The organism is Janibacter sp. UYMM211, assembly GCF_040547045.1.
In the GTDB taxonomy this organism is placed as follows: domain Bacteria; phylum Actinomycetota; class Actinomycetes; order Actinomycetales; family Dermatophilaceae; genus Marihabitans; species Marihabitans melonis.
The window spans coordinates 1-56,738 of record NZ_JBEPOY010000006.1 but is presented as its reverse complement, the minus strand read 5'-3'; the positions used below and the strand labels follow the sequence as shown (position 1 = coordinate 56,738).

Annotated in this window: 49 protein-coding genes and 1 pseudogene (1 of these 50 running past the window's edge); 27 read left to right on the top strand and 23 right to left on the bottom strand. The window is 74.2% G+C overall.

Annotated elements, in window-relative coordinates; genetic code table 11:
• The 4 genes in view from ABIB53_RS14825 to ABIB53_RS14810 are tightly spaced (at most 13 nt apart) and all read left to right on the top strand, a layout consistent with a single transcriptional unit that may run on beyond the window.
• On the top strand, positions 1-1,388 hold the 3' portion of the coding sequence (locus ABIB53_RS14825) for an aldehyde dehydrogenase family protein (RefSeq protein WP_354588735.1). The gene continues 58 nt to the left of window position 1, outside the view; 1,388 of the gene's 1,446 nt are visible here — the last part of the coding sequence; its start codon lies beyond the left edge, outside the window; its stop codon occupies positions 1,386-1,388.
• Positions 1,389-1,401: 13 nt separating this feature from the next.
• Positions 1,402-1,803: a Rieske (2Fe-2S) protein gene (locus tag ABIB53_RS14820; RefSeq protein ID WP_201464767.1), complete on the top strand. Its 402-nt coding sequence runs from the start codon at positions 1,402-1,404 to the stop codon at positions 1,801-1,803.
• Positions 1,803-3,407 carry a gamma-glutamyltransferase family protein gene (locus ABIB53_RS14815; protein ID WP_354588734.1) on the top strand — a complete coding sequence of 535 codons (1,605 nt, stop codon included), beginning with the start codon at positions 1,803-1,805 and terminating at the stop codon, positions 3,405-3,407. Before ABIB53_RS14820 ends, ABIB53_RS14815 begins: the two co-directional genes overlap by 1 nt.
• Positions 3,401-3,844 (top strand): RidA family protein, encoded by a 444-nt coding sequence (locus tag ABIB53_RS14810; protein ID WP_354588733.1) that lies wholly within the window; start codon positions 3,401-3,403, stop codon positions 3,842-3,844. Before ABIB53_RS14815 ends, ABIB53_RS14810 begins: the two co-directional genes overlap by 7 nt.
• A 163-nt stretch (positions 3,845-4,007) precedes the next feature.
• On the opposite strand, the gene ABIB53_RS14805 is transcribed toward ABIB53_RS14810, so the two are convergent.
• Positions 4,008-4,460: a GlcG/HbpS family heme-binding protein gene (locus ABIB53_RS14805; protein ID WP_123092576.1), complete on the bottom strand. Its 453-nt coding sequence runs from the start codon at positions 4,458-4,460 to the stop codon at positions 4,008-4,010.
• Positions 4,461-4,575: 115 nt separating this feature from the next.
• Here ABIB53_RS14805 and ABIB53_RS14800 point away from each other — a divergent pair, with 115 nt between their 5' ends.
• Entirely contained in the window at positions 4,576-6,261 is a 1,686-nt protein-coding gene (locus ABIB53_RS14800) for a PucR family transcriptional regulator (RefSeq protein WP_163562457.1), read from the top strand.
• Between the two features lies 1 nt (position 6,262).
• Here the strand turns inward: ABIB53_RS14800 and ABIB53_RS14795 are convergent, their stop codons facing one another.
• Positions 6,263-7,681, bottom strand: a complete 1,419-nt coding sequence (locus ABIB53_RS14795) for an MFS transporter (protein ID WP_354588732.1) — start codon at positions 7,679-7,681, stop codon at positions 6,263-6,265.
• A gap of 160 nt (positions 7,682-7,841) precedes the next feature.
• Here ABIB53_RS14795 and ABIB53_RS14790 point away from each other — a divergent pair, with 160 nt between their 5' ends.
• The 4 genes from ABIB53_RS14790 (at position 7,842) to ABIB53_RS14775 (ending at position 14,379) form a co-directional block, all read left to right on the top strand.
• Positions 7,842-9,419 (top strand): hypothetical protein, encoded by a 1,578-nt coding sequence (locus tag ABIB53_RS14790; RefSeq protein WP_354588731.1) that lies wholly within the window; start codon positions 7,842-7,844, stop codon positions 9,417-9,419.
• Between the two features lie 282 nt (positions 9,420-9,701).
• Entirely contained in the window at positions 9,702-10,130 is a 429-nt protein-coding gene (locus ABIB53_RS14785; protein ID WP_068271563.1) for an SRPBCC family protein, read from the top strand.
• Positions 10,127-13,423 carry a DUF1365 family protein gene (locus tag ABIB53_RS14780; protein ID WP_354588730.1) on the top strand — a complete coding sequence of 1,099 codons (3,297 nt, stop codon included), beginning with the start codon at positions 10,127-10,129 and terminating at the stop codon, positions 13,421-13,423. The genes ABIB53_RS14785 and ABIB53_RS14780 overlap by 4 nt, the downstream gene beginning before the upstream one ends.
• Positions 13,420-14,379 (top strand): SDR family NAD(P)-dependent oxidoreductase, encoded by a 960-nt coding sequence (locus ABIB53_RS14775; RefSeq protein WP_354588729.1) that lies wholly within the window; start codon positions 13,420-13,422, stop codon positions 14,377-14,379. Before ABIB53_RS14780 ends, ABIB53_RS14775 begins: the two co-directional genes overlap by 4 nt.
• A 4-nt stretch (positions 14,380-14,383) precedes the next feature.
• Here the strand turns inward: ABIB53_RS14775 and ABIB53_RS14770 are convergent, their stop codons facing one another.
• Both ABIB53_RS14770 and ABIB53_RS14765 read right to left on the bottom strand, forming a co-directional pair.
• Positions 14,384-15,286, bottom strand: coding sequence for a hypothetical protein (locus ABIB53_RS14770; RefSeq protein WP_123092607.1), 903 nt, complete (start codon positions 15,284-15,286; stop codon positions 14,384-14,386).
• A gap of 118 nt (positions 15,287-15,404) precedes the next feature.
• Positions 15,405-16,280: a MerR family transcriptional regulator gene (locus ABIB53_RS14765; RefSeq protein ID WP_354588728.1), complete on the bottom strand. Its 876-nt coding sequence runs from the start codon at positions 16,278-16,280 to the stop codon at positions 15,405-15,407.
• A 163-nt stretch (positions 16,281-16,443) separates the two neighbouring features.
• Here ABIB53_RS14765 and ABIB53_RS14760 point away from each other — a divergent pair, with 163 nt between their 5' ends.
• Positions 16,444-17,247: an acyl-CoA thioesterase gene (locus ABIB53_RS14760; protein WP_354588727.1), complete on the top strand. Its 804-nt coding sequence runs from the start codon at positions 16,444-16,446 to the stop codon at positions 17,245-17,247.
• Positions 17,248-17,269: 22 nt separating this feature from the next.
• On the opposite strand, the gene ABIB53_RS14755 is transcribed toward ABIB53_RS14760, so the two are convergent.
• A complete protein-coding gene (locus ABIB53_RS14755; RefSeq protein ID WP_191564811.1) occupies positions 17,270-17,554 on the bottom strand; it encodes a DUF7218 family protein in 285 nt (94 codons plus the stop codon).
• 115 nt (positions 17,555-17,669) lie between these two features.
• On the opposite strand from ABIB53_RS14755, the gene ABIB53_RS14750 reads away from it, so the two are divergent.
• Together ABIB53_RS14750 and ABIB53_RS14745 are read left to right on the top strand one after the other, a co-directional pair.
• Positions 17,670-18,533, top strand: coding sequence for an SDR family oxidoreductase (locus ABIB53_RS14750; RefSeq protein ID WP_123092611.1), 864 nt, complete (start codon positions 17,670-17,672; stop codon positions 18,531-18,533).
• 83 nt (positions 18,534-18,616) lie between these two features.
• Positions 18,617-19,384 carry an isocitrate lyase/PEP mutase family protein gene (locus ABIB53_RS14745; protein WP_354588726.1) on the top strand — a complete coding sequence of 256 codons (768 nt, stop codon included), beginning with the start codon at positions 18,617-18,619 and terminating at the stop codon, positions 19,382-19,384.
• A 156-nt stretch (positions 19,385-19,540) separates the two neighbouring features.
• On the opposite strand, the gene ABIB53_RS14740 is transcribed toward ABIB53_RS14745, so the two are convergent.
• From ABIB53_RS14740 to ABIB53_RS14720, 5 genes are all read right to left on the bottom strand, one after another.
• Positions 19,541-21,019 (bottom strand): DEAD/DEAH box helicase, encoded by a 1,479-nt coding sequence (locus tag ABIB53_RS14740; protein WP_123092614.1) that lies wholly within the window; start codon positions 21,017-21,019, stop codon positions 19,541-19,543.
• Positions 21,020-21,225: 206 nt separating this feature from the next.
• The gene (locus ABIB53_RS14735; protein ID WP_123092615.1) at positions 21,226-22,527 is read right to left on the bottom strand and encodes an MFS transporter; all 1,302 of its coding nucleotides are present in this window, start codon (positions 22,525-22,527) and stop codon (positions 21,226-21,228) included.
• Positions 22,524-23,144 (bottom strand): winged helix-turn-helix domain-containing protein, encoded by a 621-nt coding sequence (locus ABIB53_RS14730; RefSeq protein ID WP_224767027.1) that lies wholly within the window; start codon positions 23,142-23,144, stop codon positions 22,524-22,526. The genes ABIB53_RS14735 and ABIB53_RS14730 overlap by 4 nt, the downstream gene beginning before the upstream one ends.
• A 112-nt stretch (positions 23,145-23,256) precedes the next feature.
• Positions 23,257-23,925, bottom strand: a complete 669-nt coding sequence (locus ABIB53_RS14725; RefSeq protein WP_229300177.1) for a response regulator — start codon at positions 23,923-23,925, stop codon at positions 23,257-23,259.
• A complete protein-coding gene (locus tag ABIB53_RS14720; protein WP_354588725.1) occupies positions 23,922-25,181 on the bottom strand; it encodes a sensor histidine kinase in 1,260 nt (419 codons plus the stop codon). The genes ABIB53_RS14725 and ABIB53_RS14720 overlap by 4 nt, the downstream gene beginning before the upstream one ends.
• 137 nt (positions 25,182-25,318) lie before the next feature.
• Here ABIB53_RS14720 and ABIB53_RS14715 point away from each other — a divergent pair, with 137 nt between their 5' ends.
• From ABIB53_RS14715 to ABIB53_RS14675, 9 genes are all read left to right on the top strand, one after another.
• Positions 25,319-26,005 carry a DUF4352 domain-containing protein gene (locus tag ABIB53_RS14715; RefSeq protein ID WP_201464746.1) on the top strand — a complete coding sequence of 229 codons (687 nt, stop codon included), beginning with the start codon at positions 25,319-25,321 and terminating at the stop codon, positions 26,003-26,005.
• A 207-nt stretch (positions 26,006-26,212) separates the two neighbouring features.
• Entirely contained in the window at positions 26,213-28,819 is a 2,607-nt protein-coding gene (locus ABIB53_RS14710; RefSeq protein WP_354588724.1) for a circularly permuted type 2 ATP-grasp protein, read from the top strand.
• Complete coding sequence (locus ABIB53_RS14705; RefSeq protein ID WP_229300174.1) at positions 28,816-29,847, top strand: transglutaminase family protein; 1,032 nt, start codon at positions 28,816-28,818, stop codon at positions 29,845-29,847. Before ABIB53_RS14710 ends, ABIB53_RS14705 begins: the two co-directional genes overlap by 4 nt.
• Entirely contained in the window at positions 29,844-30,662 is an 819-nt protein-coding gene (locus ABIB53_RS14700; RefSeq protein WP_229300173.1) for a patatin-like phospholipase family protein, read from the top strand. Before ABIB53_RS14705 ends, ABIB53_RS14700 begins: the two co-directional genes overlap by 4 nt.
• On the top strand, positions 30,659-31,678 hold the full coding sequence (locus tag ABIB53_RS14695; protein WP_354588723.1) for a 1-acyl-sn-glycerol-3-phosphate acyltransferase: 1,020 nt from the start codon (positions 30,659-30,661) through the stop codon (positions 31,676-31,678). Before ABIB53_RS14700 ends, ABIB53_RS14695 begins: the two co-directional genes overlap by 4 nt.
• A gap of 2 nt (positions 31,679-31,680) precedes the next feature.
• Positions 31,681-32,667, top strand: coding sequence for an alpha/beta hydrolase (locus ABIB53_RS14690; RefSeq protein ID WP_354588722.1), 987 nt, complete (start codon positions 31,681-31,683; stop codon positions 32,665-32,667).
• A 71-nt stretch (positions 32,668-32,738) separates the two neighbouring features.
• A complete protein-coding gene (locus tag ABIB53_RS14685; RefSeq protein WP_123092622.1) occupies positions 32,739-33,572 on the top strand; it encodes an N-formylglutamate amidohydrolase in 834 nt (277 codons plus the stop codon).
• A complete protein-coding gene (locus ABIB53_RS14680) occupies positions 33,569-34,801 on the top strand; it encodes a peptidase MATCAP family protein (protein WP_354588721.1) in 1,233 nt (410 codons plus the stop codon). The genes ABIB53_RS14685 and ABIB53_RS14680 overlap by 4 nt, the downstream gene beginning before the upstream one ends.
• Positions 34,798-35,838 carry a glutathione synthetase gene (locus ABIB53_RS14675; protein WP_068271498.1) on the top strand — a complete coding sequence of 347 codons (1,041 nt, stop codon included), beginning with the start codon at positions 34,798-34,800 and terminating at the stop codon, positions 35,836-35,838. Before ABIB53_RS14680 ends, ABIB53_RS14675 begins: the two co-directional genes overlap by 4 nt.
• Here ABIB53_RS14675 and ABIB53_RS14670 read toward each other — a convergent pair.
• From ABIB53_RS14670 to ABIB53_RS14650, 5 genes are all read right to left on the bottom strand, one after another.
• Positions 35,835-36,671, bottom strand: coding sequence for a CoA transferase (locus ABIB53_RS14670; RefSeq protein ID WP_354588720.1), 837 nt, complete (start codon positions 36,669-36,671; stop codon positions 35,835-35,837). The genes ABIB53_RS14675 and ABIB53_RS14670 overlap by 4 nt on opposite strands.
• 57 nt (positions 36,672-36,728) lie before the next feature.
• Positions 36,729-37,283 (bottom strand): hypothetical protein, encoded by a 555-nt coding sequence (locus tag ABIB53_RS14665; RefSeq protein WP_354588719.1) that lies wholly within the window; start codon positions 37,281-37,283, stop codon positions 36,729-36,731.
• The gene (pheA, locus tag ABIB53_RS14660; RefSeq protein WP_123092625.1) at positions 37,280-38,206 is read right to left on the bottom strand and encodes a prephenate dehydratase; all 927 of its coding nucleotides are present in this window, start codon (positions 38,204-38,206) and stop codon (positions 37,280-37,282) included. Before pheA ends, ABIB53_RS14665 begins: the two co-directional genes overlap by 4 nt.
• A gap of 104 nt (positions 38,207-38,310) precedes the next feature.
• The gene (locus tag ABIB53_RS14655) at positions 38,311-38,715 is read right to left on the bottom strand and encodes a DUF4446 family protein (protein WP_354588718.1); all 405 of its coding nucleotides are present in this window, start codon (positions 38,713-38,715) and stop codon (positions 38,311-38,313) included.
• Positions 38,716-38,725: 10 nt separating this feature from the next.
• Positions 38,726-40,021: a glycosyltransferase 87 family protein gene (locus tag ABIB53_RS14650; RefSeq protein WP_354588717.1), complete on the bottom strand. Its 1,296-nt coding sequence runs from the start codon at positions 40,019-40,021 to the stop codon at positions 38,726-38,728.
• Between the two features lie 87 nt (positions 40,022-40,108).
• Between ABIB53_RS14650 and ABIB53_RS14645 the strand changes: the two genes are divergently transcribed.
• The gene (locus ABIB53_RS14645; RefSeq protein ID WP_354588716.1) at positions 40,109-42,238 is read left to right on the top strand and encodes a hypothetical protein; all 2,130 of its coding nucleotides are present in this window, start codon (positions 40,109-40,111) and stop codon (positions 42,236-42,238) included.
• Here ABIB53_RS14645 and ABIB53_RS14640 read toward each other — a convergent pair.
• The 4 genes from ABIB53_RS14640 to ABIB53_RS14625 are packed head-to-tail and all read right to left on the bottom strand — an operon-like array spanning position 42,159 to position 45,800.
• Positions 42,159-43,721, bottom strand: coding sequence for an MptA/MptB family glycosyltransferase (locus ABIB53_RS14640; RefSeq protein WP_354588715.1), 1,563 nt, complete (start codon positions 43,719-43,721; stop codon positions 42,159-42,161). The two genes, ABIB53_RS14645 and ABIB53_RS14640, sit on opposite strands and share 80 nt — an antisense overlap.
• Positions 43,711-44,412 (bottom strand): glycosyltransferase, encoded by a 702-nt coding sequence (locus ABIB53_RS14635; protein ID WP_123092629.1) that lies wholly within the window; start codon positions 44,410-44,412, stop codon positions 43,711-43,713. Before ABIB53_RS14635 ends, ABIB53_RS14640 begins: the two co-directional genes overlap by 11 nt.
• Before the next feature lie 2 nt (positions 44,413-44,414).
• On the bottom strand, positions 44,415-45,293 hold the full coding sequence (locus tag ABIB53_RS14630; RefSeq protein WP_354588714.1) for a DUF5926 family protein: 879 nt from the start codon (positions 45,291-45,293) through the stop codon (positions 44,415-44,417).
• Between the two features lie 30 nt (positions 45,294-45,323).
• Positions 45,324-45,800 (bottom strand): ATP-binding protein, encoded by a 477-nt coding sequence (locus tag ABIB53_RS14625; RefSeq protein WP_083968346.1) that lies wholly within the window; start codon positions 45,798-45,800, stop codon positions 45,324-45,326.
• Positions 45,801-45,898: 98 nt separating this feature from the next.
• Here ABIB53_RS14625 and ABIB53_RS14620 point away from each other — a divergent pair, with 98 nt between their 5' ends.
• The 4 genes and pseudogenes from ABIB53_RS14620 to ABIB53_RS14605 all read left to right on the top strand — a co-directional run bounded on the left by ABIB53_RS14620 (position 45,899) and on the right by ABIB53_RS14605 (position 51,181).
• Positions 45,899-47,119 carry a sensor histidine kinase gene (locus ABIB53_RS14620; protein WP_354588713.1) on the top strand — a complete coding sequence of 407 codons (1,221 nt, stop codon included), beginning with the start codon at positions 45,899-45,901 and terminating at the stop codon, positions 47,117-47,119.
• A gap of 74 nt (positions 47,120-47,193) precedes the next feature.
• A pseudogene (locus ABIB53_RS14615) lies at positions 47,194-47,840 on the top strand (response regulator).
• Positions 47,841-47,909: 69 nt separating this feature from the next.
• Positions 47,910-48,707: an ABC transporter ATP-binding protein gene (locus tag ABIB53_RS14610; protein ID WP_201464731.1), complete on the top strand. Its 798-nt coding sequence runs from the start codon at positions 47,910-47,912 to the stop codon at positions 48,705-48,707.
• Complete coding sequence (locus ABIB53_RS14605) at positions 48,704-51,181, top strand: FtsX-like permease family protein (protein ID WP_354588712.1); 2,478 nt, start codon at positions 48,704-48,706, stop codon at positions 51,179-51,181. Before ABIB53_RS14610 ends, ABIB53_RS14605 begins: the two co-directional genes overlap by 4 nt.
• A gap of 73 nt (positions 51,182-51,254) precedes the next feature.
• On the opposite strand, the gene ABIB53_RS14600 is transcribed toward ABIB53_RS14605, so the two are convergent.
• The 4 genes from ABIB53_RS14600 to ABIB53_RS14585 all read right to left on the bottom strand — a co-directional run bounded on the left by ABIB53_RS14600 (position 51,255) and on the right by ABIB53_RS14585 (position 55,846).
• The gene (locus ABIB53_RS14600) at positions 51,255-52,586 is read right to left on the bottom strand and encodes a DUF4232 domain-containing protein (protein ID WP_354588711.1); all 1,332 of its coding nucleotides are present in this window, start codon (positions 52,584-52,586) and stop codon (positions 51,255-51,257) included.
• A gap of 24 nt (positions 52,587-52,610) precedes the next feature.
• Complete coding sequence (locus tag ABIB53_RS14595; protein WP_068271463.1) at positions 52,611-53,618, bottom strand: pirin family protein; 1,008 nt, start codon at positions 53,616-53,618, stop codon at positions 52,611-52,613.
• A 144-nt stretch (positions 53,619-53,762) separates the two neighbouring features.
• On the bottom strand, positions 53,763-55,376 hold the full coding sequence (locus ABIB53_RS14590; RefSeq protein ID WP_224766970.1) for an MDR family MFS transporter: 1,614 nt from the start codon (positions 55,374-55,376) through the stop codon (positions 53,763-53,765).
• Positions 55,373-55,846, bottom strand: a complete 474-nt coding sequence (locus ABIB53_RS14585) for a MarR family winged helix-turn-helix transcriptional regulator (protein ID WP_163562455.1) — start codon at positions 55,844-55,846, stop codon at positions 55,373-55,375. The genes ABIB53_RS14590 and ABIB53_RS14585 overlap by 4 nt, the downstream gene beginning before the upstream one ends.
• Positions 55,847-55,928: 82 nt before the next feature.
• Between ABIB53_RS14585 and ABIB53_RS14580 the strand changes: the two genes are divergently transcribed.
• On the top strand, positions 55,929-56,516 hold the full coding sequence (locus tag ABIB53_RS14580) for a TetR/AcrR family transcriptional regulator (RefSeq protein ID WP_068272405.1): 588 nt from the start codon (positions 55,929-55,931) through the stop codon (positions 56,514-56,516).
• Positions 56,517-56,738 lie beyond the last annotated feature (222 nt).

Sequence of the window (56,738 nt, the reverse complement as noted above, 5' to 3'; positions counted from 1 at the left end):
CATCCTTCGAGCGCACCAACCCCGCCCGACCCGACGAGCTCGTCTCCATGGCCCCGTGCTCCAGCGCGGCCGACGTCGACGAGGCGATCACCCATCTCGCCCAGCACCGGCACGAGTGGGCGGCCACGGCGCCGGAGAAGCGGGCCGACGTCCTCGTCGCCGCGGCCGACATCCTCGCCGCCCAGGCCGAGGAGCTCGCCGTCGAGCTCGTCCGCGAGGAGGGCAAGACCCTCGCCGAGGCGCGGATGGAGGCCACGCGCACCCCGCAGAACCTGCGCTTCTTCGCCGGCGAGGCGCTGCGGATGACGGGAGAGACCTTCCCCACCGGCGACGGCTCGCTCGTCTTCACCCGCCGCGGCCCGGTCGGCGTCGTCGCCGCGATCACGCCGTGGAACTTCCCCCTCAACATCCCCTCGCGCAAGCTCGGCCCGGCGCTCGCCGCCGGCAACGCGGTCGTCTTCAAGCCCAGCGAGATCACCCCCCTCATGGGTCAGCGGCTCGTCGAGGCGCTCGTCCAGGCCGGCGTCCCCGGCGGCGCGCTCGCCCTCGTGCACGGGCACGCCGAGGTCGGCCGCGCCATGGTCGCCAACGACGACGTCCACGCGGTGACCTTCACCGGGTCGACCGCCGTCGGCACCGCGATCCACGAGGTGAGCGGGCCCGAGGTGCGCACCCAGCTCGAGATGGGCGGCAAGAACGCCCTCGTCGTCCTCGACACCTCCGACCTCGACCGTGCGGTCGGCATCATCGCGAAGGGGGCCTTCGGGCTCTCGGGGCAGGCCTGCACCGGCACCTCCCGCGTCGTCGTCCACGAGGCCGTCGCCGACGAGCTCGTCCGACGTCTCGCGGAGGTCGCCGAGGCCGCCCGGGTCGGCAACGGTCTCGACGACGGGGTCACCTTCGGCCCCCTCGCGAACGCCGCCCAGGTCGACAAGTTCCAGCACTACGTCGACGGCGCGGCCGCCGAGGGCGCCCGGCTCGTCACCCCCGGTGACGAGCGGGCCGAGCCCGCCGGCGGCGGGTACTTCGTGCGGCCGACGATCTTCCGCGACGTCGACCCGCTGTCGGCCCTCGCGCAGGAGGAGATCTTCTCCCCGGTCCTCGCCTTCATCACCGTCGGCTCGTACGACGAGGCGGTCCGGGTGGTCAACAACACCGAGTACGGCCTCTCCGCCGGTCTCGTGACCTCCGACATCGGCCAAGCCATCCGCTTCGCCGACGACGTCGAGACCGGGCTGGTCAAGGTCAACCAGGCGACGAACGGCATGGCGATGAACGCCCCCTTCGGCGGCATGAAGAACTCGTCGACGCAGACCTTCAAGGAGCAGGCCGGCGCCTCGATGATGACCTTCTACACGACCGACAAGACCGTCTACTTCACCCCCTGATCGCGAGGCCACCATGACCGAGAACATCGAGCAGTCCACCGACGCCGCCAGCACGGAGGTCGTCTTCCACAAGGTGTGCCGCAGCGGGCAGGTCCCCGAGGGCTACGTGCGCCGCTTCTACGTCGACGAGCTCGAGTGCGCCGTCGCCCGCCTCGGCGGCAAGGCGTACGCGACGAGCAACTACTGCACCCACCTCGACTGCCTGCTGAGCAGCGGCAAGCTCCAGGACGACGGCATCCGCTGCTCGTGCCACGGCAGCGTCTTCGAGCTCGAGGGCGGGCAGCCGATCTACCCGCCGGCCACCGAGCCGATCGCCGTCTACCCCGTGCGCGAGGACGAGGGCGAGATCTACGTCGGCGTCAGCCAGGCTGACATCGAGCACGGCGGCCCGCGCCGTCGCAAGCCGCGCGACTGATGACCGCTCCCGTCGCCGTCGCCCAGGACAAGCAGGTCGTCCTCGGGCGGCAGGCCGCGGTGAGCGCGAGCCACCCGCTCGTCACGGCGGAGGGCGCGCGCGTCCTCGCCGAGGGCGGGACGGCGGTCGACGCGACGCTCGCGATGGCCGCGGTGAGCTGGGTGGCGCTGCCCGGCCAGTGCGGCATCGGGGGCGACGCCTTCGCCGTCGTGCGCGAGCCGGACGGCCGCGTGTGGACGGTCGGCGGGAGCGGGTACGGCCCCGACGGGGCCGACCTCGCCTTCTTCCGCGACCGCGGGCACACCTCGATCCCGCTCACCGGCCCCCTGTCGGTCACGGTGCCGGGCGCCCCCGCGGCGCTCGGCGTCCTCGCCCGGGAGGCCACCCGCCCCTTGTCACAGCTGTGGGCCCGCGGCATCGACCTCGCGCGGCACGGCTTCGCGTGCACGGCGAAGAACCGCTACGACATCACCGAGCGGCGCGAGCCCCTGGCCGCCGACCCGTCGACCGCGGCCTGCTTCCTGCCCGACGGCCGGGTGCCGGAGGTCGGACGGCTGCTCCACCAGCGCGACCTCGCCGACACCCTCGACGTCCTGGCCGACGACCCCTTCGCGATGTACACGGGCGAGCTCGCCGAGCGGACGCTGGACTTCCTGCGCGCCGGCGGAGCCCCCTTCAGCGGGCAGGAATGGGCGCTCGGCGCCCAGGTCGAGCCCGCTCCGGCGATCACCGGGACGTACCGCGGGCTCACCGTGCACCAGACGCCGCTGCCCTCGGCGGGCTGGATGATGCTCCACCAGGCCGCCCTGCTCGACGGGCTGCTCGCCGACGGCGACCTGCTCGACGCCGCCTCGGTGGCCGCGCTCGCCGGTGCAGCCCGGGCCGCCTTCGACGACCGGTACGCGCTCGTCGGGAGCGACACCGACGCCTGGCGCCAGCTGCTCGACCCCGAGCGCGTCGCCCGTCAGCGCGCGGGTCTGACGACGGCCGGACCCGTCCCCGCCTCCCCCGACGGCGACACGACGAGCATGGTCTGCGTCGACGCCGAAGGGAGGTCCGTGAGCTTCATCCACTCCCTCGCCTTCACCTTCGGCGCCCGGATCACCGTGCCCGGCACCGGCGTCGTCCTCGGCAACCGGCTCGGCCGCGGCGCCTACCTCGTCGAGGGCCACCCCAACGAGGTGCGTCCCCGGCGCAAGCCCCTGCACACCCTCAACGCCTGGGTCGCCGACGACGCCGACGGGCTGCGTCATGTCGGCAGCTGCCCCGGAGGGGACGGCCAGGTGCAGTGGAACATGCAGGTGCTCAGCCACCTCGTCGACCACGGGCTCGACCCCCAGCAGGCCGTGTCGCTCCCCCGGCTCAGCGTCTTCCCGGGCTCGGACGCCGACGTCGTCGGCTCGCCCGCCCAGATCCGGGTCGAGGCCGGGCTGGGCCCTCAGACCATCGCGCGGCTGCGCGCGGACGGCCACGACGTCGTCGAGACCCCGGTGCAGGTCTTCGGCCCCGGCGGCTCGGCCATGGCCATCTCGAAGGACCCCACGACCGGCGTGCTCTCCGCAGGCGCCGACCCCCGCATGGAAGGCATGGCGATCGCATGGTGACCCCGCTGCCCGCACCTCCTCGCCCGCAGGGGCGCTACGTCCCCGCGAGCCGGGCCGGTGACCTCGTGACGACCGCCGGCATGACGCCGCGGGTCGACGGGACGCTCGTCGTCACCGGTCAGGTGGGCGGCGCCGTCGACCTCGACCGCGCCCGCGAGGGCGCCGCGATCGCCGCGCGCAACGCGCTCGTCGCCGTGCTGTCTCAGGCCGGTGACCTCGACGGGGTCGCCGGCCTGCTGCGGATGACGGTCTACGTCAACGCCGTGCCCGGGTACACCGAGCACAGCGCCGTCGCCGACGCCGCGACGGACGCGCTCGTCGAGCACCTCGGCGAGCGGGGCCTGTGCGCCCGCTCTGCCGTCGGCGTCGCGAGCCTGCCCGGCGACGCCCCGGTCGAGGTCGAGCTCACCGCTCTGCTCCGGGCGGGCGCCCCCTGACCGTCCGCGGGCAGACGCCCGACCCGGGCTGACGAGGCGGCGCCGGCGAGCGCCCGCCGGCACGCAGAAGCCCCCGCACGCCGGGCGACCAGGGGGTGCTCGTCCGGTGTACGGGGGCGGCTCTCGGCTCTCCGGCCTTGGCCGGTGGGATCAGGCCCGGAGGTCAGACCGGCGGGTTCTGCTCCATGTGACGCGCGAAGGCCTCGATCGCCGCGGCGCCGACGGCCTTGTCCTGCTCGCCGTTGCCGCCGGAGACGCCGATGGCGCCGACGATCTGGCCGTCGAACTCGAGCGGGAAGCCGCCGACGAAGATGGCGAACTTGCCCGGGAGCATGTGGCTGATGCCGAAGGCCTCGTTGCCGGGCAGGGCGGGGCCGTCGGGACCCTCGTTGAACTTGTGCGTCGGGCGCTCGTGGCCGGCGGCGGTGAAGGCCTTGGCGATGGAGATGTCGACGCCGGTGAGCCGAGCGCCGGGGATGCGGTGCAGGGCGATGACGTTCGCACTCTCGTCGACGACGCACAGCGTCTGCTTGACCCCGATCTCCTCCGCCTTGGCGCGGGCCGCCTCGAGCACGGGGAGCGCGTCGTCGAGGGTGATCCGGTAGATGCGGTGCATGAGAGTCCTTCGCTGCGATGGGGGGTCTGACCCCTCGAGCCTGGCCTACTCGCGGGCCGTCCTCAATGGTCACAATGCATGACCTTCGCGGGGTCTGCCTGGCTACACTGCACAGATGAGGGAGACCCCCGTCGACGGCGCCGCCGAGCAGGTCACGCTGCGCTCCGTCCTCGCCGAGCCGCTGCTGCGCTCGGCCTGCCCGATCCTCGACGGGCCGGACGACGCGGTCGTCGACTGGGCCCGGCCCGCGCTCGAGGTGCTCGCCAACGAGAGCGACCTGCACCGCACCGTCGTCGTCGGCGACGACCGCGACCTCTCACCCGCGCACCTCGACCCGCTGGCCCGTCGCGGCGCGGTCGCCGTCCTCGTGCGCGAGCCCGACGAGGAGCGCTGGCGAGCCGCCGGCCCGGGCTCGCCGCTGCCGGTCGTCGGCTTCCGCGCCGGCGCGTCGGTCGACGCCGTCGTGCGGCTCGTCGCCCAGCTCGCGCTCGCCCACGAGAGCCACGTCCTGCGCTACGCCACCCGCGTCCACGAGACCCTCGCCGTGCACCTGCACCGCGGCAGCGGCGTCGAGGCGATCTGCCAGCAGCTCGAGCGCCTCACGGGCTGCGCCGTCGCCTTCCTCGACGCGACGAGCTCGCTGCACGCCGTGGCCCGTGACCAGGAGCCCTGGCTCGACTCGACGACAGCGGGCTCGATCGCCCGGCAGGTCACGGCGCACCCCGGGCGACCCGCCCCCCTGAGCAGCGACCACCACCTCGTCCACGAGCAGCAGGCCGAGGCGAAGGGGATCCCCGTGCACGTCCTCAGCGCCGAGGTGAGCGTCGCCGAGCGCTCGGAGGGCTGGCTGGTCCTCGTCGACGACGACCCGCAGCCCGCCGGGCACGACGTCGCGACGCGCACCATCGCTCTCCAGCAGGCCGTCGGCATCGTCGCCACCGAGATGCTGCGCACCCGCAGCGTCGAGCGCGCCGAGGAGCGCGCCCGCGGCAACTTCGTCCACGCCCTGCTCCACGGCCGCTTCTCGAACTCCGCCGACCTCTCCGCCCGAGCGGCGCACCGCCGCTTCCCCGTCGACCGCCGCTACGGCGTCGTCGTGCTCCAGGCCCGCGGCCTCATCGCCGACAACGACTCGCCCCAGCGCCTGGCCAACATGGCCCGTGAGGCCCTGCGCCTGCGCGGCGCCGAGGAGCGGGCCGCCCTGTCCGCCGTCGTCGGCGACGTCATCGCCGTCGTGCGCGAGGTGGCCCCCGCCCGGCGCTCCGGACACGACAGCGGCACGAGCGAGCTCGCGGGCTACGCCACCGCCCTGCACCGGCGTCTCCAGCCCGAGACCGACCGGGCCATCCTCGTCACCTACGGCCGCCCCGTCGACGGGGCGATGCGCATCAACGAGAGCTATCGCGAGGCGCGCATCGCCCTCGCCCTCGCCGCCCAGCTCGGGGTCGGCGAGCCGGCCGGCTTCACCGACATGCGGGTCTACGCCACCCTGCTCGACCTCGCCCTCGACCCGCGCGGCCGGGCCTACGCGCACGAGCTCGTCTCCCCCCTTCGTGAGGCGAGCGGAGACCTCGACGAGGCCGTCGAGACCTACATCGAGGCCGGCGGCAACCTCACCCAGGCCGCCCGCGACCTCCAGGTCCACCGCAACACGATGCTCTACAAGCTCGAGCGGGCCTCGAAGGCCGTCGCCCAGGACCTGCGCGACCCCGAGACGCAGTTCGCCGTGTGGCTCGCGCTCAAGCTGGACCTGCTCGCGCGCACCGCCGACGCCGTCGGCGACTCCGTCGAGTCGGGCTGACTCAGGCCGCGACGACGACGACGTCGGGCTCCTGCGCCGGGGTGCGCCCGGCGAAGGTCACGCCCAGCGCGACGAGCCCGACGACCGCGGCCCCGACGAAGATCACGCCCATCCGCCCCGACGGCGCGATCATCGCCACCCAGGCCGCGCCGGCCGTCGAGCCCGCGAAGCGGGTGAGGTTGAAAAGACCCAGCCCGGATCCGATCGCCCCCGCGGGCGAGCGCGTCGCCCCGGTGGCCGCCGGCGTCTGGACCATCGCCATCGCGACGCCCGCGAGGAGAAGGCAGACCACGAGCGGGCCGAGCGGCGGCACCTCGGCGCTCACGACGACGGCGCTGGCGACCGCGACGACGACGACCCCGAGCAGACCCAGGCGCAGCACCCCCCGCGGCGACCAGCGCTCGGCGACGCGCCCGACGAGCGGCGCGGAGACGGCCATCATCACGGGCAGCGCGAAGAAGATCACCCCCGCCTGGCTCAGGCTCAGCCCCATCGGGCCGGTGAGCACCAGCGGCGCGGCGACGAGGCTCGTGCCGAGCATGAACATCTGGGCGAAGGCGGCGAAGCAGCTGCGGAAGAAGCGCACCTCGCCGATGAGGCGAAGGGGGATGAGCGCCCGCGGGTTGCCGTAGGAGACCTTGACGAAGCCGGCCAGGAGGAGCACCCCGAGGGCGACGAGCGCGATGTCGACGCGGTGGTCGACGACGGGCTGGCTGAGCAGCGTCGCCCCGAGGAGGACGAGCCCGGCACCACCGGTGAGCAGCACGGCCCCGGGGACGTGGAAGGGCGCCTCGCGCGGCTCGACCCGGGGCACGGCGGCGGAGATGACCGCCAGGGCGATGCCGGTGAGCACCGCGACGAGCACGAAGATCGCCCGCCACCCGAAGGCGTCCGCGACGATCCCCCCGACCGGTGGCCCGAGCGCCTGGCCGACGCCGTTCGCGGCGGCCCAGGCCCCCATGAGGCGGCCGCGCTGCTGCGGGTACACGACGATGAGGATGCCCATGACGAGCGGAGGGATCGCCGAGCAGCCCAGCCCCTGCAGCGCGCGCGTGCCGATGAGGAAGGGCAGGTTGGGGGCGAGCGCGGCGGCCAGCTGCGAGGCGCACATGAGGGCGAGGAAGGCGACGAGCACCCGCTTGCGCCCGAAGCGGTCACCGAGCCAGCCGGTGAGGGGCAGGGTGATCGCCAGCATGAGGCTGAAGGCGCTGACGCACAGCACCGCGTAGGCGACGGGCTCGTCGAAGTCCGCCGCGACCTGACGGAGGGGGACGTTGACGATGTTGTTCGACATCGTGCCGATGATCGTCACGAGGAGGAGGGCGCCGACGGCGAGGAGGGCCGACCGGCGGCCCGGCACGTCGCTGCTCGGCACGGTGCTCCCTTCGCTCCCCTGCGGACCCGCGTCAGCGGAGTTCACGCTCACGATCCTCTCGCCGAAACATCGCCGTAAGAGGACACCTGCACAGTAATTCACGCGCTTGCCTGTGCATCCCTGACGTAGACCACCCGGACGACGTCTCGGCAGGCTTGCCGGCTATTAGCAGCACCGCCCCTCCCTGGTCAGGAGCACTCCCCGCATGATCGACATAACCCTCGCCCACTGGGTGTACGTCGTCGGCATCGTCGCGATCCTCGCGACGATGCTGGCCCGCAAGAACATCATCGTCCCCGCCGTCTTCTTCACGATGCTCACGGCGCTCGCCTTCACCGGCTCGCTGCCGGACGCGCTCGCCGCGATCTTCAACGCCAGCCTCGTGGCGGCGAAGGAGCTCTTCAACATCTTCCTCATCATCGCGCTCGTCACCGCGATGCTCGGGGCGCTGCAGTCGCTCGGGTCCGACAAGCTCATGGTCACGCCCTTCCGCCCGGTCATGCGCAACGCGCACCTGTCCTTCTGGACGATCGCGGTGGCGACCTACCTCATCTCGCTCTTCTTCTGGCCGACGCCGGCGGTCCCGCTCATCGGCGCCGTCCTCGTGCCGGTCGCGATCCGTGCGGGGCTGCGGCCCCTCGCCGCCGGCTTCGCCATCGCGGTCGCCGGTCAGGGCATGGCCCTGTCGAGCGACTACGTCATCCGCGTCGCACCCGGGCTGTCCGCGACGGCGGCCAACGCGAACGCCGACATCATCGCCAACCGGGCGCTCGTGCTCTCGCTCATCACCGGCGGCATCGCGCTCGTCATGGGCTACCTGCTCGAGATCCGCAAGATGCGCCCGGCCAGCCAGGAGCTGCTCACCGAGTGGGAGCTCACCGACAGCGAGGCGATCGTGAAGAACACCGAGGTCGTCGACGCGCCGACCACCGGTCACGGCGTCGCGCTGCGCGAGACCGAGCTCGGCGGAGGTCGCCCCGAGGGGGTCGGCTCGGTCGGGGTGCTCGACGCGCCCGTCGAGCCCGACGAGGAGGTCGCGGGGGTGCCTGGCGTCAAGCGCCGCACCTCGGTCTTCTTCGCCGTCTTCGTGCCGGTGGCCTACGCCGCGCTCATCGCCTACCTCGTCTACAGCCTGTCGCAGGGCGGCAGCGAGGACAGCCTCAAGGGTGGCGACGCGGCTGCCCTCGTCGGCGGCATCGCGGCGATGACGATCTTCTTCGCGACCTTCGCCGAGGGGCGCTCGACCTTCCTCGAGCGCTCGGCCGAGCACGTCACCGACGGCCTCGTCTTCGCCTTCAAGGCGATGGGTGTCGTCCTGCCGATCGCCGGCTTCTTCTTCATCGGCAACGGCGACTTCTCCGGCACCATCCTCGGCGTGGCTCCGGCCGCGGACGGGAGCGTCACCGGACCGAACCTGCTCTTCGACGTCGTGCTCAACCTCCAGCAGCACATCCCCGAGAACGGCTTCGTCACCGCCTTCGGCATCCTGCTCATCGGCCTCATCGCCGGGCTCGACGGCTCGGGCTTCTCCGGGCTGCCGCTCACCGGCGCCTTCGCCGGAAGCCTCGGCCCCGTCGTCGGGGTCTCGCCCGAGACCCTCGCGGCGGTCGGCCAGATGGGCAACATCTGGTCGGGCGGCGGCACGCTCGTCGCGTGGTCCTCGCTCATCGCGGTCGCCGGCTTCGCCCGGGTCAACGTCCTCGAGCTGGCCCGGATGTGCTTCCTGCCCGTGATGGCCGGCCTCGTCGTCTCGACGATCGCGGCCGTCGTCCTCTTCGGCTAGCGCCACCCACCCGCACGTCCCGCACGCCCCCGTCGCCCGACGGGGGCGTGCGGCGTGCTGCCCCCCCTTCGCGCTCGCGCAGGGTCGACCAAACCGGACCGCCCCGGGCTCCGAACCGGGGGTATGCAGGTCGACACGGGCATCTCCCGACGTGATCCGTCGGGTGGGGGTACGTTCCTGCTCGACGGAGCGTCATCGCACCCGGGTCGACAGGTTGGACACGGCATGGACACGACCGACCGTCAGTTGGTCCTCTGTCCGTCGATCGAAGGGAGCACCCCCATGCCTCGTGCACATCGCGAGATCCACACCGACACCCCGCCCCACCGGGTGCACGCGTACCTGGCCGACTTCACCAACGCCACCGAATGGGACCACGGCACGGTGTCGTGCGAGCTCGTCGAGGGGGACGGGAGCCCCGGCTCGGTCTACCGCAACGTCTCCCGCTTCGGCGGCCGCGAGGTCGAGGTGATGTACACCCTCGAGAGGGCCGACTTCCCGCACGTCGAGCTCACCGGGCGCAACGGCTCGACGACCCTGCACGACCGCATCGACGTGCGCGAGCACGGCGCGGGCAGCACGGTCGTCTACGACGCCGAGCTCACCTTGTCGGGCCCGCTGAAGATCGCGACCCCGGTGATGTCCGCCCTCTTCGGCCGTCTCGCCGACCAGACCGAGCGCACCCTCTCCGACGCGGTGGGCTCCCTGTGAGCGCACGCCGCCGCGTCGCGGTCGTCGGCAGCGGGGTCTCCGGCCTCGTGGCCGCCCACGTCCTGTCGCGCACGGGCTCCGTCGTCCTCTACGAGGCCGACGACCGTCTCGGCGGTCACGCCCACACCCAGGACGTCGAGGTCGACGGCCGCGTCGTGCCGGTCGACACCGGCTTCATCGTCCACAACGACCGCACCTACCCGACGCTCCTGCGTCTCTTCGACGAGCTCGGCGTCGAGGCGCAGCAGTCCGACATGAGCATGTCGGTGCGGGCCGACTCCGACGGCGTCGAGTACGCCGGCGGCCAGGGTGCGAGCGGCATCATCCCCTCCGCGCGGATGCTCGCCCGACCGCGCTACCTGCGGATGCTCGCCGAGATCCCCCGCTTCCACGCGGCCGCCCGCGAGCTCCTCGACGCACCGGAGGACGGCGGCACCGGCCCGAGCCTGGGCGAGTTCGTCGCGGCGCAGGGCTTCTCGGCCGACCTGCGGCGCTGGTTCCTCACCCCTCTCGTCGCCGCCGTGTGGTCCTGCGACCCGGCCGACGCCGAGGCCTACCCGGCGCGCTCCCTCTTCACCTTCCTCTCCCACCACGGGATGCTCGGCGTCCTCGGCAGCCCCGCCTGGCGCACCGTCTCCGGCGGCTCGCGCACCTACGTCGAGCGCGTCGCGGCGCGGCTCGACGAGGTCCACCTCTCCAGCCCGGTCGCCTCCGTGCGCGAGGGCGAGGACGGGGTGACGATCACCCTCGCCGACGGCCGCACCGACCACGTCGACGCCGTCGTCGTGGCGACCCACGCGCCGGCCGCGCTGTCGCTCCTCGCCGAGCCGACCGACGCCCAGCGCGAGGTCCTCGGCGCGATCCCCTACTCGCGCAACCTCGCCCAGCTGCACACCGACGAGTCGGTGCTGCCCCGCACCCCGCGGGCGCGGGCGTCCTGGAACTACCTCGTCCCGGACTCCGAGCGCCCCGGCGAGGTCGTCGTCACCTACGACCTCACCCGGCTGCAGCGCCTGCGCACCGGCGACACGCGGCTGCTGTGCACCCTCGGCGGCGTCGACCTCGTCGACCCCGACAAGGTCATCGCGACGATGGACTACGAGCACCCGCTCTACACCGCCGCATCGGTCGATGCGCAGCAGCGGCTGGGCACCATCGGCACCGACCGGGTGGTCTTCGCCGGCGCGTACCACGGGTGGGGCTTCCACGAGGACGGTGCGCTGTCCGGCCTGCGGGCCGCCGAGCGTCTCGGCGCCACGTGGGACGAGACGCCGCGGACGGAGCCCGCGCCGGCGCACCCGGTGCTCCCGCTGATCTACCGCACGACGGTCGAGCACTCGCGGCGCTCCCCCCTTCGCCATCGCTTCTCGACCCGCTCCTACTCGTGGCTCGTCGACCTCGACCACCTGCCCGACCACGGGGCGCTCGCGCGCTTCGAGGCCCGTGACCACATCGGTGACCCCGAGCGCTCGATCCGCGACAACGTCGACCACCTCCTCGCCGAGCACGGCATCGACCTCGAGGGCGGGCAGGTGCTCATGCTGACGAGCGCCCGGGTCCTCGGCTACGTCTTCAACCCCATCACCGTCTACTGGTGCTACCGCCCGGACCGCGAGCTGGCGTGCGTCGTCGTCGAGGTGCACAACACCTACGGCGACCGCCACGCCTACGTCGTCCACCCCGACGAGCGCGGTGACGCCACGGTCGACAAGGAGCTCTACGTGTCTCCCTTCAACGACGTCTCGGGCACCTACCGGCTACACGTCCCCGAGCCCGGCGACGAGGTGCACGTCGCCGTGCGCCTCGACCGCGACGACGAGGCCCCCTTCGTCGCCACGATGCGCGGCCGCGGCACGCCCGCGACGCTGGCCACCGTGCGTCGCATCGCCCGGCGCCAGCCGGCCGAGCCGCTCGCCGTGGCGGCCCGGATCCGCCAGCAGGGCATCGCGCTGTGGGCCCGCCGCCTGCCGGTCCAGCAGCGCCCGGAGCACCCGGCGCAGCCCGGCGTCCTCGGACGCGGCGGGGTCGACCCCGTGCGCTGGCCCGACGTCGCCACGGTGCCGACCGGCCCCCGCGCGGCGGTCGCGGCCCGCGTCACCACCGGCCTCATCCGCTCGGTCGCCCGCTCGCTCGACGTGCGGGTCGCGCTGCCCGACGGCACCGTGCTCGGCGGCAAGGCCGGGCGCACCGACCTGCCGCTGCTGCAGGTGCGCCGCCTCGACGACCTCGCCCGCCGGGTGGGGACGCACGGGCTCATCGGCTTCGGCGAGGCCTACATGGCCGGCGACTGGGAGGCCGACGACCTCACCGCGGTGCTCACCGCCTTCGCCGAGCGCGTCGAGGACATCGTCCCGGCGAGCTGGCAGCGGCTGCGGGCCGCCTACGTCGCCCGCCACCCGAGCGCCGAGGTCAACAGCGTCGAGAACACGCAGTCGAACATCTCGCGCCACTACGACCTGTCCAACGACCTCTTCGCCTCCTTCCTCGACCCGTCGATGGCGTACTCGTCGGCCCTCTTCACGACCCCGGACCCGAGCGAGGCCGACCTCGCCGACGCCCAGGCGGCGAAGTTCGACCGGCTGCTCGACGAGGCCCGCGTCGGCCCGGGCACCCAGCTGCTCGAGATCGGCACCGGCTGGGGCGAGCTGGCCCTGCGGGCGGCTCGCCGCGGGGCGCACGTGACGACGGTGACCCTGTCGACCGAGCAGGCCGACCTCGCCACCCGGCGGGTCGCCGAGGCCGGGCTGTCCGACCAGGTCGAGATCCTCGTGCGCGACTACCGCCTCGTCGAGGGCACCTACGACGCCGTCGTCTCCGTCGAGATGATCGAGGCGGTCGGCCTGGACTACCTCGGCGAGTACTTCGCGACGATCGAGCGCGTGCTGCGCCCCGGCGGTCGCGCCGCGATCCAGGCGATCACCATGCCCGACCACCGCATGCTCGCGACGCGGGACACGTACACGTGGGTGCACAAGTACATCTTCCCGGGCGGGCTCATCCCCTCGCTCGAGGCGATGGACCGCGCGATGGCCCCGTCGGGCCTGCGGGTCGCCGAGGACCTCGCGATGGGCCCGTCGTACGCGCAGACCCTGCGGATGTGGGACGACCGCTTCGAGCGGGCGTGGCCGTCGCTCGACCTCGGCCTCGACGAGACCTTCCGTCGGATGTGGCACTTCTACCTGTGCTACAGCCGCGCGGGCTTCGAGGCGAGCTATCTCGACGTGCACCAGCTGAGCATCGAGCGCGTCGACCAGCGCGTCTCGACCGACGACCTCCAGGAGGCCAGCGCATGACGCACCCCGTCTCGGCAGCGATCGACTCGGCCCTCGACCTCTCGGTCGTGGGCGGGTACACCCGCCTGGGCCTCGCGGCCCGTCGGCGGCTGCCGGGGTGGCCGCCGGACAGCCCCGCCGGCGCGCTCGTCGGGACGCACGTCGTCGTCACCGGAGCCTCGTCGGGCCTGGGCGAGGCGTGCGTGCAGATGCTCCACGACCTCGGCGCGCACGTGCACCTCGTCGTCCGCGACGAGGCGAAGGGGGAGGACGTCGCCCGCGGCGTCGACGCCGGGCTCGCCCGGCTGACGACCTGGCGGTGCGACCTCTCCGACCTCGACGACGTCCGCGACCTCGCCGGGCGGCTGCTCGAGGCGGGGGTCGCGCTGCGCGGGCTCGTGCACAACGCGGGGGCCCTGCCGCCCGAGCGCACCGAGAGCGAGCAGGGGCACGAGCAGACGATGGCGCTGCACGTGCTCGGGCCCGTGCTGCTCACAGACCTGCTGCTGCCGGCGCTCACCGACGACGCGCGCGTCGTCCTCGTGACGTCGGGCGGCATGTACACCCAGGACCTGCCCGTCGACGACCCGGAGTACCTGCGGGGCGAGTACGCCGGGGCCACGGCCTACGCGCGCTCCAAGCGCACCCAGGTCGAGATCCTCGGCGCGCTGCAGGAGCGGTGGGGCGCCCACGGCGTCGCGGTCTACGCGACCCACCCGGGCTGGGCGTCGACGCCGGGCATCACCGCCTCGCTGCCCCGCTTCGAGCGGGTGACGCGCCCGGTGCTGCGCTCGGCGCAGGAGGGGGCCGACACGAGCGTGTGGCTCGTCGCGACCCGACCCCGGCGGGTCGGCGGCGGCCTGTGGCACGACCGGCGCCCGCGGCCGACGGCCTACCTCGGCCGACATGCCACGACCCCGGCCGACCGAGCCCGGATGTGGGACTGGGTCGCCGGGGCCGCAGGGCTGGCGCAGTAGCGGGTCAGACCGGCTGGGCGACCTGCCCGCCGGTGATGACGCGGTAGACGTACGCCGTGCTGATGCTGAAGATCGGCACGGTGACGAAGAGCGCGATGCCGCAGGTGCACACCGAGGCGATGACGAGCAGGACGAGCAGCAGGACCCAGAGGAAGATCGGGCCGGCGTTGTCCTTGACGAGCCTGAAGCTGCCGGAGAGCGCGTCGCCCACCCCGGCGCCGCTGTCGACGACCCGCGAGCTGGCGAAGAGCAGGAAGAAGCCGACGACGAAGCCCGGCAGGATGCAGAAGAGGAAGCCCACCGAGGTCAGCAGGCTGACGACGATGCCGGTGAGGATGCCGATCCCGACGTTGTAGCCGCTGAACATCCGCCCGAGCTCGGCCTTGCGCCCGTCGAGGACGTCGAAGGACATCCGCAGCATGCCCAGCGAGATGATCGAGGCGATGATGCTGCCGACCATGCTGAAGAGGATGCCGAAGGGCTGCAGGCTCCACGCGGCATTCGCGCCGTTCCCGCTCGCGTCGAGGTCGAAGCCGCCGTCGAGGTAGGTGCCGAGGACGTTGAAGAGGCCCGTGAGCACGAGGGTCAGCAGCGTGACGAGCAGGTAGGGCACGGGGTTGCGCGTGAAGGCGGCCCAGCCGTACTTGATCGCCTCGACCGGCTCGAGCTGGCTCGTGCGGTAGCCGCCGGTGGGCGGCGGGGCGGACATGTACCCGCCCGGGCCGCTCGGGGGGCCGTAGCCCCCGCCACCGGGCCCACCGGGGTAGGGGCTGGGGCTGCCGTAGCCCGGGCCTGCGGGGCCGCCGTAGCCGGGGCCCGACGGGGGCCCGCTCGGCGGGCCGTAGCCGGGGCCGGTGCTGCCAGAGGGGTCGTGCGGAGGGGTGCCGGGGGGCGGAGGGGTCGTCATGGCCGTCAGCCAACCATCCGGCATGCCCGAGGGGCCAGGCGACGAGCCGTGCCGGCCCAGGATCCGGGCGGGGAGGACTCCCCGTCGGGGCGTGCCAGGGGCCGGCGCCGAGGGGCCGTCAGGCCGAGCGCGAGGGCTCGACGACGAGCGCGTCGAGGTGCAGGACGGCCTGCACGGGGTCCGAGGGCAGGAGGGTCGCGCCGATGCTCGCGGCGAGCTCCTCGGACGCGCCCGAGCCGCCGATCGCGACCTGGGTCGAGCCGGACAGCCGACGCACGAGCGGGGTGAGGGGCTCGAAGACCTCGCGCCGGGTACCGCCGAGCACGACCGCGTCGGCCCGGACCCGGGTGGCGACGGTGTCGATCGCGGCGAGCGGGGTGTCGGCGCCGAGGAAGCGCACCGACCAGCCCCGGCGGGAGAGCACGACGGCAGTCATCAGCGCCGCGATGTCGTGGCGCTCGCCGGGCGGGCAGGCGACGATGCCGACGCGGCGACCGGCCGAGGCGAGGTCGAGACCGAGGGCTCCGACGTGCTTGCGGATCGTGTGGCTCGCGAAGTGCTCGTGCGCCACGGAGACCTGACCCGTCTCCCACTGGTGCCCGAGGACGACGAGGTAGGGCAGGAAGACGTCGACGATGGCGGCCTCGACCCCGAGCAGGTGAGTCGCGCGGCGCACGGCGGCGACGACGGCGACCTGGTCGAGGGCGCAGACCGCGTCGTCGATGTCCTTGGCCAGCTCTTCGTTCGTCGGGACGGGGGCCCCGGGCTCGAAGGCCGACCGGGCCTGCTTGACGGCGGCCGCGAGCCCGATGCCCTGCTCCTTGAGCGCGATGACGTCACGGGCGAGGCGCTCGTCTGCCGAGGTGTAGAGGCGGTAGCCCCCGGGGGTGCGATCGGGGCTGAAGAGCTTGAAGCGTCGCTCCCACACGCGCAGGACATCAGGGGACAGACCCGTCCTGCGGGCCAGCTCTCCGATGCGAATTCCTTGAGTCACACGACCAGTGTAGGAAGGCTGGCAAGCCCAACCCTGGACAAAGGTTTGTCACGTCGGTGCAGGTCAGGGGATCTTGGGCGGTTTTGCTCCTGGATCTTCGCGGATCTGCCTGTCCACCCCCTCGTCGAGTGGCAGACCTGCGCCTGATGGCAGGATCTGCCGCATGACGCACGAGGGTGATCTGCAGTCGATGCTCGACGCCGCGAGGGCCGGTTCCGGCCGCCTCGCGGCGGGCTGGGGGCAGGGTCGGGCGACCTACGGCGGGGTCGTCGCCGGGGTGATGCTCGCAGCCCTGCGCGGCCGTCTCGAGGGGGCCTCGCAGGGGCTCCCCCTTCGCTCCCTCACCGTCTCCTTCGTCGCCCCCGCGACGGCCGGCCCCGCCGACCTCGAGGTCAGCGTGCTGCGCGCCGGCTCGAGCGTGACCCAGGGGCAGGTGACGATGCGCCAGGACGGCGCGGTCGTCGCCGTCCTGCTCGCGAGCCTCGGCGCGGAGCGGGCCTCGACGGTCTCCGTCACCCCCTCTGCCGCCTACCCGGTCCTGCCATCGCCGGACGAGACGACCGCGCTGCCCCACGTCCCGGGGGTGACCCCGGACTTCTTCGCCCATGTCGACCTGCGCCTGGCCGACGGCGGCATGCCGTACACGACGGCGTCGACCTCGCACATGCTCGGCTGGATGCGCTTCCGTGAGCCGACCCCGACCTTCGGCGAGGAGCACTTCGTCTCGCTCGTCGACGCGTGGCCGCCGGCCGTCATCCAGATGCTCGCGCAGCCGCGCCCGGCGAGCAGCCTCACGTGGACCCTCGAGCTCGTCGAGGACGTCACCGCCGAGCCCGACGAGTTCTGGGCCTACGAGGTGCGCACCGACCACGCCGGGCACGGCTACGGGCACACCCATGCGCACGTGTGGCGGCCCGACGGCACGCTCGTCGCCATCAGCCGGCAGACGGTGACCGTCTTCGGCTGAGGCGCTCGGGCCACCCCGGCGCTCAGTGGTTGCGCAGCGCGTCGATGAGCTCGTCCTTCGTCATCGACGAGCGACCCTCGATGTCGAGCTCACGGGCGCGCTCCATGAGCTCGTCCTTCGTGCGCTCGTCGTAGTCCTCGCCGTGACCGCCCTTGCGCCCGACCTGCGAGCGGGAGCTGTTGGCCGCGGCGTTGGCGATCCGGGCTGCCTTCTCCTTGCTCGCGCCGTCGTCGCGCAGGGCCTCGTAGACCTCCGGGTCCTTCACGGACGGGCCGGGGTCGCCCTTCGCGCTCGAGTCCTTGGCCATGGGGTCCTCCTCCAGGTTGGTTCCTCCCGACGCTAGCCGCGCGGGCGGGCGCGGCGGGCCCATCGCACCCCCTCGGGTGACGACCTGCCCCGGGCCGCGCCGGTAGACAGGGTCGATGAGCCCCGATCGAGCAGACCTGTCCGCCATCCCCCCGCAGACCCAGGACTGGCCGGGCACCACGGCCGAGCTCGACCCGCCGGCCGACCACGGCGAGAGCACGTGGACCGGCCGCGAGCGCCTCACCGGGCGCCGCGCCCTGATCACCGGGGGCGACTCCGGCATCGGCCGGGCGGTCGCCGTGACCTTCGCCAAGGAGGGCGCCGACGTCGCCGTCGCGCACCTGCCCCAGGAGCAGGCCGACGCCGAGCAGACGAAGGCGCTCGTCGAGGCCGAGGGGCGCCGCTGCGTGCTCCTGCCGGCCGACCTGCGCACGCACGAGGCCAACGTGCAGGTCGCCCGCGACGCCGTCGAGCAGCTCGGGGGCGTCGACGTGCTCGTGTGCAACGCCGCGTACCAGATGACCCACGACGAGCTGGCGGACTTCCCCGCGGACCAGGTGGTGCGCACCTTCGAGACCAACGTCTTCGGACCCTTCTGGCTCGTGCGCGAGCTCGCCGAAGAGCTCGCCGGCGGGTCGGTCATCGTCACGACGTCGATCCAGGCGATGGAGCCCTCGAGCCACCTGCTCGACTACGCGGCGACGAAGGCTGCCCTCAACAACCTCGTCGTCAACCTCGCCGCCGAGCTGGGCCCCGCCGGCACCCGCGTCAACGCCGTCGCGCCCGGGCCCATCTGGACCCCGCTCATCCCTGCGACGATGGCTGCGGACAAGGTCGAGGGCTTCGGCGCCGACACCCCGCTGGGCCGTGCCGGTCATCCCGTCGAGGTCGCCGCGGCCTACGTCTTCCTCGCCTCCGACGAGGCGTCCTACGTCTCGGGCACGGTCCTCGGCGTCACCGGCGGCAAGCCGATCTTCTAGGGCCGGCCGACAGGCGGGTGAACCCTGAACGAAGGGGGCGGCGACGCGCCCCCTTCGTCCGCCGGGTCTGCCATCGTCGTGGCATGAGCGACGTCCAGACCAAGGCCAGCGAGCTGCTCCGACTCCACCACACGGGCGAGACCCTCGTCCTGCCGACCGTGTGGGACGCGTGGAGCGCCCGTGCGGCCGCTGACGCCGGCTTCCTCGGGCTGAGCATCGGCAGCCACCCGCTCGCCGACAGCCGTGGGCAGCAGGACGGGGAGGGCATGACCCTCGACGACGCGCTCGACGGCATCTCGCGGATCTGCGCGAGCGTCGACCTGCCCGTGACCGCCGACGTCGAGTCCGGGTACGGCACCCCCGCGGCAGAGCTCGTCGAACGGGTCCTCGAGGCGGGCGCCGTCGGCATCAACGTCGAGGACACGGTGCACGGCGAAGGGGGACGGGTCCGCGAGGTCGCGGAGCACGCGGACTACATCGGCGCGCTGCGCCAGGCTGCCGACGCCGCCGGGGTCGAGCTCGTCATCAACGCGCGCACCGACGCTCTCGTGCACGGCACCGAGAAGTTCGCCGACCCGCTCGCCGAGGCGATCACCCGCATGCAGGCCTGCGAGCAGGCCGGGGCGCGCAGCCTCTACCCCGTGCGCCTGCCCGACGCCGCTGCCCTGCGCGCGATGCTCGACGCCGTGAGCACCCCGCTCAACGTCACGGCCCACCCCGTCGACGGGTCGATGTCGGGCTCCTTCGAGGAGCTCAAGGCGGCAGGCGTGCAGCGCATCACCTTCGGCCCGCTGCTCCAGATGGCGCTCGGCGACCCGATGGCGCAGCTGCTGAGGCCCTGGGCGCCCTGACCCCCTTCGCCCCGCTCCCGACCAGTCGGTGAGCGCGGATCGCCGCTACGTCGTCGGCGTAGCGGCGACTCGCGCTCAGACTCGGTCCCTCGGGCACTGCACGACGAAGGCCCCCGCACCGGATCGGTGCGGGGGCCTTCGTCAGGAGCGGGTGCGTCAGCGGCTGCCGGCGCGGGTGCTCGTCGAGAAACGGGTGACGCTGCCGCCGGCGGAGGACGCCGAGCGCGGGCCACGGCTGCCGCCGGGGCGACCGCCACCCTGACCGCCGGAGCGGCCGGAGCCCTGGCCACCGGAGCGACCCGAGGTCTGGCCACCGCGGCCACCACCGGAGCGACCGCCCGCGGGACGACCGCCGGAGCGGCCACCGCCCGAGGCCGAGCCCGTGGAGCGACCACCGGAGCGGCCCCCCTTCGCGCCGCCTGAGGCGGGCACCTCGGCGACGAAGCCGCCGGGGTAGCTGCGCTCGCCGGGGGCGAGCTCGGACAGGACGGGGTGCCCGGCGGAGACCTGGTGGGTCGTCGCGGTGATGCCGGCCTTGCGCATGAGGTCGCGGACGTCACGGCGCTGGTCGGGGGTCATGAGCGTGATGACGGTGCCCTTGCTGCCGGCGCGGGCGGTGCGGCCCGAGCGGTGCAGGTACGCCTTGTGCTCGACCGGCGGGTCGGCGTGCACGACGAGCGAGACGTCGTCGACGTGGATGCCGCGGGCGGCGATGTCGGTCGCGACGAGGGTGCTCGCCGTGCCGGAGTGGAAGGCCGTCATCGTCCGCGTGCGGGCGCCCTGGCTGAGGTTGCCGTGGAGCTCGACCGCGGGCACGCCCTCGGCGTTGAGCTGACGGGCGATCTTCTTCGCACGGTGCTTGGTGCGGGTGAAGACGACCGTGCGGCCGGGCGCGGCGACGAGGTCGACGAGCACGGGCAGGTGGGTGTCGGGGCTCACGGCGAGCACGTGGTGCTCCATCGTGAGGACCGGCGACTGCGCCGAGTCGGCCTCGTGGGTCACCGGCTGCTGGAGGTAGCGCTTGACGAGGACGTCGACGCCCGCGTCGAGGGTGGCGCTGAAGAGCATGCGCTGGCCGTCGCGGGGGGTCTTGTCGAGGATCCGCTTCACGCCGGGCAGGAAGCCGAGGTCGGCCATGTGGTCGGCCTCGTCGAGGATCGTCACCTCGATGTCGTCGAGGATGACGTGGCCCTGGCCCATGAGGTCCTCGAGACGGCCGGGGCAGGCGATGACGACGTCGACGCCGCGACGCATGGCCTCGACCTGCGGGCCCTGGCCGACGCCGCCGAAGACGGTGCGGCTGGTGAGCTTCGTCCCCTTCGTCAGGTCGAGGAAGGACTCCTCGATCTGCGAGACGAGCTCACGGGTGGGGGCGAGGATCAGCGCGCGGGGGCGGCGCGAGGCCGGGCGGCGCGGCTCCTCGGTGAGCCGGGTGACGAGCGGCAGGAGGAAGGCGAAGGTCTTGCCGGAGCCGGTCCGGCCACGGCCGAGGACGTCGCGACCCGCGAGCGAGTCGGGCAGCGTCGCGGCCTGGATGGGGGTCGGCACCGTGATCCCGCGGTCGGCGAGGACGGTGACGAAGGGGGTGGGCACGCCGAGGTCGGCGAAGCCCTGGGCCTGTGCAGGCTGAGTCATACGGGTGGTGCTCCACATCTGTGGTGGTGGTCGTCCTGCCCGGCGCGGCAGGGTGCCGCGGCGCATCGGCGAACAGACGTCGGCCCTGCGAGGCAGGTCCAGGAGGTCTCTCCGGGGCACCGTCGTGGTGCCGGCACCGATCGGCGTCAGATGAGCGATCAGGTGCGGTGGTCCGCAGCAGAACTGGGCGGGCCGTTGCAACCAGTCTATGCGGCCGCAGCGGCCGGTGACGAATCGCCCCGGACGCGCTCCGCCCGGAGGGCGGGCAGGTAGCCGACGAGGGCGACGAGCCCGACGAGGGCAGCGGTGACGACCGCGGCCTGGGTCGAGGTGCGCTCGGCGAGCAGCCCCAGCGACGGGGAGACGACGGCGAAGGCGAAGAAGGAGACCATCGAGTCGATCGACAGGACGGTCGCCCGGTTGCTGGCGCTCGCCTCGCGGTGCAGCAGGGCACGGTGCATGACGCCGCTGCCGAAGACGCCGTAGGTGAGCAGGTAGGCGGCGACGAGGGCGACCGGTCCGAGGACGACGCCCATGACGAGAGCGCCGACGCAGTGGGCAGCCCGGCCGAGCAGCGCCGTGCGGGCGACGCCGATGCGGCGCGAGACCCGCCCCGCAGCGACGGCACCCAGCGAGAAGGCACCCCACCCGACGGCCGCGACCGGGCCCATGAGCGCGCCTGCCGTGTCGAGGCCGCCGACGAGCTCCGCGAGCCGGATCGGCATGAAGGTCTCCTGCACCACCATGACGACCGAGGTGAGACCGCTCGCGAGGACGAGACCGCGCAGCACCGCGCTCGTCGCGACGAGGCGCAGACCGCTGACGACGACGGCCGGGGCGGCCTTCGCCGAGGCCAGGGCCCGACCGAGCGGCCCGGCGGAGGTCTGCTCGACGGCCTCGGCCAGATCCGGGGTGGCGGCGTCGGTGTGCAGGTGCGGGACCTCGCGCATGAGGGCGAGGACGGCGACGAGGTGCCCGACGGTGAGGACCGCGAAGAGCGCCATCGGCAGCTCGAGCGCGGACCGGCCCTCCATCGGGTGCCACGCGACGAGGCCGCCGGACAGCAGCGAGCTCGCCGCCATGCTCGCGCCGATGATCGAGCCCGCACGGGCGAGCGGCTGGTCGACGTCGGCACCGGGCGTGCGCTCGTGGACGGCGTCGACGAACCACGCCTCGAGCGGGCCCGACTCCAGCGCGCGGAAGACGCCCATGAGGGCGCCGGCAAGGAGGTAGGTGCCCCACGAGCTCGCCGTGAGGTAGGCCGCGGCGGCGGCGATCTGCACGACCGCGGCGGCGACATAGACGGGGCGACGCCCGAAGACGTCCGTGAAGCCGCTCGTCGGCAGCTCGAGGAGGGCGACGACGAGCCCGATGGCCGCGAGCGCGCTCATCGCCTGCGCCGTGCCGAGACCGAGGTCGAGCGCCCAGAGGACGAAGAGCCCGACGACGAAGCCGGTGGGGAACCACCGGGTGAAGGTCAGCACGTAGTAGACGCGGGTGGGGCTCATCGCAGGTCCTGCTCCCCGTCGGGCTCGACGTCCTCCGGCGCGGGGTGGTCGTGGTCGGGCACGACGTAGCTGTGCACCTGGACGCCGAGCGGACGGGTGCCCGGGGGGCGCTCGTCGCCGACGAGCGGGAGGGTCGCGAGGTGCTCGAAGAGCTCGTGCACGCGCCGCGAGACCTCCTGCGCCTGCTCCGGCGTCGCCCAGACGGCGACGTCGCTGCTCGTCGTCAGCTGCCGCCACTGCGGCGACAGCGCCGACCGCGCGGCGATCGCGTCCTGGAGGACCCGGACCTGCTGGGTGAGCGCGGCCTGCCAGAAGGCGTCGTGGGTGTCGCGCTCGGCCTCGTCGGCCTCGGGGCTCTCCTGCACGCTCGTCCACGCCGCCGCGGCCCGCCACCAGCGGTCGCGCCCGCTCCCCCGCTGCTCGTCCTCGGCGATGAAGCCGTGCTCGGCGAGCTGGCGCAGGTGATAGCTCGTCGCGCCGGTGTTGATGCCCAGCCGGGTCGCGAGGCTGGTCGCGGTCGCCGGGCCGTCCGAGCGCAGCAGGGCGAGGAGCCGCAGCCGAAGGGGGTGGGTCAGGGCCTTGAGCTGGGTCGGGTCGGGCGTCGTCGAGCTGGGCACACGACGACCGTACAACTACACAGATATCTCTGCAAACAGATCTTTGCAGTCGTGCTGCAAGCCAGCCCTCCGCCCGCCACCACGTCGGCAGAGCGGTCGGCGGCTCCGGGCATCAGGGCGGGAGCAGACCCGCCCGCTCCGCGAGCACGGCGACCTGGGTCCGCCCGGTGACGCCGAGCTTGACCTGCGCGGCGGCGAGGTGGGTCTTGACCGTCGCCTCGCCGATGAAGAGCGCTCGCGCGATCTCGGGGTTGGAGCGGCCGTCGCCGACGAGACGGACGACCTCGCGCTCTCGCGGGCTCAGCTCGGCGACGAGCCGGCGGGCCTCGGCCTGGCGCGGTGCGCCGCCGGCCCGGATGTGGGCTGTGAGCCGCCGCGAGGTCTCGGGCGAGAAGGCGCCGTCGCCCGATGCGACGGCGCGGATGGCGCCGGCGATCTGCTCGGACGCGGTCTTGAGCAGGAAGCCGTCGGCCCCGGCGACGAGCGCGCGCACCGGCACCTCGTCGACGTCGAAGGTGGTCAGGACGAGCACCCGAGGGGGCCGGGCGAGGGCGCGCAGGCGCCGGGTCGCCTCGATGCCGCCGATGCCCGGCATCCGCAGGTCCATGAGGACGACGTCGGGGTAGTGCGCCAGGGACAGCTCGACGGCCTCCTCGCCCGACCCCGCCTCGGCGACGACGTCGATGTCGGGGGCTGCGGCGAGGATGAGGCGCAGGCCGGAGCGCACGAGGGGGTCGTCGTCGCACAGGAGCACCCGGACCGGGCTGACCGGCACCGTCATGACTGCCACCGCCACGGCAGGTGCACGACGACGCGCAGGACGTCCTCCTCGACGAGCAGCCGCAGCTCGCCGCCCAGCAGCTCGACCCGCTCGCGCATGCCGGTGAGCCCGGCGCCGGGGTGCACCTCGCGCCCCTGCGGGACGTGGTTGGCCGCCTCGAGCAGCACGCCGTCGGCGCTGCGGGCCCGCACGACGAGACGCACCCCGTGGGTCGGGGCGTGCCGCCGGGCGTTGGTGAGCATCTCCTGCACGACGCGGTAGGAGGTCTGGCTGGTCTGCACGTCGAGGTGGTCGCCGTCGTGCAGGCTGATCGTCGCGACGACGGTCATACCGTGCGCGACGGCGTCGTCGACGAGTCCCTCCACGTCGGCGATGCCCGGCACCTGCGAGGTGATGTCGGATGTGCCGTCGCGCAGCACGGACACGAGCGAGCGCAGGTCCTCCGCGGTGCGGCCGGCAGCCTCGCGCACGAGGCTCGCCGAGCGCCCGAGCTCGCCGTCGGGCGCGTGGGCCTCGAGGGCGGCCGCGTGCAGGGACACGACGGAGAGCCGGTGGCCGATGACGTCGTGGACCTCGCGGGCGATCCGCTCGCGCTCGTCCTGCGCGGCGAGCCGGTCGCCGAGGTCCGCGGCGACGGCGCGCTGATGCGTCACCTCGCCGGCGCTGCGCTCGAGCACCCGGCGCACGGCACCGGCCCCGAGGAAGATCGCGCTCACGACGAGCCCGATCGTCACCGGGACCCACCACGGCGCCGCACCTCGGTCCACCGCGGCCTCGGCCGTCGTCGTGTCGACGACGAGCCCCCGCCAGGCCGACTCATAGCTGTTGCGGCCCTGCAGGTCACGCCACGTGACCACGACGGTGCAGACGGTGACGAGAGCCGCCACCGGCACCGCGACGGCGGTCCGCTGACGGCGCACGACATGCAGACCGGCGACGAGCGCCACCAACGGGTCGAAGGGGGCGATCGCCGCGAAGAGCGACCCTCCCACCGCGAGCGGCAGGGCCAGGCGCACCCGCCACACGAGGAGCACGAGCAGCGCCAGACCGACGAAGAAGCTCAGCATGCCCAGCGGGGTCGCCGGCGTGTCGTGCGTCGTCGGGAGACCGGGCGCGCGACGTGCGTCGGTGGTGAGCAGGGCCATCGCCAGCGTGAGGATCCCCAGCAGCCACCACCCGGCGAGAGCTGCTGCGGAGCGCGCCGACGCCGACCACCACGCGCGAGCGCGACGGTCCGGGGTGGCGGCGACGGTCATGGCGTGAGAGTAGGGCGCCCCGGCGACAGCCGCCCTCCCCCGATCGGCGGACCCCGGTCGAGCCGCTCGGCGGAGGTGGCGGGCTCCCCCTTCGCGATCCGATGAGGCCATCACCCCGGACCGCCAGGAGGCACCCCATGACCCAGCCCCACGACCCCTCGCAGCCGCAGTGGCAGCCGACCTACGCCCCGGCCCCGCCGCCGCAGCGCGGCTGGGTCTCGCGCCACAAGGGCCTGACCGTCGTCCTCGCCAGCGGCGCCCTCCTGCTCGCCTGCTGCGGCGGCGGCGCCGCGGTCCTCGCCGAGGGCGGCTCGTCGACCTCCCCGACCACCGAGGCGGGGTCGAGCACCTCACGACCGACCGACGGCCGCTCGACGACCCCGACGAAGGGCTCGAAGAAGAAGGCCGCGGCGACGAAGGCCTCGGGCCCCGGCATCGGCGACGCCGCCCGGGACGGGAAGTTCGAGTTCGTCGTCAAGAGCGTCAAGCCCGGTGTCGCCTCGGTCGGCGACGACTTCCTCCAGGAGAAGGCGCAGGGCCAGTTCGTCCTCGTCGAGATCTCGGTGACGAACATCGGCGAGGAGGCCCAGACGATGTTCGACTCCGAGCAGAAGATCATCGACACCCAGGGGCGCACCTTCGAGGCCAACAGCTCGGCCGCGATCTCGATCGAGGGCAACTCCGACGTGTGGCTCACCGACGTCAACCCGGGCAACACCGCCACCGGGACGATGGTCTTCGACATGCCCAAGGGCGCGACGCCCGCCTCGATCGAGCTGCACGACTCGATGTTCTCGGACGGCGTGACGGTCTCCCTGCGCTGACCCCGAAGCCGGCCACGTGGCGTCCCACCGGGGGGACGGGGGGCGCCACGTGGTCCTCGCGGGTCGTCGGCCATGACGGCCCGGGCGAAGGGGGCTACCCCTTCCCAGCCTCCGACCACCGTCTCGTCTGGCTCGACGTCCGGGTGCCGAAGGGGGGTCCCCACCGCTGAGCGTCACCTCACCGCGCCGTCCGCGTAAGGTCGCCGCATGACCGCCGTCGCCGATCCTGGCCCCACGGCCGACGGCACCCAGGTCCTCGACGCCTACCGTCGGCGGGTCGAGGAGCATCTCGACGGCGTCGACGAGACCCTCACGGTCGACGGCACCCGACCCCACACCGACGCGCTCGTCGCGACGATCGAGCGGCTCGGGCTGCCCGGCCTGCTCGCCCGGCAGCGCGAGACCGAGCGCTTCGTCGCCGACGACGGCATCACCTACGGCACCCGGGGCCAGGAGCAGGGAGCCGCACCACCACCGTCGGGGACGCCGCAGACCGGGGCCCCGTGGACGGTCGACCCGCTGCCGCTCGTCATCGGCACCGAGGAGTGGGCCCAGCTCGAGCGTGGCGTGCGCCAGCGTGCCCATCTGCTCGACGCCGTGCTCACCGACCTCACCGGCGAGCAGCGGCTCGTGCGGGACGGCACGATCCCCGGCCAGGTGGTCTACGGGCACGGGGGCTGGCTGCCGCAGGCCGAGGGCATCACGCTGCCCGGGGCCCACCAGCTCGTGCTGCCGGCGACCGACCTCGCCCGGGACCGCGAGGGCACATGGCGCGTCTTCGCCGACCGCGCGCAGGCCCCGAGCGGCGCCGGGTACGCGATGGCGAACCGACGCATCGTCGCCCGCGTCATGCCCGACCTGCACCGGGCGAGCGACCTGTCGCGGCTGCGCGGCTTCTTCTACGGCGTCCAGCGCGCGGTCCGCCAGGTGGCGCCGCGCACGCAGGACAGCCCCCGCGTCGTCATCCTCAGCCCGGGCACCCTGTCCGAGACCGCCTTCGACCAGGCCTTCCAGGCCATGCTCCTCGGCTTCCCCCTCGTCGAGTCCGAGGACCTCGTCTCGCGCGACGGCCGGATCTGGATGCGCACGACGAGCGGGCTGGCCCCGGTCGACGTCGTCATCCGCCGCGTCGACGCGGACTGGTGCGACCAGCTCGAGCTGCGCCCCGAGTCCCGGCTCGGCCTGCCCGGCATGGTCGAGGCCGCCCGGCTCGGCAACGTCTCCGTCGTCAACCCGCTGAGCGCGGGCCTGCTCGAGAACCCCGCGCTCATCCCCTACCTGCCGACGGTGTGCCGACGTGTCCTCGGCGAGGAGCAGATCCTGCACTCGCCGCGCACCTGGTGGGCCGGCGAGGACACGCACCGCCAGCACGTGCTCGCCCATCTCTCGAGCCTCGTCATCCGCCCCATCCACCGCTTCGCCGGCAGCGACGCGATCCGCGGGTGGGACCTCGACCAGGCCCAGCGCGAGGCCCTCGCCGCGCGCATCGAGGACGAGCCCTGGCGCTGGACCGCGCAGGACCCGGTGTCGATGTCGAGCGCGCCGGTCGTCACGCCGCAGGGGCTCGACCCGCGCAACGTCGTGCTGCGGACCTTCGCCGTCGCCGACGACGAGGACTACCTCGTCATGCCCGGCGGCCTGGGCCGGCTGAGCGTCGAGCGCGACTCCGCCGACGTCTCCTCGGGCCGCGGCGCGCCGAGCAAAGACGTGTGGGTGCTCGCCGGCGACATCCCCTCCGTCACCCGCGACGACGGGGTGCTGCCCGAGCTCGTGCCCAGCCCGGCCATCGACCACGCCGAGGCCTTCGTCGCCCCGGCGCCGCGCGTCGCCTCCGACCTCTACTGGCTCGGCCGCTACGCCGAGCGCGCCGAGTGCGCGGCCCGCGTGCTGCGGGTCGCCGACAACCTCGTCGACGACCACGCCCAGCGTCCCGGCACGACCGGTCACGCGGCGATGGTCGCCGTGCTCCGGGCGGTCACCGAGATCACCTCGACCCGCCCCGGCTTCGTCGGCGCGGGCAGCGACGAGCGCCTCGTCGACCCCCTGCCCCACCTGCGCGACCTCGTCCTCGACCCCCGCCTGTCGGGCTCGGTGACCTGCAGCGCGCGGCGCGCGGTCGTCGCCGCCCAGGCCGTGCGCGAGCAGCTCTCGCAGGACACCTGGCTCGTCATGAGCCGCCTCGAGCACACGCTCGCGCACGTCCGGCCCGAGGACGACCTGCAGGAGATCCTCATGGAGAGCATCGAGGCCTTCCTCGCGCTCTCCGGGATCTCCGTCGAGTCCACCGTGCGCGACCCGGCCTGGGCCTTCACCGAGGCCGGCAAGCGGATGGAGCGCGCCCAGCAGACGATCCGTCTGCTGCGCCGCACCCTCGCCGTCGTGCGCACCCCGCTCGTCGAGGGCGCGGTCAGCGAGTCCGCCCTCACCGCCGCCGAGTCCGTCATCACCTACCGCCGCCGCCTCGCTGCCGGGCTGGGGCCGCTGTCGGCGACCGAGTCCGCGCTCGACCTGCTCCTGCGCGACCGCATCAACCCGCGCTCCGTCGTCTTCCAGGTCGAGCGGCTCACCGAGGCCCTCGACCTCGTCGGCGACGACGCCGTCGTCGAGGCCACCCGAGCCCTCGCCGAGCACATCGCCGGTCTCGACCTGCCCCAGCTCATGCGCGACGACCGGGCGGGACTCGTCTCCGAGCTCGACCGCCTCGACGCGGCGCTGCGCGCCGAGCACGACCGCGTCGTCGAGCGCTACTTCGTGCGCAAGGCCACGCAGCACACCGTCCAGACCGTCTCGTGGACCGACGGGGTGGCCTGGTGAGCACCGTCCCCCACCCCGTGCCGGACCCCGAGCACCACTCGCGCCGGCCCTACGAGGTGACCCACCGCACGGAGTACCAGTACGCCGAGTACGTCACCGACTCCTTCGGCCGGGCCATGCTCGCCCCGCGCGAGACCGCGCACCAGCGCGTCCTCGAGCACACCGTCGAGATCACCCCCGAGCCCCACGTCCTCTCCGAGCACGTCGACCACTTCGGCAACCTCAGCCACTTCTACGAGGTGCGCACCCCCCACACGACGCTGTCGGTGCTCAAGCGCTCGGTCGTCGAGGTCGAGTGGCCCGCCCCGGACCTCGCCCGGCTCGACGGGTGGAGCGTCGGCGAGGCGGCCGAGATCATCGCCGCGGGCGGGATCCGGGAGCACACGACCGAGGAGGGGGTGGGGGATCCCCCTTCGCCCCCGACCCTCGACCTCGTCGAGGCGACCCAGTACGTCCTGCCCAGCCAGCTCGTCGACCTCACCGACGAGGTGGAGACCTACGCCCGGCAGGTCCTGCCCGAGGACCGCCCGCTCGGCCAGGCCCTCGTCGCGCTGTACTCGCAGATCTACCGCGACTTCCGGTACGCGAAGGGGACGACGAGCGTCAAGACGACCCTGCCCGAGCTCCTCGCCCAGCGCGAAGGGGTGTGCCAGGACTTCGCCCACCTCGCCGTCGGCTGCCTGCGGGTCGTCGGCATCCCCGCGCGGTACGTCTCGGGCTACATCGAGACGATGCCCCCGCCGGGCAAGACCAAGCTCGCCGGCTCGGACGCCACCCACGCGTGGGTCTCGGCGATGACCCCCGACGGCGGCTGGGTCGACCTCGACCCGACGAACGACCACTTCGCCGACAGCCGGTACGTCGTCACCGGGTGGGGCCGCGACTTCCGCGACGTCTCGCCGCTCAAGGGCGTGATCTTCACCGAGGGCCGCGGCAGCACGCTCGACGTCGCCGTCGACGTCATCCGTCAGGACCGCCCCGACCCCCGCGTCCACCCCCGTCCGCCCCGTCCCCAGGAGGCCCGATGACCACCGCCTTCGTCCTCGGAGGTGGCGGCGTGCTCGGCGCGACCGAGGTCGGCATGCTGCGCGCCCTGCTCGAGCACGGCATCACCCCCGACCTCGTCGTCGGGTCGAGCATCGGCTCGATCAACGGCGCCTTCGTCGCCGCCGACCCCAGCAGCGCGACCGTCGCCCGGCTCGAGGAGCTGTGGGTCGACGTCGTGCGCTCGGGCGCGCTGCGCGAGTCGCCCGTGCGCCAGGCCGCCCGCCTGGCCCGCAGCGGCACCCACGTCATGTCGCCGGGCACGATCCCGCGTCTCGTCACGCAGTACCTCGAGACCGAGCTCATCGAGGACCTGCCCGTGCCCTTCCAGTGCGTCGCCGCCGAGATCGAGTCGGCCCGCTCGCACTGGTTCACCGCCGGCGAGATCGCCCCCGCGGTCGCCGCGAGCTGCGCGGTGCCCGGGCTCTTCGCGCCGGTCGAGATCGGCGGGCTGCACTACCTCGACGGCGGCCTCGTCCACTCGATCCCCGTCGGCCGGGCGCTCGAGCTCGGCGCGGACCGGATCTTCGTGCTCCACGTCGGCCGGGTCGAGCAGCCCCTCAGCGTGCCGGCGACCCCGTGGGACGTCGGGATGGTCGCCTTCGAGATCGCCCGCCGGCACCGCTTCGTCGAGGAGATCGCGACGGTCCCCGAGGACGTCGAGCTGCACGTGCTGCCCAGCGGGGTCGAGCGCTCCCCCGCCCTGGCGACCCTGAGCGTCGGACGTGGCGAGCGGGTGTCCGACCGCATCACCGCCGCCTACGAGGCGACGGCCGACCACCTCGCCCTGCACGCATGAAGATCGGTCCCCCGCCGTACTGGGTGCAGGTCGTCCTGCGCTTCGTCTACCCGCCGCTCGCCGTCCTCGTCACGGTGGCCGCGCTGCCGCTCATCGCCCTCGGCGTGCTGCTGTGGCCGCTCGACCGTCGCATGCGTCTGGCGCGCGTCGTCTTCCTCGCCGTGTACTTCATGTGGGAGGACGTGAGCATCCTCGTGCAGTGCATGTGGCTGCGGGTGCGCTCTCCCGTCGACCGGGGCGAGGACTGGATCGCCCATCACGAGCAGCTCGTCGCGCACGCGCTGGAGAACTTCTTCCGCACCGCGCAGCGCGTCGTCTCCTTCCACGTCGTCGCCGACGGCGAGATCGACCTCGGCGACCCCACCCGCCCGGCGGTCGTCCTCTCGCGGCACGCCGGCCCCGCCGACTCCCTCGCCCTCGCGTGGATCATCGCGGCGAAGGCCCGCCGGGTGCCCCGTGTCGTCCTCGCCGCAGGCCTGCTGTGGGACCCGGGCCTGGCGCTCGTCCTGCGCCGGCTGCGCGCGTACTTCGTGCCGTCGCGCTCCGGGGCCGGCGACGACCGGACGAAGGGGGTGGCCGACCTCGCCCGCGGCCTGGCCCCCCGGGACGCCCTGCTCATCTTCCCCGAGGGACGCAACTGGACGATGCACCGTCAGCAGGCCGGGGTCGAGGCGCTGCGCGCCGAGGGCGAGCACGAGCGCGCCGAGCAGGCGGCCCGCTGGCGCTGGGTGCTCCCGCCCCGCCAGCGCGGGGTGCAGGCCATCCTCGAGGCCCGACCCGACGCGGACGTCGTCGTCGTCGCGCACACCGGGCTCGAGCTCTTCGACTCGCCGGGCGACATCTGGCGGGGCATCCCCTTCGGCCCCACCGAGGGTCTCGTCGTGCGCACGACGACCTACCCGGCGGGCGACGTGCCGCGCGACCCCGACGAGGTCGCCACCTGGCTCGACGAGCGCTGGACCGAGGTGGACGCCTGGGTGGAGAGCCACCGCCGGCCCGGGCTGCGAGGATCGTGAGCATGCTGCGCCGCCGCGACCTGCCGCTGCCGATGACGATCTCGCCGGAGGCCGCCGAGGTGGCGCACCGCGCCGACAGCACCCCGCACCGGTGGCCGCTCACCCCGCGCGTCACCGCCGTGCTGCGCCGCCGCGGCGCCCGCGAGCGCCAGGAGGCGGTGACGGCGATCGCGCGTCGGCTCGGGGTCGACGTCACCGCCTCGCAGGTCGCCGTGACGAGCGGGGGCTCCACTGTCCGCTCGCTCGTCATGACCCCAGCCGGCCCGGAGCGGGCCCGGGACGCCGGTGAGGACGAGCCGTGGGTCTTCTGGGTCCACGGCGGGGGCTTCTGCTGGGGCTCGGCGCTCGACGGCTCGGCGGTGCAGCTCGCGCACGACCTCGAGGTGCCCGTCGTCTCCGTCGAGTACCCGCTCGCCCCGGAGCACCCCTTCCCCGCCGGGCTCGACGCGTGCGTCGCCGCCTACGAGGCCCACGTCGCGCAGTGGGGCCCGAGGGTCCTGCTCGCCGGCCTGTCCGCCGGGGCCAACCTCGCCCTCGGCGTCCTCGCCCGGCTGCGCGCCGCCGGCAGCCCGCAACCGGTCGGGGTGCTCGCCGCGACCCCCTTCGCCGATCTCGCCGGTCACGGCGACTCCTACAGCGGCAACGAGGGGCGCGACGCCTACGTGCGGTGGTCGGGCCAGCAGGAGCGCTTCGCGCGCGCCTACCGCGGGCGGACCGGCGCCGACGACCCCTTCGTCTCGCCGGTGCACCAGGTGTGGGGCGAGCCGCCCGTGCCGCCGACGCTGCTCACGTCCGGCACGCGGGACCTCTTCCTCTCCGACGCGGTGCGCCTGCAGCGCAGCCTGCGCGCGAGCGGCGGCGACGTCGAGCTCGCGCTGTGGGAGGGCATGTGGCACGCCTTCCAGAACGACACCGCCTCGCCCGAGGCCCGCGAGTGCCTCGCCGAGACGGCAGCCTTCGGGCGGCGGGTCCTGCGCCTTCGAGACTGACGCCTCGAACCGACGCGGATTGCCTGGACGACGACGCGGGCTGAGCGGGCCATGTCCGGTAGACCAGGGGCATGACGGATCAGGCAGAGCACACGCCCGCCTTCAGCGTCCTCGGTGACCTCGGTGGTCAGCTCGTCGCGACGGCGGTCCACGCCGGGCACGACCTGCGGCCCGAGGTCGCGCAGGAGATGGTCCTCGACGAGGAGGTGCGTCTGCGCGAGGAGGACCCGTGCACGGACCGCTTCATCGCCCACCTGCCCGCGCGGGTCGTCGCCCACCGCTCCCGCTTCGAGGTCGACCTCAACCGCGTGCGCGAGGAGGCCGTCTACCGCGAGCCGGACGACTGCTGGGGCCTCGAGGTCTGGCGCGAGCACCCGCTCGACGACGCGATCGCGCAGCGCTCGCTCGAGGTCTACGACGACTTCTACTCCACCCTGGCCACCCACCTCGACGAGATCTCCGCCCGCGGCCCCTTCGTCGTCTACGACGTGCACTCCTACAACCACCGCCGGGACGGCTCCGGCGCACCGCCGGCCGACCCCGACGACAACCCCGAGGTCAACGTCGGGACCGGCTCGCTGGACCGCGAGCGCTGGGGGCGGGTCGTCGACGCCTTCATCGACTCCTTCTCGACGTCGTGGACGACCATCCACGGCCCGCGCGAGCAGCGCGACGTGCGCGAGAACGTCAAGTTCGTCGGCCGCGGCCTGGCCCAGTGGGTCCACTCGCGCTACCCCGACACCGGCATCGTCCTGGCCATCGAGATGAAGAAGACCTACATGGACGAGTGGAGCGGCCAGCCCGACGACGAGGCCGTGAGCCGCATCGCCGCGGCGCTCGCCGACACCTACGAGCCGGTGCTCGCCGCGCTCGACCGGATCACCGGGCGGGGCACCGAGCTGTGAGCGAGGACGCGCCCGCGCTGCGCCGGGTCTCGGTCGCGGACCTCGCCGTCGACCACGCCCTGGCGCAGATGTCGGGCTCGATGCGCTTCCTGCTCGACATCACCCCGGTGAACTCCGACGAGATCAAGGCCGACTTCGTCGCCGGTCGCGTGCACGACCCGGTCTTCGTCTACCGCGAGCTCGAGGCCGACCCCGAGGTGCTGCGCCAGGTCGTCGACAACGTCGTCGTCTCCTCCGTCGAGGACCCGACCCTGGCGACCCTGCTGCGCGCCAAGCAGCGCGAGCTGGGGCTCCAGCTCGACATGCTGCGGGCCCGTGACAGCGAGGACTTCCGCGCCCTGAGCACCGAGCTCTACGGGTCGGCCTCGCCCTCCCTTCGTGCCCAGGCCGAGCACGTCCTCGAGGCCGTCCCGCGGCCCGAGGCGAAGGGGGAGTCCCTCACCGCGCAGGAGTTCCTCGAGCTCGCCCAGGCCGAGATCGACCACTACGCGCAGATCGACCCCGAGGTCGACATGCACGCCGAGATCCGCGACGAGGTCAACGGCATCATGGTGAGCGGCAACACCCTGCTCGTCGACCCGGACTCGGCGGTGCAGCGCGCCCGCGCCGACGCGCTCATCCAGCACGAGGTTGGCACGCACCTCGTCACCCAGGTCAACGGCTCGGCGCAGCCGGTCCAGGTGCTCGGCACCGGTCTCGCCGGCTACGACGAGACCCAGGAGGGGCTGGCCGTGCTCGCCGAGATCGGCTGCGGCGGGCTCACCCCCTTCCGGCTGCGCCAGCTCGCCGCCCGCGTCGTCACCGTGCACCGGATGAGCAGCGGCGCGAGCTTCGTCGACGCCTGGCGCGGGCTCGTCGACGAGGGCTTCCCGGAGGCCAGCGCCTTCACGACGACGATGCGTGCCTACCGCTGCGGCGGTCTGACGAAGGACGCGATCTACCTGCGCGGTCTCGTCGACCTGCTCGCACACCTGCGCGACGGCGGGTCGCTCGAGCACCTGTGGCTCGGCAAGTTCTCGCTCGACGACCTGCCGCTCGTGCGCTCCCTCGCGCAGGACGGCGTGCTCGGGCCGCCGCGCCTCATGCCACGGTGGCTCGCCGACCCCGACGCCGCGGACCGCCTCGCCGACGCCGCCGCCCAGGCCGACGACGTCGCCGCCATCTGCACGCCCGCGGGCCCACCCCCGCCCGCGGACCCGACCGACCCCCCTTCGAAGGAGACCCCATGAAGATCGGCTTCGTCGTCAACGACGTCGCGACCGAGAAGTCCGTCTACACGACGACCCGCCTCGCGATGACCGCCCACCGGATGGGCCACGAGGCGTACCACATGGGGATCGGGGACTTCGCCTACGAGGCGGACGGCTCGCTGTCCGCGCGGGCGCGCACCGCGTCCTCCAAGAGCTACAAGTCGCTCGAGCGCTACCTCGCCGACGTGCAGAAGCCCGACGTCGAGCAGCGCCTGCGGGTCGACGAGTTCGACGTCGTCATGCTGCGCTTCGACCCCGCCGACGACGCGGAGGAGAACCCGTGGGCCGGCAACGCGGGCGTCGCCTTCGGGCAACTCTTCGCCGCCGCCGGCGTGCTCGTCGTCAACGACCCGACGTCGCTGGCCAACGCGCTGAGCAAGGCCTACTTCCAGCACTTCCCCGAGATCGTGCGGCCGCGCACCCTCATCTGCCGCGACGAGGAGATGATCGAGCAGTTCGTCGCCGACCTCGGCGGGCGCGCGGTGCTCAAGCCGCTGCAGGGCTCCGGCGGCAGCGGGGTCTTCCTCGTCAACAGCAAGGAGTCGCCGAACCTCAGCCAGATCATCGAGGCGATCTCGCGCGACGGCTACGTCGTCACCCAGGAGTACCTGCCCGAGGCCAAGGACGGCGACATCCGCATGTTCGTCATGAACGGCCGTCCGCTCGAGGTCGACGGCCAGGTCGCGGCCTTCCGCCGGGTGAGCCAGAGCGACGACCTGCGCTCGAACATGTCGACCGGCGGCAAGGCGCAGAAGGTGAAGATCACCGACGACATGCTCGAGATGGTCGAGGCCGTGCGGCCCAAGCTCATCGCCGACGGCATGACGCTCGTCGGGCTCGACATCGTCGGCGACAAGCTCATGGAGGTCAACGTCTTCAGCCCCGGCGGCTTCGGCTCGTGCGAGCAGCTCTACGGCATCGACTTCGTGCCGCGGGTCATCGAGGACCTCGAGCGCAAGGTGAGCGTGCGCCGGCACTACAGCGACATCCCGAACGTGCGGCTCGCGACGCTCTAGGCCGAGCCAGGGTCGCGCACGACGACGACCGGCACGTCGTGCTCGCGGCCGAGCTGCTCCCAGTGGGCGCTCGGCCGCGACGCGAAGGCCGTCTCGAGCTCCGACCTCGTCGAGCCGACGTGCTCGGCGAGACGGGCCGCGAAGTGGGGCTCGATCGCCCCTACCGCGACGTACCCGTCCGAGGTCGCGTAGATCGCGTACCCCGGCAGCGCGCCGCCGAGGACGGCGCCCGGGCCGGTGAGCCCGTGCCGCAGCGAGGCGGCGGCATCGTCGGCGACCTCGTCGAGCACGACCCGCTCGTGCACGGCCGCGCCGAGGCTCTCCCGCACCCGCAGCCCGGCGAGCGTCGCCGACACGGCGCGCTCGGAGCCCAGCACGTCGACCATCGGCACGAGGGGCATCGTGGGCGGCGCGACCATGCCGCGCGAGGCCTGGTAGGTGAGGTCGTGCCCGGCCTCCTCGGCGTGGTCCCCGTCGTAGCCGACGACCTCGACGAGGAGCAGGCCGTGGCGCTCGACGCTCTCGGGCAGGCCGAGCCGCTCCAGCGCCGAGGGGCGCATCGAGGTGAGCAGGACGTCGGCGCCGGCGAGCCGGTCCTCGAGGGCCGCCCGGTCGGCGGGGTCCTTGAGGTCGAGCCGGACGACCTCCTGACCGCGGACGAGCTCGGCGTACCAGGTGGGCGCGACGAGGCCGAGGGGGTCGCCCGTCGGGGGCTCGACCTTCGTCACCGAGGCGCCCATCGAGGTCAGCCGGGCAGCGGCGAGCGGGCCGGGGAGGTTGACGGCGAGGGAGACGACACGGACGCCGTCGAGCGGGCGGTGGGCAGCGGTCATGGCGTCATCGTCGCCGATCCCCCGCCGTCCGGCGCAGGTCCGGTCGAAGAAGGATCGTCACCTCGAGGTGACGATCCTTCTTCGAACCACGAGGGCGCCGCCGGCGAGACCGGCGACGACCAGCACCAGGCCCGCGACGCCGCGGGGCCCGCCCCAGAGCACACCGTCGCCGAGCCACCCCCGCGCGAGCGGCTCGAGGACCACCCCGGCGGGCACGACGAGCCGGGCGAGCGCGCCGAGGCCGTCACGGCGCCGGGCGAGCGCGCCGACGAGCCCGAGCGGCACCCCGGCGACGGCCGCGGCGACGAGCCACCCGAGGTTGTCGGCCAGGCCGGACCACGGGGTGAGCCCCGTGAGCGCCCCGAGCACGTAGTAGGTCACCAGCGAGAGCAGCCCGACGGCCGGTCCCGCCAGGGCGGCAGCCCACGGGCGCCGCACGAGCCAGCCGGCGAGCACCGCCTGGCCGGCCCACACCGACCCGGCGTTGGCGAGCACGAGGACCACCCGGGCGGCGGGGTGCCCGTCGAGCTGGTCGGCGGCCGCCGCCGCGAGCAGCGTGAGCACCGCGAGCCCTGCCCCGACGAGGGCGACGAGCGCCCAGGCCCGTCTCACCGCCCGGGGTGGCGCAGCGACTCCAGCCAGCTCGACGCCTCGGCGAAGGCGGTGTCGGAGGTCAGCGGGTCGACGGAGACCGCCTGGCCGTTCGCCGCCGGGTAGGAGCCGACGAAGCGGACCTCGGCACACACGCGGTGCAGGCTCATGAGCGCCTCGCCGACACGGGCGTCCGCGACGTGCCCCTCGAGGTCGATGGAGAAGCAGTACGACCCCATCGACTCCTTCGTCGGGCGCGACTCGAGCCGGGTCATGTTGATCCCGCGGGCGGCGAGCTGCTCGAGCAGCTCGAGCAGACCACCCGCGCGGTCGCTGCGCTGGTAGAGCACGACCGTCGTCTTGTCGAAGCCGGTCGGCGTCGGCAGCCACTCGGGACGCGAGACGACGACGAAGCGCGTCACCGCCGAGGACAGGTCGCCGATGTCGTGGGCGAGCACCTGCAGGCCGTGGTTGTGAGCGGCCACGGGGGCGCACACGGCGGCGTCGAAGGGGGCACCCCCCGCCGCGAGGTCGGCGGCGGCCGACGCGGTCGACAGGGTCGCGACGTAGCCCGCCTCGGGGGCGTGCTGCTGGGCCCACCCGCGCACCTGAGCCCACGCGTGCGAGTGCGTGCCGATGGCGCGCACGTCGGCGAGCTCGACGCCCTCACGGGCGGCGATGACGAAGGTGATCGGCACGAGGACCTCGCCGGTGACGCTCAGCGGCGCACCCGAGGCGAGCGCGTCGAGGGTGGCGCTCACTCCCCCTTCGACGGAGTTCTCGATGGGCACGACGGCCGCGTCGATCTCGCGCTCGCGCACCGCGGTGAGGGCGGCGTCGACGGACCCGAAGGGGACGTGCTCGGCGCTCGTCGCGGGTCGCCACGACAGCAGCGCCATCTGGGTGAAGGTGCCCTCGGGCCCGAGGTAGCCGAAGCGCGTCACGTGTCCTCCTAGCGGTCCTGCCGGTCAGCGCCAGTCTCGCCCAGAGGCGCCGGCGGCGGCCACGCGGTCCCGCTCCTCGGCATGACGGTGGACGACGGCGCCGCTCAGGCGGTCGGCGACCCGGCCCGCGCAGCGGCGACGGCCTGGCGCTCCTCCGGGGTGAGGGTCGTCTCGGACTCGCCGCCGGTGACCCCCTTCGCGTACGTCCGCGACTCGCCGCGGCCGTGGATCGAGGTGAGGACGAGGCCGTCGCCCTGCCCGTCGAGGAGCGCGGCGGAGAAGGAGAGCCGCCCACCCATGTCGCCGAAGGCGTCGTAGCGCACGACCGCGACCCGGCTCAGCGCGGCGTCGACCTCGGCGCGCAGACGACGGGCGTCGGCGTCGCCGATCGGGGAGCCGCGCTCGACCTCGGCGAGGCGTCGGCGCAGGACGCCGAGCTGACGGGCCAGGCCGAGCGCAAGCAGCACGGCGAGGGCCGCGACGACGAGCGCGACGACGGAGAGGAGCACGGCTGCGACCCTAGCCCTCGGCCCGGTCTGCGCCGACGCCCGCTCGTGGTCCGCGAGCCCCGGTCGTCGCGGGCCCGCGACGACCGGGCGTCGCGGACTGCGAGCGGGGCTCGAGGGCGTCGGCGCGGTGGATCGCCCAGGCGAGGAGCCCGAGGATCACGAGCGAGCCGATGACGTTGCCCTCGACGAGGACGTCGCCGACGACGGCCGGCTCGCGCCCCTCCCGCTTCCACAGCACGCCCCAGAAGGGCATCGTGCACACGAACCACGCGAAGGGGATCGCGGCCGCGACGACGCGCGGGCGGTCGCGCCAGGCCGCGGCGCCGAGGATCGCCGGCACGATCACCATGAGCCAGTGCAGGTGGTGCACCCACGAGACCGGCGAGAGCAGGAAGCCTGCGAGCCCGATGACCGCGGCCTCCATGAGCCAGTCGCCCTGCTGGTAGGCGCGACGGCCAAGCCAGAAGACGACGACGCCGACGACGAGAAGGTACGGCGCCCAGGCGAGGAGCAGCTCGCTGCCGTCGAGGCCGCGGCGCAACAGCAGCGCCCGGAAGGCCTGGTTGGCCGAGCCGTCGTTGGGGCCGAGCCGCGTGGGGTCGGACAGCGCCCCGCCCCAGAAGGCGAAGGAGGCCGGCGGCAGGATCATCCATGCCCCGACGGAGACGAGCGTCGCGGTGATGATCGCGGTCGCGGCCTCGCGCCAGCGGCGGCACACGAGGTAGTGGATGACGAAGACGCCGGGCGTCAGCTTGATCGCCATGGCGAGCCCGACGAGCACCCCGGGCGGGACCGCGCGCAGCAGGCGCGTCCTCGGCCGCTTGAGGTCGAGCAGGATCGCGAGGACGAGGAAGGCGTTGATCTGCGCGAAGCGGATGCCGTCGCCGACCGGCTGGGTCCACAAGAAGGCCCCGGCCACCGCGGCGACGAGCACCGGCGCCCACGCCCCGGCCCGGTCGCGCAGGTGGTACCAGGCGACCCACGCGATGGCGAGGTCGGCGGCGAGCTGCAGGATCGTCCACGACCAGGCGGCGACGGCGAAGGGGACGAAGGCCAGCGGTACCGAGAGCAGCGCCGCGACCGGCGGGTAGGTGAAGGGCAGCAGCTGCGGCGGGTCGGTCATCTGCTCGTAGATCGGCCGGCCCTGGAGCACGGAGATGCCCGCCTCGCGGTAGACCTGGATGTCGACCTGCCACTGGTCCTGCGGGAAGAGGAACATGAACTTCGTGATCGGCCAGGCGGCGAGCGCGACGAAGACGAGAGCCGCGAGCACCCAGTGGGTCGTCGTCGGGGTCCGTCGGGTCACCGGGTCATGGTCGCAGACGTGGGTGGGTGCTCTCCTGCCGCCCGTGGCCTCAGAGGACGTCCAGGCTCGGCCCGCCACAATGGCCCGGTGACCCGACTCCTCCTCGCCCTCGTCGCCGCGTGCGCCGCTGTCCTCGGCGCGGTCCCGGCGGCATCGGCGACGGGTACCACGGCGCTCACGGCCCCCGACCCGAACCAGCCGGCGGTCGTCGTCCTCGGCGCCCCGGGGCTGAGCCTGCGCGACCTCTCGCCGCAGGAGACGCCGACCCTGTGGTCGCTCGCGACGAAGGGGGCCACCGCCGACCTCGTCGTGCGTGGCGGGTACCTGCAGACGTGCGGCGTCGACGGCTGGCTCAGCCTCGGCGCCGGCGGCCGGGTGGCCTTCCCCCGCCCGGGCAGCCCGGACCTCACCGACCCGGAGGCCGCGCCCGTCTGCCCCGAGGTGGGGCTGACCGGCACGGGCGCGGTCGAGGGCTGGGGCGACGCCGTCGACCTCGTCCGCGAGCGCAAGACCGACGCCACCCTCGGCGTCCTCGCGGACTCGCTGCGCGCCGCGGGCACGTGCGTGGAGGCCTCCGGCGGGGCGGGCGCGAGCATCGCCGCGGCGGACGGCCGCGGCGAGGTCGGTGACGGCTCCGGCGGGTGCGCGGTGCGTCTCGTCGACGTCGGCCAGGTCGACGGCGAGCGCGACGCGGCGCGGCAGGCCCAGGTGCGCGACGTCGACACGGCGGTGCAGGAGGCGGTCTCGGGCCTGCCCGAGGAGACCCTCGTCGTCGTCGCCGGTCTCGGCGACTCGGGCACCGGGCCCGCGCTGCGGGCCCTCGTCTACTCCGGCGGCGGCGACCCCCGCAGCGCGGCGGGCGTCGAGCCCGGCGCGCTCAGCTCGCCCACCACCCGGCGCACCGGCGTCGTCCAGCTGCCCGACCTCACCGCCGACCTCCTCGAGCGCGTCGGCGCCGAGCCCGTCGCCCCGCTCGCAGGTCGCCCCCTCTCCCTCGTCCGCGACGACCGCGGCGGTGCCGCCGAGCGCCTCGCAGACCAGGCCGACGTCGCCGGCCAGCTCGAGGTGGCCGACGCGAGCATCCCGCCCTTCTTCCGCGGCCTGGCCGCCGTCGTCGTCGTGGCGAGCGTCCTCGGCGCCCTGGCCTGGGCGCTGCTGCGTCGCCGCCCGGCCCGCCGCCCGCTCGTGCACGTCCTGCGCACCGCCGCCCTCGTCCTCGCGAGCGTGCCGGCCGCGACCTACGCGGCGACGCTCGCCCCGTGGTGGTCGGGCGACCACCCCGTCCTCGCCCTCGCCGGCTGGACGGCGCTGGGCGCCGGCCTGCTCACCGCCCTGGCCCTCGCGGTCACGGCCGGCAGCACCCGCCGTGGCCTCACCGCCGTCGGCGTCGTCGGCGGCGTTACCGCGCTCCTGCTCACCGCCGACCTCCTGCTGCGCGACGGCGCGTCGATCCTCCTCGGCGTCCTCGGCCTCCACCCCTGGGACGGCGGCCGCTTCTACGGCTTCGGCAACGTCCCCTTCGCCCTCTTCGTCACGGGCGCCCTGCTCGCGGTGACCGCGCTGCTCGACCCGCTCCTGCGCGCCGGCCGACGCCGGGCCGCGACCGCCCTGGCCGCCGTGCTCGGGCTCGTCCTGCTCGTCCTCGTGGCGGCCCCCTTCGTCGGGGCCGACGGCGGCGGCACCCTCGCGGTCGTGCCCGCGGTCGGCTACCTCGTCCTCGCCGTCTCCGGCGCCCGCGTGACGCTGCTGCGCCTGCTGCTCATCGGTGTCGTGACGGTCGGCGGCTTCCTCGCCGTCGCGGGGCTGGACTACCTGCGGCCCGAGGACGAGCGCAGCCACCTCGGACGCTTCTTCGGGCGCGTGCTCACCGGCGACGCGTGGGAGGTCGTCGAGCGCAAGCTCGTGATGAATCTCGAGATGCTCCTCGGTCCCGAGCGCGCGGCCCTGCTCGTGCCAGTCGGCCTCGTCCTCGTCATCTGGGCGCTCGCCCGTCCCGGCAGCCGCCTCGCTCGTCCGCTCGCCGGCCCGCTCGAGGAGCACCCGGCCCTGCGCCCGGGCCTCGTCGCGCTCGTCGTCGCGCTCACCGCCGGCTTCCTGCTCAACGACTCGGGCACGGGGATCCCGGCTGTCGCCTCGATCATCCTCGTGCCGAGCCTCGTCGTCCTCGCCCTGGCCTCCAGCCCGGCCGCAGGACGAGCAGCCACACGATCGCGGTGACGAGCGGCACGACGACCATCCGCCAGGCGAGTGTCACGGTCGCCATGTCCTCGGGGATGCGCACCCGCCCCGGCACGTAGCCGATCGCGACGACCGCGCCCTGCACGACGAGGGCCGTGAGCAGCCGCGGGGCCCGCCCGCCGTCGGCGACCCACCACGCGAGGGCCGCCCACATCGGCAGGGCGTACCAGGGCAGCACGTAGGCCGCGCCGAGCGCGTAGGCCGTGACGAGCACGACGAGCAGCCGTTGGGGCCCGTTGTCCGTGCCGGGCAGCCGGCGCCACAGGACGACGGCGAGCACGACGCACAGCACGGCCGACGCACGCGCGACCCAGGCCCGCGCGCTCGGCTCGGCGACACCGAGGTCGAGGACCGTGTAGACCGCGCGCCACGGGCTCGCGTAGCTCACCCCGTCGCTCGCGGTGAGCAGCTGACCGAAGACGTTGGGCCCCGCCCACAGGTGGAGGGGCACGGCGACTGCCAGGCCGGCGAGGACCACCGCGACCACCCGCGCCGCCGCCCCCTTCGCCGAGCCCCCCACCCCCCTCGCCACGGCCCTCACCCCCTTCGCCGAGGTATGGGGATCCGCCCTCTGGAGGCCCTCCGAAGAGCTGATCTCCATATCTCGGCGGAGGTAGAGCCAGGCGAGGACGAGCACGACGACGCCGGCGGTGATCTTCGTCGAGGCCGCGACGCCGGCGAGCGCCCCCGCGAGGAGGGCACCGGGCACCCCGCGCACCCGGGTCACGAGCAGCGCCCCGACGAGCGCGGTCGTCGCGAGGAGGTCGACGTGCGCGCCGAGCACGCCCGCACCGAGGACGAGGACGTTGCCGGTCCACCACGTGTCGACGCTCTCGCGGTCGCCGGTGAGCCGCAGCAGCAGCGCGCGAGCGATCAGCCAGGCGGCGACGACGAGGACCTGCCAGACCCAGACGACCTGACGCGGCAGCTCACCGCCGACGAGGGCCGACAGCCCCATGAGCCCGGTCGCGACCGGCCCGTAGACGCTCGGGGTGTCCTCCCACGGCGGCTGCACGGCCGAGGTGATCCGGTCCGGCCCGAAGTCCTGCGGGGTCGTCACCCACGGGTCGCCCCCCTCGACGAGGATGTGCCCGTAGGCGGCGTAGTTCGTGTGGTCGGCGGTGCCGTAGGGCACGGTGAGCAGGACGAGGCCGCCGACGAGCGCCCAGGCGGCCCAGGGGATGTCGAGCCGGGAGGGGACCCGCAGGCCGCGCAGCAGCGCGGCCGCGCCGAGCGCGTAGCCCGCGACCTGCAGCGCGACGACGACCCACCCACCCAGCGGCAGGTCGGGCAGGTGCGGCACCCAGCCCGCCGGGCCGAGCGGCGGGGCTGCGACCGAGGGGTGGGCGAGGCCGACGAGGAGCAGGCACAGGAGCGAGCCGGTGAGGAGACCGAGGCGAAGGGGGTCGCGCCCGGCTCGGTGAGGACCGGTCGGCAGCGCGTCGGGTGCGTCAGCCGCCACGGAAGCGCCGCTCGAGCAGGGCTCGCGAGACGTCGCGCATCTGACGGGCGCGGTGCACCTGACCGGCGAGGTCGGTCCCGGTCGCCCGGTGGGTGAGCGGCACGGGCACCTCGACGACCCGGCCCCCGGCGCGCAGGACGTCGACGAGCATCGCGGCCTCGACGCCCCACCCGGCGGCGAGGGGGCTCGCCCAGCCGAAGGCCTCACGCGTCATCACGCGCATGCCGTTGAGCGGCTGCTCGACCCGCCGTCCGGTCATCGTCTCGATCTGCCCGCGGGCCAGGCGCACGACCCGTCCCCCGCCCTGAGAGCTCGCGGCCCGCGGGATGTTGGCGACGGCGAGGTCGGCGACCCCGGCGAGGACCGGCTCGGCGAGCGGGCCGAGGTGCGCGGCCGACCCCTCGAGGTCGGCATCGGCGAAGAGCAGCACCCAGGGTGGGCCGCCCCGACGCGTCTCCTCCTCGGCGACCCGGGCGGCGCCGGTCGTCATCGCCGCGGCCTTGCCGAGGTTGGTCGGGTGGCGCACGACGAGCGCGCCGGCGTCGGCGGCGGCCGCCGCGGTGTCGTCGCTCGAGCCGTCGTCGACGACGACGACGAGCTCGACCTCGGGCAGGGCGCGCAGCGCGGCGACGGTGGCGCCGATGCGCTCCGCCTCGTCCTTGGCCGGGACGACCGCCGCCAGCGCGCTCATGATCAGCGCAGGGTGACCTGGCGCGACAGCAGCCCGGAGCGGGCCCGGCGCTCGTCGGCGCTCAGCGGCTCGTCGCGCAGGGCGGCCTCGTAGCGCTCGCGCATCGCGGCGAGGGCGTCCTCGTGGGTCGCGGGCTCGGAGTCGGCGGGGACCTCCCACACCGGCACGAGGAGCCCGCCGGCGCGGAAGGCGCCGAGCAGCTTGTTGCCCTCGCCGAGCTCGGAGCGGCCGGCGGCGGACAGTCGGGCGAGGGCGTCGGTGGCCGCGTCCTCGTCGTCGCCGAGGACCCAGCGCACGTAGGTGCGCTCGCCGATGCGGCACCAGTAGGCGGAGGGGGCCGAGCTCATCGCGACGGTCGGGACGACGCTCTCGTTGGCCCGGTCGAGGGACTCCTGGCCCTCCTGGTCGAGCTCGCCCTCGCCGACCCAGAAGTCGAAGCCCTCGTGGACCTCGAGCGCGAAGGGGGCGTCGAGGTCGAGCAGGTCCTGCAGGCGGGGGGTCTCCTCGGTCGCGCGCTCGGCGCGCGGCACCGGGCTGCCTGGCTCGGCCGCGAGGGTGGCGAGCAGGGCGGCGGCGAGGTCGCGGCTGGCATCACCGCTGCTCGAGCCGGACTGGCTGGCGACGAGCACGGTGCCGTCGGCGCGGTGCAGGCCCGACCACGCGAGGGGCAGGACCGAGGCGAGGGTCGCCGTCGTCGGCGCGCCCTCGGGCACGGCGTCCGCGCGCAGCGTCAGCGTCGCCGTCGCCGCGGGGACGATCTCGTGCGCCGCCACCCAGTCGGTCTCGCCCGGCAGACCCGCGAAGGGTCGAGCCACGTACGGGGCGGGGACGACCTTGACCCGGCCGCCGTCGGTCTTCTTGCGTCGTGATGCCTTGCCCATGGCGTGCAGCCTAGGTCAGGGCGCGGTGGGTCAGCTCCCGACCCGACGGCGCGAGGGCCCGCCGAGTGACGCCCACACGGTGATCCGCTTCTCGTCCTCGGAGACGCCCCACTCGTGGGCGAGGCTGCGCACGATGCGCAGGCCGCGTCCCGAGGTCGCCCACAGGGCCGGGGGGACGGGCTTGGGCGCGGTGTGACCGCCGCCGTCGCTCACCTCGACCTCGCACACCTCGCCGCGCACCTTCCAGTGCACGCGCACGCAGCGGTCGGGCAGCGGGCTGCCGTGGCGCAGGGCGTTGGTCACGAGCTCGGTGACGACGATCTCGGCCTCGTCGATGATCTCCTCGGACATCCCACGCGCCTGGAGGTCCTCCATGAGGGCCGCCCGGATCGGGGGCAGGATGTCGCGGTCCCACTGGGCGCGGATCGTGCGGGCGTGGCCGTCGCCGGGCTGCGCGCCGAACTCGTTGAGCAGCTCTCGGGCGTCGTCCTGTGCGGGCTCGCTCACGGTGTCTCCTGTCGTCGCGGCGGGTGCCGGGCCATCGTATGCGCTGGTCAGACCGTGGTCTGACGCGCAGGGCGCGAGGTGTGCCTAGGCTCGCCGCGATGGACACCCCCGCTCTCGGCGGCCCGCTGGCCCGCCACCCCCGTGTCGTCGACGCCCTCGTCGTCGGCCCGCTGCTCCTGCTCGGCGTGCTGCCGGCGACGCTCGCCGCCGTCGGTCCCGAGGTCGACGGACCGGGCGTGCCGGCCGGGCTCGTCCTCGTCGTCACCCTGCTCCAGGTCGTGCCCCTGTGGTGGCGCCGCACCCGCCCGGAGGTCGCGGCCGCGGTCGTCGTGCTCGCCCACCTGGCCCAGCTGCCGCTCACCGACGGGCCGCTGCCGAGCAACGTCGCCGCCCCCTTCGCCGCGTACGCCGTGGCGGCCTGGTCCGGCAGCCGCCCCGCACGTCTCGCCGTGCTCGTGGTCTGCGTGCTCTCCGGCGGTCTCGGGGTCGCCGACTGGTGGGACCCCGAGCTGTCGGCGGTGCCCCAGGTCATCAACGCGATCTTCTTCAGCGCCGTCGCATCTCTGTGCTGGGCGTGGGGCGATCTCACCCGGCGCCGGCGCGAGCTGCTCGAGCGGCTCCACGAGCAGAACCTCGCCCTGCGTCGCGACCGCGACCAGCGGGTGCGGATCGCCGCGCAGGACGAGCGCACGCGGATCGCTCGCGAGATGCACGACGTCGTCGCCCACTCGCTCGCCGTCGTCGTCGTCCAGGCCGACGGCGGCGCCTACGCCGCGACGAGCTCTCCGCAGTGGGACCGCGAGCAGGCCACCCAGACCCTCGAGACCATCGCGGCCACCGCTCGTGAGGCCCTCGCCGAGACCCGGCGGCTCGTCGGGGTGCTGCGCGCCGACGAGCTCGACGGCTACGCGCCGACCGAGTCGGTCGCCGACCTGCCGGCCCTCGTGCACCGCGTCCGCTCCTCCGGCCTGCCCGTCGAGCTCGTGAGCGACGACCTCGACGGGGTGAGCCGGGACGTCGGGCTCGCGGCGCTGCGGATCGTCCAGGAGGCGCTGACCAACGTCATCAAGCACGCCGGCCCCGGCGCGATCGCGAGCGTGCGGGTGCGCCGTGACGACGGCCTGTGCGTCACCGTCGAGGACGACGGGCGCGGCGCGGCGGCCACGGACGACGGCCAGGGGTACGGCGTCGTCGGCATGCGCGAGCGGGCGAGCGCCCTCGGCGGGCACCTCACGGCGGGCCCGCGCTCCGGCGGCGGCTACCTCGTCACCGCCCACCTGCCCGAGGACCCGGGACCGACCCGAGAGGACGAGCCGTGAGCTCACGCACCGATCACCACCCCATCCGCGTCGTCCTCGTCGACGACCAGGCACTCGTGCGGGCCGGCTTCCGGATGGTGCTCGACGCCCAGCCCGACATGGTCGTCGTGGGCGAGGCCGAGGACGGCCAGCACGCGCTCGAGGTCCTCGGGGCGGTGAGCGCGGACGTCGTCCTCATGGACATCCGCATGCCGCGCATGGACGGCGTCGCCGCGACCGAGGAGCTGCTGCGCCGCGACCCCGACGGGCCGAAGGTCGTCGTGCTCACGACCTTCGACCTCGACGAGTACGCGTACGCCGCGCTGCGCGCGGGGGCCTCGGGCTTCCTGCTCAAGGAGGCGGGCCCGCCGACCTGCTCGCCGCGATCCATGCGGTGCACGGCGGCGACGCGGTCATCGCGCCGAGCACGACCCGCCGGCTCGTCGAGCACCTCACCCGCGACGGGGCCGGGCCGGTCGCGCACTCGCCCGCGCAGCCGGACGAGCCCGCCGGGGCTGACCACCCGCGTCTGGCGGCCCTCACCCCGCGCGAGGTCGAGGTGATGCGGGCGGTGGCCGAGGGGCGCAGCAACGCCGAGATCAGCGCGGAGCTGTACGTCGCCGAGGCCACGGTCAAGACCCACATCGGGCGCATCCTGCACAAGCTCGCGCTGCGCGACCGCGTGCAGATGGTGCTCCTCGCGTACGACACCGGCCTCGTCGCGGTACGACCAGGGTCGTAGCCGTCCGGCCGGTCGGGTCGGCCTGCGGGCCGACGACTCGGGGGTGGCCGCGACGGAAGTCTTCGAGGCATGACCTCAGCACCCCTCCCCACCGACCGTCACCCCTTCGCGCCGCCCGCCGCGCAGCTCCGCCCGAGCTCCGGGCATCCGGCCGCGCAGGCCCGCTCCCTGACGAAGGTCTTCGGCAGCGGCCCCTCCGCCGTCACCGCGCTCGACGGCGTCGACGTCGACCTCGAGGCCGGTCGCTTCACGGCGATCATGGGCCCGTCGGGGTCGGGCAAGTCGACGCTCATGCACTGCCTCGCCGGGCTCGAGCGCCCGACGAGCGGCCAGGTCGTCATCGGCGGCACCGAGACGACGAGCCTGGGCGACCGCGCGCTGACGATCCTGCGTCGCGAGCGGATCGGCTTCGTCTTCCAGTCCTTCAACCTCCTGCCGATGCTCACCGCCCGGCAGAACGTCCTGCTGCCGCTCAGCCTCGCCGGGACCCGCGTCGACGAGGCGTGGTTCGACCACGTGACGGGCGTGCTCGGCATCACCGACCGGCTGCACCACCGGCCGGCCGAGCTGTCCGGCGGGCAGCAGCAGCGGGTCGCCACGGCGCGCGCGCTCGTCACCCGGCCCGACGTGCTCTTCGCCGACGAGCCGACGGGCGCCCTCGACTCCGCCTCCTCGGCCGAGCTGCTCGCCTTCCTGCGCACCTCGGTGCGCGAGCTCGGGCAGAGCGTCGTCATGGTCACCCACGACCCGCGGGCCGCCGCCTACGCCGACCGGGTCGTGCTGCTGGCCGACGGCCGGGTCGTCGACGACGTCGACTCCCCGACCGAGGACTCCGTCATCGCCGCCATGCGGCAGCTGGGGGCGTGATCACGGTGCTCGAGCTCACCCTCGCCTCGCTGCGCACCCAGAGCCGCCGGCTCGTCGCGCCCGGTGTCGCCGTCGTCCTCGGCATCGCCTTCGTCGCCACCAGCCTCGCGCTCGGCCAGACGATGGGCGCCTCCGTGCGCGGCCTGGTCGCCGGCTACTACACCCACGTCGACACCGTCGTCTCCACCGGCGACGTCGACGGCCTCGACGCGTCCGTCCTCGACGAGGTCCGCGGCACCGAGGGCGTCGAGCGCGCCACCGGCGAGCTCACCGCGTACGCCCGGCTCGCGGGCGGGAGCGCGAGCTCCTACCTCGTCGTCAGCACCGCGCCCACCTCCGACAGCCAGGCGCGGGTCGAGCGGGGACGACTCCCGCGGGGCACCTCGGAGATCGCCCTCTCGCGCTCCGTCGCCACCGCCCGGGGTCTCGAGGTCGGCGACACGCTCCGGCTGACGCCGCCCGACGCGCAGCGCCCGGCGAGCGCCCGCGTCGTCGGAGTCGTCGACGCCGGCCGCGACCCGCGGTGGGCGGGCGGCACCCCCGCCGTCTTCGGCACCCACGACGCCGTCACCCGGTGGACCGGGGCCGACGGCTACACCGAGGTCGTCGCGCAGGCGGCGAAGGGGGTGAGCGACGCTCAGCTGACCGACCGGGTCCGCGAGGCGGTCGGCGGCCCGGCAGGCACCGAGGTGCGCAGCGGCACCGAGCACGCCGACGAGGTCGCGTCCCGGCTGACCGGGGGCACCGACGTCTTCACCGCCCTGCTCATGGGCTTCGCTCTCGTCGCCCTCTTCGTCAGCGCGCTCGTCATCGGCAACACCTTCGCCATCCTCCTGGCACGGCGCACCCGTGAGACGGCGCTGCTGCGGGCGGTCGGCGGGTCTCGCGGCCAGGTCGTGCGGGGCGCGCTGCTCGAGGCGCTCGTCACGGGTGTCGTCTTCTCGGCCGTCGGGACGGCTCTGGGCATCGCCGCGTGCCGGGGGCTCGCCGCCGCGTCGCTGCTGCCCGACTCGGTGCCGGCGCTCACCTTCTCCGTCGCGCCGACTGCCGTCGTCCCCTTCGTCGCCGGTGTGCTCGTCGTGCTCGCCGCGGCGGTGCGCCCGGTCGTCGCCGCGAGCGCGGTCGCCCCGCTCGAGGCGCTGCGCCCGGTGCCCGCCGTCGTCGCCCGCAGCCGTCGGGGGCTCGTGCGCTGCGGCATCGGCGCCGTCCTCGTCGTCGTCGGCGGCGCGCTGCTCGTCGTCGGCGGGAGCGCGGGCTCGCTGCCGGCGGGGCTGGCAGGCGGGATGCTCTCCTTCGTCGGCGTCCTGATGGCAGGCAGCCTGCTCGTGCCGGCGGTGGCCCGGGTCGTCGGGGCCGTGCCGGCCCGCCTGCTCGGGGCCCCCGGCCGCCTGGCCGCCGGCAACGCCGTGGCCAACCCGCGCCGGGCGGCCGCGACGACCGCGGCGCTGCTCGTCGGGGTCACGCTCGTGACGACGACCGCGGTCGGCGCGCGGACCGCGCAGGCCAGCGTCTCCGCCGCCCTCGACGAGCAGTACTCCGTCGACGCGGTCGTCACCGCGCCGGACGGCGCGGTGCCCGCCGGGGTGCGCGAGCGGGTCGCCCAGGTCGACGGCGTGACCACCGTCGCGAGCGTGCCGGGCTCCGAGCTCGACGTCGTCGTCGGCGGGCAGGCCCGCCGCGACCAGGTCGTCGCGGGCGTCGACGACGACGCGACGGCGGTCGTGCGCGACCCCGCAGCCTTCGCCGGGCTGCGCGACGGGGTCGTCCAGGTGTCGGAGGAGACGGCCCGGGGCCTGCGGCTCGTCGACGGCGACCGGGTCACCCTTCGCGGTCCGGACGGGCAGCTCACCGCCGCCGTCCGGGTGCGCGACTCGCTCGGCTGGCCGTGGACCCTCACCGCGTCCGACCTCTGGCGCGTCGACGCCGAGGCCGCCCCACGCGCCCTGCTCCTCGGGCTCTCCGACGAGGACGCCCAGCGCACCGTCGAGGGCCTGCAGGCCGTCACCGTCGACCGAGGGGTCGAGGTCGGCGGGTCGGCGATCCAGCGCGAGGAGATGGACCGCGTCCTCGACGTCGTGCTCTCCGTCGTCCTCTCGCTGCTCGCCGTGTCGGTGCTCATCGCACTCGTGGGCATCGCCAACACGCTGTCGTTGTCTGTCCTCGAGCGCACGCGCGAGTCGGCGCTGCTCCGAGCGCTCGGGACGACCCGGGGCCAGCTGCGGGCGATGCTCGCCCTCGAGGCGGTCCTCCTCGCGCTCGTCGGCATCGTGCTCGGCACCGCCCTGGGCATCGGCTACGGCGTCGCCGGGGCGGGCTCGGTCGTCGGCCAGCTCACCGACCTGCAGGTCGTCGTCCCGTGGGGCCTGCTCGGCGGGGTCGCCGCGGCAGCCGTCGCCGCCGCGCTCGTCGCCTCGGTGCTGCCGGCCCGTCGGGCCGCTCGCGTGTCGCCGGCCCAGGCGCTCGCGACGGAGTAGGGCGGGCGGGCCGGCCGGCGGGGCCACCCCCGTCGGGCCGGCCGGCGGGCTCCCCCGCCGGCCGGTCGTCGGCTCAGGGCAGCGGGAGCTGGTCGCCGGTCGACCACGGCTCGATGCGCACCCGTGAGCCGGCGGCCAGGCCCTCGGTGAGACCCGGCGGGCCGTCGACCTCGACGGTCTGCACCCCGCGGACCGACGCGTCGTCGCCGAGGTCGACCCGGAGCACCCGGGCCCCGTCCTCGACGTCACCGGGCGGGCGGGCCCGCCACCACACGGTGACCGAGGCGCTCTCGCCGGGCGCGAGGGTGATCGCCTCGACCTCGGCCGGCTCCCCCGTGACCGTGTAGTCGGCAGGCGTCGTCCACAGCGGGATCGGGCCGTCGTCGTCGGCGAGCCGCAGGTCGGGGTAGCCGCCGAGCACGCACGGCGCGTCGGAGGTGCTGCTCGCCCGCAGCACCGCCGAGCGGCCTCCGAGGGTGGGGTCACCCGGCACGGCGGTCACGGTGAGGTCGGCGACGGTGCACGGCGACGTGGTCCGCGGCGGCGACGGGGTGGCCGCCTCGTCGTCGGCCGCGACGACCGAGGCGGGGTAGGGGTTGAGCAGGTCGCCGACGATCTCACCGGCCCGGTGCCACGTCGACCCGCTGAGGTCGACGTAGAGCGCCATGCCGAGCGGCAGGAGCAGGCTGCCGGCGAGCGTGGCCGAGAGCAGACGACCCCGGTGGGGGTGCTCGTCCTCACGACGACCGCCCGGCACCAGGCGGGTGCCGAGGGTCGCGACACCGGTGACCCCGGCGACGAGGAGGTCGGCGAGCAGGAAGGCCTCGCTCCACCCCTTGCTCTCGACCCCGACGACGAGCACCGGCACGACCCAGAGCATCGCGACGGTGAGGGTCGAGACGGTGAGGGCGCGCCACCACGAGCCCCGGCGCTCGGACTGAGGCCGGGCGAGGCGGTCGAGCGCGTCGAGGAAGACGGTGAGCCCGACCCACCACGCGGCGACGACCGCCCCGACCATGAGACCGCCGAAGATCACGGCGACGCCAAGGGCTGCGGCGGTGATGGCGTTGGTCACCCCGACGAAGCCCGCCGCGAGCAGCGCGTGCCGCCACGGCGGGGCCGCGTGCTCGTCGGGGATGCCGTCGCCGTGCGGGCTCTCGGGGCGGGTCCGCCCGACGGCGAGCATCCCCGCCACGAGCCCGACGACGCTCAGCGCGTGCAGGGCCCAGGCGCTGACGACGAGCGAGCGCAGCGCCTCCGGGTCGCACTCACCGCCGTCGGGGCAGCTGCTCCCCCATGCCGGCATGATCCGCTGGCCGAGGGCACCGAGGACGAAGAGCGCGAGCAGGCACAGCCCGAGGACGACACGCACCGTGCGGCGTCGGTCGAGCAGGGTCAGTCGCACGCTGCGACTCTGCCACGGGCAGGGTCAGAGCACGTGGTGACCCGGCTGGTCGGCGACGACCTCGAGCGCCGGGCGCACCCGCGGGGTCTTCGGCAGCACGCCGAGCCGCCCCGCCTGGAAGTCCTCGAAGGCGGTGACGAGCTCGTCCTTGGTGTTCATGACGAAGGGGCCGTAGGCCGCGACGGGCTCCCGGATCGGGCGACCGCCGAGCACGAGCACCTCGAGCTGCGGGGTGCGCGAGTCCTGCCGGTCGTCGGCCGCGACCTCGATGACGTCGCCCGCGCCGAAGACCGCGAGCTGGCCCTCGCGGACCGGCCGGCGCTCCTCGCCGACGACACCACGGCCCGAGAGCACGTAGACGAGCGCGTTGAAGTCGCGCTGCCACGGCAGCTGGACCCGCGCGCCCGGCGCCACGGTGGCGTGGACGAGCGAGATCGGGGTGTGCGTGATGCCCGGTCCGGAGTGCCCGTCGACATCACCGGCGATGACGCGCAGCAGCGCGCCGCCGTCCTGGCTCGAGAGCAGGCCGACCTCGCCGGAGCGGATGTCCTGGTAGCGAGGGTCGGACATCTTCATCGCGCCGGGCAGGTTGACCCACAGCTGGATGCCGTGGAAGAGCCCGCCGCTCATGACGAGCTGCTCCGGCGGGGCCTCGATGTGCAGCAGTCCCGAGCCGGCGGTCATCCACTGGGTGTCGCCGTCGGTGATCGTGCCACCGCCGCCGTGGGTGTCCTCGTGGTCGAAGGAGCCGTCGATGATGTAGGTGACGGTCTCGAAGCCCCGGTGCGGGTGCCAGCTCGTGCCGCGCGGCTCGAGCGGCGCGTACTCGACCTCACCCATCTGGTCCATGTGGATGAAGGGGTCGAGCCGCTCCATCGGCACACCGGCGAAGGCCCGCCGGACGGGGAAGCCCTCGCCCTCGAACCCCTTCGGGGCGGTCGAGACGGTGTGGACCGGGCGGACCACCGCGTCGGGCGCGGGCTGCGTCACGCGGGGCAGGGTGAAGATGTCGTCGACGGTGATGGCTGGCATGGCGCTCTCCTGGTGACGGGTGGTCGCTGACGACCCTACCAACAACGATTTATCGTTCAACTATTCCGCGCCGAGCGGTCGCCGCACGCGACGGTGCCGCCACCCCTTCGCGAAGGGATGACGGCACCGGGTGACGCGGATCGGTCACTCCGCGCGGTCGGAGACCGCCTCGGAGGGGTGGTCGAGCGTCTCGCGCAGGGGCTTGGCCGGGATGAGCGCGGTCGCGACGAGCACGACGGCGAGGATCGGCAGACCGATGAGGAAGACGTTGTGCAAGCTCTCGGCCAGGCCCTGGCGGACCGCGTCGGCGACGACCGGGGGCAGCTTCGACAGCGCCGAGGGGTCGAGGACCGAGCCGATCGAGACCCCGCCGTCGCCCATCTGCTGCTGCGCACCCGCCGGGAGGTGGCCGGCGATCCGGTCGGCGAGACCGCTCGTCATGATCGTGCCGAAGACCGCGATGCCCACCGTCGAGCCGACGTTGCGGAAGAACTGCACGGTCGCCGTCGCGACACCGAGGTCACGGCGCGGGACGTCGTTCTGCACGACGAGCGCGTACTGCTGCATCGCCATGCCGAGCCCGAGGCCGAGGACCGTCATCGCGACGGTGAGCTGGGTCTGGGTCGCGGTGTGGTCGAGACGGGTGAGCAGGAAGATGCCGAGCGCCATGACGAGCACGCCGGTGATCATGAAGGGCAGGTAGCGCCCCGTGCGGGTGATGAGCTGGCCGGTGATGATGCCGAGCCCGATGAAGCCGACCATGAGCGGCATGAGGATGAGACCGGAGTTCGTCGCGTCGACGCCGATGACGCCCTGGGCGAAGACCGGGATGTAGATGATCGCGCCGAACATCACCATCGAGACCCCGAAGGCCGCGATGTTGGCCATCGAGAAGACCTTGCTCGAGAAGAGGCGAAGGGGGATGACCGGCTCGACCGCGCGGCGCTCGATGGCGATGAAGGAGAGCAGGGCGACGACGCCGACGGCGTAGAGGCCGATGGACTCCGCCGAGCCCCAGGCCCAGCTCGTGCCGCCGAGGGAGGTGGCGAGGAGCAGCGAGGTGAGCGCGACGGTGAGGGTCGCGATCCCGGCGTAGTCGATGGTCACCTCGCGAGCGGTGTGCTCGAGGTGGAGGAAGCGGCCGATGACGACGAAGGCGACGAGGCCGATCGGCACGGCGACGAAGAAGAGGTAGCGCCAGCCGAGGTGGTCGGTGATGACACCGCCCGCGAGGGGGCCGGCGACCGAGGTGACGCCGAAGACGGCACCCATGAGGCCCTGGTACTTGCCGCGCTGACGCGGCGGGATGATGTCGCCGATGATCGTCTGCGACAGCGGCATGAGCGTGCCCATGCCGAGGCCCTGGACGGCGCGACCGGCGACGAGCATCCAGAAGTTCTGGGAGAAGCCGCAGATGAGCGAGCCGACGATGAAGACGATGATGCCGGCGAGGTAGAAGCCGCGGCGCCCGAAGATGTCGGAGAGCTTGCCGACGACGGGGACGGTGCACGCGGAGACGAGCATGGCCGCGGTCGCGACCCAGCTGTAGTGGTCGATGCCGCCGAGCTCGGCGACGATGCGCGGCATCGCGGGGCCGACGATCGTCTGGCTGACGGAGGCGACGAGCATGCCGAGCATGAGGCCGACGAAGACGCGTCGGTGCTCGGGGCTCAGCCGGTAGGGCGCGGCGCCGGCGGACGCCGGGTCGCTGGTGGCCGTCGTGGTGCCCACGGCCGGGGTGGTGACGCTCGCGCTCACGCGGAGCTCCTTTCGAGATGGGTGGTCAGGGGGCGGGAGGCGGCCACGTCGTCGCTCATCCGCTCGAGCAGGTCGGTCAGGGTCCGTACGTCGTCCTCGCTCCAGGAGACGAGGACCTCGGTGACGATCGCGGCGCGCGCCGCGCGCTCGGTCGTCAGCCGGGTCGTGCCCTCGTCGGTGAGGGCGACGCGGCAGGCCCGGCCGTCGTCGGGGTCGCGCTCTCGCACCACCCATCCGCGTCCTTCGAGCGAGGCGACCCGCCGGCTGACCGTCGACAGGTCGTGCCCGTCGGCGGCGGCGAGATCGCTGGGCCGGACCGAGCCGTGCCGCTCGACGGCGGCGAGGAGGGCGTAGTCGGGGCGCCGCAGGGCCTGCGGGTCGACCTCGGACCGGGTGGTGAAGGTGGCGGTGAGCTGGCGGAACGCGCGGGTCAGTGCGTCGTGGAGAGCACCCTGCGAGGTTCCTTGCATGCAGCAAGCATATGACAAACTTGCAGTCACTGCAAAGTAGGCGGGTCCCCCTCCCTCAGCCGTCTCCAGCACAATGGCCGCCATGAGCGAGCCAGAGCGTGGACGCCGGGCCGAGCGCAAGCGGGTGACCCGGGCCGCGCTGCACCGCGCCGCCCTGGAGATCGCCCATGACGAAGGGGTGGCGGCGGCGACCGTCGAGCGGGTCGCCGAGCGGGCGGGCGTGTCGCCCCGGACCTTCTTCAACTACTTCGCGACGAAGGACGACGCCCTCTCGGGCGTGGATCCCGACCTGCCGGCAGCACTGGCGCAGGCCCTGCGGGAGCGACCCCAGGACGAGCCGTTGCGCGACAGCCTCCGAGCGGTGCTCGTCGAGCGGATGGCGACCGCGACCCGCGAGCCGCAGATGTGGCGGATGCGGGCCGTCGTCGCGCGCGAGTCGCCCTCGATCTCCGTCGCGGTGCTCGGCGCGGGCGCGCAGACCGCCCGGGCGCTCGCGGACGCGGCCTACGCGCGCGAAGGGGTGGACCCGGCCGACGACATCGCCCCCGCCGTCGCCGTCTTCACCGCCCTCGGCGCAGTCCGCGCCGCCATCTGGACCTACGGCCAGCGCGGCTTCGAGGGCGAGATCGAGCCCCTCGTGCGGGAGTGCTTCGAGATCAGCGGGTTGTAGCCGGCCCCGGACTGCCGGTGGTCGAGGCGCGAAGGCCGCCAGGCCTGAGCCTCGAGACCGCCACCCCGGCGAGGGGGGGGGGGGGGGGGGGCCCCCCCCCCCCCCGGGGGGCCCGGGCCCCCCCCCCCCCCCCCCCCCCCCCCGGCGCCCCCCCCCCCCCCCCCCCCGCCCCCCCGCCGCTGGGGGGGGGGGCCCCGCCGCCCCCCCACGCCGTCGCCCTGC

Excerpts from the sequence above, each read along its gene's own strand:
- ABIB53_RS14820 (WP_201464767.1), top strand. The coding sequence starts at position 1,402 with ATGACCGAGAACATCGAGCAGTCCACCGACGCCGCCAGCACGGAGGTC.
- ABIB53_RS14815 (WP_354588734.1), top strand. The coding sequence starts at position 1,803 with ATGACCGCTCCCGTCGCCGTCGCCCAGGACAAGCAGGTCGTCCTCGGG.
- ABIB53_RS14810 (WP_354588733.1), top strand. The coding sequence starts at position 3,401 with ATGGTGACCCCGCTGCCCGCACCTCCTCGCCCGCAGGGGCGCTACGTC.
- ABIB53_RS14805 (WP_123092576.1), bottom strand. The coding sequence starts at position 4,460 with ATGCACCGCATCTACCGGATCACCCTCGACGACGCGCTCCCCGTGCTC.
- ABIB53_RS14800 (WP_163562457.1), top strand. The coding sequence starts at position 4,576 with ATGAGGGAGACCCCCGTCGACGGCGCCGCCGAGCAGGTCACGCTGCGC.
- ABIB53_RS14790 (WP_354588731.1), top strand. The coding sequence starts at position 7,842 with ATGATCGACATAACCCTCGCCCACTGGGTGTACGTCGTCGGCATCGTC.
- ABIB53_RS14785 (WP_068271563.1), top strand. The coding sequence starts at position 9,702 with ATGCCTCGTGCACATCGCGAGATCCACACCGACACCCCGCCCCACCGG.
- ABIB53_RS14775 (WP_354588729.1), top strand. The coding sequence starts at position 13,420 with ATGACGCACCCCGTCTCGGCAGCGATCGACTCGGCCCTCGACCTCTCG.
- ABIB53_RS14770 (WP_123092607.1), bottom strand. The coding sequence starts at position 15,286 with ATGACGACCCCTCCGCCCCCCGGCACCCCTCCGCACGACCCCTCTGGC.
- ABIB53_RS14760 (WP_354588727.1), top strand. The coding sequence starts at position 16,444 with ATGACGCACGAGGGTGATCTGCAGTCGATGCTCGACGCCGCGAGGGCC.
- ABIB53_RS14755 (WP_191564811.1), bottom strand. The coding sequence starts at position 17,554 with ATGGCCAAGGACTCGAGCGCGAAGGGCGACCCCGGCCCGTCCGTGAAG.
- ABIB53_RS14750 (WP_123092611.1), top strand. The coding sequence starts at position 17,670 with ATGAGCCCCGATCGAGCAGACCTGTCCGCCATCCCCCCGCAGACCCAG.
- ABIB53_RS14745 (WP_354588726.1), top strand. The coding sequence starts at position 18,617 with ATGAGCGACGTCCAGACCAAGGCCAGCGAGCTGCTCCGACTCCACCAC.
- ABIB53_RS14740 (WP_123092614.1), bottom strand. The coding sequence starts at position 21,019 with ATGACTCAGCCTGCACAGGCCCAGGGCTTCGCCGACCTCGGCGTGCCC.
- ABIB53_RS14735 (WP_123092615.1), bottom strand. The coding sequence starts at position 22,527 with ATGAGCCCCACCCGCGTCTACTACGTGCTGACCTTCACCCGGTGGTTC.
- ABIB53_RS14725 (WP_229300177.1), bottom strand. The coding sequence starts at position 23,925 with ATGACGGTGCCGGTCAGCCCGGTCCGGGTGCTCCTGTGCGACGACGAC.
- ABIB53_RS14720 (WP_354588725.1), bottom strand. The coding sequence starts at position 25,181 with ATGACCGTCGCCGCCACCCCGGACCGTCGCGCTCGCGCGTGGTGGTCG.
- ABIB53_RS14715 (WP_201464746.1), top strand. The coding sequence starts at position 25,319 with ATGACCCAGCCCCACGACCCCTCGCAGCCGCAGTGGCAGCCGACCTAC.
- ABIB53_RS14710 (WP_354588724.1), top strand. The coding sequence starts at position 26,213 with ATGACCGCCGTCGCCGATCCTGGCCCCACGGCCGACGGCACCCAGGTC.
- ABIB53_RS14700 (WP_229300173.1), top strand. The coding sequence starts at position 29,844 with ATGACCACCGCCTTCGTCCTCGGAGGTGGCGGCGTGCTCGGCGCGACC.
- ABIB53_RS14695 (WP_354588723.1), top strand. The coding sequence starts at position 30,659 with ATGAAGATCGGTCCCCCGCCGTACTGGGTGCAGGTCGTCCTGCGCTTC.
- ABIB53_RS14690 (WP_354588722.1), top strand. The coding sequence starts at position 31,681 with ATGCTGCGCCGCCGCGACCTGCCGCTGCCGATGACGATCTCGCCGGAG.
- ABIB53_RS14685 (WP_123092622.1), top strand. The coding sequence starts at position 32,739 with ATGACGGATCAGGCAGAGCACACGCCCGCCTTCAGCGTCCTCGGTGAC.
- ABIB53_RS14675 (WP_068271498.1), top strand. The coding sequence starts at position 34,798 with ATGAAGATCGGCTTCGTCGTCAACGACGTCGCGACCGAGAAGTCCGTC.
- ABIB53_RS14670 (WP_354588720.1), bottom strand. The coding sequence starts at position 36,671 with ATGACCGCTGCCCACCGCCCGCTCGACGGCGTCCGTGTCGTCTCCCTC.
- ABIB53_RS14635 (WP_123092629.1), bottom strand. The coding sequence starts at position 44,412 with ATGAGCGCGCTGGCGGCGGTCGTCCCGGCCAAGGACGAGGCGGAGCGC.
- ABIB53_RS14630 (WP_354588714.1), bottom strand. The coding sequence starts at position 45,293 with ATGGGCAAGGCATCACGACGCAAGAAGACCGACGGCGGCCGGGTCAAG.
- ABIB53_RS14620 (WP_354588713.1), top strand. The coding sequence starts at position 45,899 with ATGGACACCCCCGCTCTCGGCGGCCCGCTGGCCCGCCACCCCCGTGTC.
- ABIB53_RS14610 (WP_201464731.1), top strand. The coding sequence starts at position 47,910 with ATGACCTCAGCACCCCTCCCCACCGACCGTCACCCCTTCGCGCCGCCC.
- ABIB53_RS14595 (WP_068271463.1), bottom strand. The coding sequence starts at position 53,618 with ATGCCAGCCATCACCGTCGACGACATCTTCACCCTGCCCCGCGTGACG.
- ABIB53_RS14585 (WP_163562455.1), bottom strand. The coding sequence starts at position 55,846 with ATGCAAGGAACCTCGCAGGGTGCTCTCCACGACGCACTGACCCGCGCG.
- ABIB53_RS14580 (WP_068272405.1), top strand. The coding sequence starts at position 55,929 with ATGAGCGAGCCAGAGCGTGGACGCCGGGCCGAGCGCAAGCGGGTGACC.